A 56,026-nucleotide genomic window follows, 5' to 3' on the forward strand; every position below is an offset into this window, starting at 1 on the left:
CATCTCAGCGCAGCGTTTACAACCAATCCTTCCCTAAAATAAAAAATGCCGTTCAGCTGCTTAACTGAACGGCATTAGGGGCATGCCCCGGCTTTTTCGTCTGCAAGCCAGACGCGCGGCTCTCGCTTACGCGTTCTCCGCCAGCGCGTCGGCCTGGCTTGCGCGGATGCCGAGGCGCTCGAACAGCGCGCGGTCGCGCTGCGTCTGCGGATTGCTCGTGGTCAGCAGCTGGTCGCCGTAGAACATCGAGTTCGCGCCCGCGAGGAAGCACATCGCCTGCATCGCGTCGTCGAGCTGCTCGCGGCCGGCCGACAGGCGCACGACGGCCTTGGGCATCGTGATGCGCGCAACCGCGATCGTGCGCACGAACTCGAACGGGTCGAGCGGTGCGGTGCCTTCGAGCGGCGTGCCTTCGATCGCGACGAGGTTGTTGATCGGCACCGACTCCGGATACGGATTCAGGTTCGCGAGCTGCGAAATCAGGCCCGCGCGTTCGCGGCGCGATTCGCCCATCCCGATGATGCCGCCGCAGCACACGTTGATGCCCGCATCGCGCACGCGGTCGAGCGTGTCGAGACGGTCCTGATACGTGCGCGTCGAGATCACCTGGCCGTAGAACTCCGGCGACGTGTCGAGGTTGTGGTTGTAGTAGTCGAGGCCCGCGTCGGCGAGTTGCTGCGCCTGCTCGTCCTCGAGCATGCCGAGCGTCATGCAGGTCTCGAGGCCCAGCTCCTTCACGCCGCGCACCATCTCGGTCAGCGCCGGCATGTGGCGCTCCTTGGGGTTGCGCCATGCGGCGCCCATGCAGAAGCGGCTCGCACCGTTCGCCTTCGCCGCGCGCGCGGCCTCGAGCACCGTGTCGACGTCCATCAGCTTTTCGGCCTTCAGGCCCGTTTCGTGATGCGACGACTGCGAGCAGTAGCCGCAATCTTCCTCGCAGCCGCCCGTCTTGATCGACAGCAGCGTCGACAGTTGCACCGCGTTCGCGTCGAAGTGCTCGCGATGCACCTGCTGCGCGCGGAACATCAGGTCGTTGAACGGCAGCTCGAACAGCGCGACGACGTCGGCGACGCGCCAGCGCTGCGATGCCGGGGCGGCCACGGGGATCGCGTCGGGTTGCACGGCGGCGGTCTGGGCTTGGGTCATGGTGGTTTTCCTGTCGTGGATGCGGGGATCGGGAGATCAGTGCCGCGCGTGGCGCAGCGTGTCGATGAGCGTGGCGATGTCGAGCATCGCCGCCGCGGATTCGGGGGCGGCCGGGCGCAGGTGCGCGATGCGGCCGAGGAGCGGCGCGCGATGCTCGCGCGCGAGCCAGTCGCGGATCGTCGCGACGTTCTCGTCGGCGTACGACATGGTCGGGTCGACGTGGTTCGCCACCCAGCCGGCGAGCGTGAGACCGCGCTGGCGAATCGCGTCGGCCGTCAGCAGCGCGTGGCTGATGCAGCCGAGCCGCATGCCGACGACCAGCACGACGGGCAGGGCGAGCGCAACCGCGAGATCGGCCGTGTCCTGCGTGTCGTTCAGCGGCACGCGGAAGCCGCCGACGCCTTCGACGACGACGACGTCCGCGCGCGTCAGCGCTTCGCGGTGGCTCGCGACGATCGTGTCGATGTCGAGCGTCACGCCTTCCTGCGCGGCGACGATGTGCGGTGCGGCCGGCGCCTTCAGCAGGAACGGCGTGCGCAGCTCGGGCGGCAGCACGACGTTCGCGGCCGCGTCGAGCTGGTCGGCGTCCTCGTTGCGCCAGACGCCGTCGCGTTCGTACGCGCCGGCGGCGACGGGCTTCAGCGCGGCCGAGCGCAGCCCGTGCCGCGCGAAGCCGTGCAGCATCGCGGCCGACACGAAGGTCTTGCCGATCTCGGTGTCGGTGCCGGTGACGAAGAGGGAAAGCGGGGCCGTCATGCTGCAGCCTCCTCGGGGGGCAGTGAACGCGCGTGAGCGTCGGGGTGGTCCGGTCCTTCGCTGGCTTCGATCAGCGCGGTTTCGAGCCGCGCGAGATCGTCGAACGAATGCGCGGCCGACAGCGAGATGCGCAGCCGCGACGTGCCGGCGGGCACCGTCGGCGGCCGGATCGCGGGCACCCACAGGCCGTGCGCGTCGAGCGAGCGCATCGCCGCGAGCGTCGCGTCGTTGCTGCCGATCACGAGCGGCTGCACGGCCGTGTGCGAGTCGACCGGCTGCCAGCGCGTCATGCGCAGCAGCGCGCGCGTGCGCTCGATCAGCGCTGCGAGGTGCGCGCGTCGCGCATCGCCTTCGTCGCCGGCGATGACCTTCAGGCTCGCCGAGACGGCGTGCGCGACGGCCGGCGGCGCGGCCGTCGTGAAGATGTAGCTGCGCGCGCGCTGGATCATCCATTCGATCACGGTCTCGTGCGCGATCACGAATGCACCCGCGACGCCGGCGGCCTTGCCCAGCGTGCCGACGTACACAAGGTTCGGCGAGCGTAGCGCGGCGGCCGCGAGCGCGCCGCGGCCCTGCGGGCCGAGCACGCCGAAGCCATGCGCGTCGTCGACGACGAGCCACGCGCCGTGGCGTTCGGCCAGCGCGACGAGTTCGGCGAGCGGCGCGATGTCGCCGTCCATGCTGAACACGGTGTCGCTGACGATCAGTTTCGTTTCGGCTTCCGACGCATCGAGCAGCGCGGCGAGCGCGGCCATGTCCGCATGCGGGTAGACCTGCACGGTCGCGCGCGACAGCCGGATCCCGTCGATCAGCGACGCGTGGTTCAGCGCGTCGGAGAAGATCGTCGCGCCTTGGCCGGTGAGCGCGGTCATCGCGGCGAGGTTCGCCATGTAGCCGGTGCTGAAGTACAGCGCGCGCGGCGCATCGGAGAAGCCGCCCGCGAAGCCGGCGAGTTCGTCCTCGAGCGTCGCGTGCGCACGTGAATGGCCGCCGAGCAGATGCGAGCCGCCGCTGCCGGAGCCGTAGCGCTGCGCGCCTTCGGCGAACGCGGCGACGAGCGCGGGATGCGCGGCGAGGCCGAGGTAATCGTTGCTCGCGAAGCCGACGATGTCGCGGCCGTCGACGCGCATGTGCGCGTCGCACGCGGTGTCGGCGGTGCGGCGCACGCGTCGCAGGCCCTGTGCGTCGAGTTCGGCGAGGCCGCGCTGCAGCGTGTCGAGCAGGGGCATGGTCGTTTCCCGTGAGGATTGGTTCATCGCGCCACCTCCGCGAGCGTCGCGTCGAGCGTGTCGCGCGTGCGTTGCGCGAGCCACGCGATGTCGTCGTCGCTCATCACGTACGGCGGCATCAGGTACACGGTCGTGCCGATCGGGCGCAGCAGCAGCTCGCGTTCCAGCGCGCGTTCGAAGAAGCGCCGCGAGAAGCCGCGTGCCGCGTCGCCGTCGAGCGCGACGTCGAAGGCGAACAGCGTGCCGCGCTCGCGCAGGTGACGCACCTGCGGGTGCGCGTCGAGCGGAGCGAGCGCCGAGCGCATCGCGGCCGACTTGCGCGCGTTGCTCGCGAGCACGTCGTCGCGCGCGAACAGGTCGAGCGTCGCGACCGCCGCGCGGCACGCGAGCGGGTTGCCGGTGTACGAATGCGAATGCAGGAAGCCGCGCGTCGTGTCGTCGTCGTAGAAGGCCGCGAACACGTCGTCGCGCGTGAGCACGAGCGACAGCGGCAGGTACCCGCCGCTGATGCCCTTCGACAGGCACAGGAAATCGGGCCACACGCCTGCCTGCTCGCATGCGAAGAAGGTGCCGGTGCGGCCGCAGCCGACCGCGATCTCGTCGGCGATCAGGTGCACGCCGAATTCGTCGCACAGCGCGCGCAGCCCGTGCACGTATGACGGATCGTGCATCGCCATGCCGGCCGCGCATTGCACGAGCGGCTCGACGATCAACGCCGCGATCCGGTCGGCGCGTTCGATGAACAGGCGCCGCACGTCGTCGAGCGCGCGGCCCGCGACGTCGGCGGCCGTCTCGCCCGGCAGCGCGCCGCGTGCGTCGGGCGACGCGACCACGTGCGCGTGGCGGATCAGCGGGTCGTACGCATCCTTGAACAGCGCGACGTCGGTCACGCCGAGCGCGCCGATGGTCTCGCCGTGATAGCTGTTTGCCACGCACACGAATTCGCGCTTGTCCGCGCGGCCGCGGTTGCGCCACGCATGGAAGCTCATCTTCAGCGCGATCTCGACCGCCGACGCGCCGTCCGACGCGAAGAACGCATGGCCGAGCGTGCGCGCGGTGAGCGCGTGCAGCCGCTCGGCGAGCTCGATCGCCGGCTCGTGCGTGCAGCCGGCGAGCATCGCGTGCTCGAGCGTGTCGAGCTGGTCCTTCAGCGCCGCGTTGATGTCCGGGTTCGCATGGCCGAACAGGTTCACCCACCAGGAGCTGATCGCGTCGAAGTAGCGGCGCCCGTCGCGGTCGTACAGCCACAGGCCCGCGCCGCGCGCGACGGGAATGAGCGGCATGCGCTCGTGGTGCTTCATCTGGGTACAGGGATGCCAGACCGCGCGCAGGCTGCGCGCGACCCAGTCGTCGGTGGCTGGCGTACTCAAGGCAACTCCGGGGGTAAAACGGCGGCGGACATCGAACGGGATGCCGCGCGGCGACAGACGGAAAACGCGGTGAGATTAGCGTGTTCCGCCGCGCGTTGCACTACCGGTTACAAACACCGCAAAGCCTTGCCGGACGGGAGTTCGGCGCAGATACGGGATGCTCGGGACGGTACGCGCCAGATGCCCAGAAATGACCGCAGATGACGACGTTCGAGTGACACCCCCCGACAGAAAAAAATCGCGGCGCAGGCGGTTGCCGACGGGCGAAAAATCGGGGCACGAATAAAACGGGGCGGAAGCGCGATGCGATGTGTGCGATCGCAGGCGAATGGCGTGCGGATTGAGGCGCGGTCGCGGTTCGGGAAAGGTCGGCAAACGACCCCGGAGGGCGTTGCGGGCAGGGCGCTCGGCGGCTCATGCGCCGCATGAGCGGGCGCAAGAACGCCGCCGCGTGCCGCGCGAGCGTTCACGAAACGGAGAAGGGAGAAGGGCAGACGCAGGCCGCGTCCGCCCCGGCGCGCTGCCGCTCGCGCGTTAGCGCGAAGCGAGTGCGCGCGAGTTGGCGTTGTCGGCGTCGGCCGTCTGCGTCGCGTTCCACACGACGCGGTCGTTGACCGCATACAGCCGGCATGCGCCCGCACCCTGCTTCGAGCAGTTGTCGAGCGCGAGCGCCATCGGATCGTCGCCGCCTTCGGCCCACGACCATGCGCCTTCGGCGGACACCGCGAAGGCACGGCTCGGATGCTGGTTCAGGAAGCGGCGATAGCCTTCGCGGCCGGCCTCGTCGAGGAACGGCACCGCGTCGACCGCATCGATCGATGCATAGCCGGTCGCATTCGGTTCGTGCGGGTTGGCGACCGCGTAGCGCACCGAGGTCGGCAGGTTCAGTTCCGCGAGGAACGCGTTGACGGCCGGCCACCACACGGGCACGCCGTCGCGATCGACGATCAGCCGGTGCGCGTCGTCCTTGTAGCGGCCGAAATCGATGAACTGCGCCTGCGTGCCGTGCGACACGTACGCGTCGTGCATCTGCGCGACGAGCGCGGGGGTCCACACCGAATCGTTGTCGCCGTACAGCCACAGCGAACGGATGGCCGTATGCGCGCCGTACTGGTCGAACGCATCGACGAGATTGCGCTGCCAGCCGTCGCAAAGATCCTGGCGCAACCCGCCGGAGAAGTTGATGATGCCGCGCACGCCGGGCGCCGCTTCGGTGCCGTACGCGACCGACACGAGGCCGCCGTGCGACGTGCCCGCGACGACGATGCGCGACGCATCGATGTACGACTGACGCGACATGTAGCGGACCGTCGCGTCGACGTCGGCGGCCTGCGTGAGCCCGTTCTTGCCGACGTTGCAGCCTTCCTGCTGGTACGAGCCGCCCGACCCGGCGAAGCCCTGGCGGTTCGGCGCGATCACCGCATAGCCGCGGCGCACGAATTCGCGCGCGAACGCGAGCGGCCGGCTGCGCGGCTGCTGATGGAGGTCACCGGTGTTCTTGCCGTGGTTGAAGACGACGAGCGGGAAGGGGCCGGGGCCGTTCGGCTTGAACAGCGTGGCCTCGAGCATCACGGAACCCGACGCATCGGCCGGAATACTGATGATTCGTTCGTTGAGGTTCGCGGCGACCTGCGGGAGGCCCGAATCGCCATAATCGAAGCGCTCGGCGTGGGCGAGCGAGCCGCTTGCCGTGGCCGTGCCGACGTTCGGCAGTGCACCGGCCTGAGCGGCCGACAGCGCACAGGCCGCCATCCATCCCACCAATACCTTGCTGAACGCCATTCGTAAGCCCTGCCATGCAACATGACCAATCTGAGGGCCATCCTAGCCCGACAAATTCAGGTTGTGCAATGCGGGAATTACCCGGCGTCTGACACAGCAACTATTTGTCAGCGTTCACTTACTTCGCCGTCGACATAGCGCCAGAACCCGTGCTCGTCGCGGGCGAACCGGCTCGTCTCGTGGAGCCGGTAAGCACGCCCGCCGACCTTGTAGCGGGCCACGAATTCAACCTCCGCGTGCCGTTCGTCGAGCGGCGCATGGCGCTTGATCGCGAGGCCGAGCCAGCGCGGCGCGTCGGGCGCATCGGGGTCGGCATCGAGATCGGCCGGGCAGGTGCGCGCGTCCCAGGTCGCGCGCAGGTAGTCGGTCGCGCCGAGCACGTACGCGCTGTACCGCGAGCGCATCAACTCGAGTGCGGTCGGCGCGGCTTCGCCGCCGTCGATGAAGCGGCCGCAGCAGGCCGCATAGCGCGGCGCCGGGGCTTTGCCGGCAGGTGCGGGGGACGCGCCGCCGCACGGGCACGCGTCAGGTCGGTTCAAAATCATGCGAATCGTGAATTAACGACGCCGGGTTGTGATGTCGGCTCACCAGCTGAGCTCGACCCCGTCGTACTGGAAGAAACGGCCGTTGGACCGCGACACGTCCGCGCCGGCCTCCGCGATCACGCGGCGCATGCCGGTCACGCTGGTTTCCGGATCGATCGCGGCCTGCGCGCCGCCCATGTCGGTGCGCACCCAGCCGGGATGGAGCGAGATGCATGCGGCGTGGCGCGTCTGCAGCGACGCGATGCGCAGCACGTCGTTCAGCGCGGCCTTGCTCGCGCGGTACAGCCAGCCGGTCGTGCCGGTCGCCTCGGCGATGCTGCCCATCCGGCTCGAGACGACGGCGAGCACGCCGCGCGCGTCCTCGACGAGCGGCAGCAGGATCGGCAGCAACTGCATCGGCCCGCGCACGTTCGTATGCATCACCGCGTCGAAATCCTCGGCGCCGATCGTTTCGACGCCTTCGGTGCGCGGCCCGTACACGCCCGACACGAGCACCGCGGCGTCGAGCCGTTCGCCGTCGAGCTTCCAGCCGAGCGCCGCGATCTGTTCGGGCCGCGCGATGTCGAGCGCGTGCGCGTGCGCGCCGAGTTCGCGCAGCGCGGCGAGCGACGCGTCGTCGCGCGCGGTCGCGATCACGTTCCAGCCGTCGCGCCGGTATTGCCGGACGAATTCGCGTCCGAGGCCGCGCGATGCGCCGACGATCAATACGGTTTTCATGTTCGCCGCTCCTTCTCAGTGCACCGCCGTCGCGGCAGTGTCGGTGTCAGATCAGTGCGATGCCCGTCGCGGCCAGGCGCGTGATGCGTCTTCGGCCGTGCGCCACGCCGCGCACGTTACTTCGCGTCGCCGCAGGGCTTCAGCGTGTCGGCGACTGCCTGCGCGACGTCGTCGAGCTGCGCGGCATCCGCCGCGACCATGTCGTTGTCGGGCGCGTGCTGGCCACGCGCGGTCAGCGCCGCGACGCAGCGCTTGTAGGTCGCATCGAGCGCGTCGAAGTTCGACACGGACATCCCGAGGTTGCGCATCCGCCCGTCGTGCACGCCATACACGAGCCCGTGCACGGTGAGCGACTGGCCGCGCGCCCACGCGTCGTTGACGATCGTCGTGCGGCACACGTTGACGACCTGCTCGATCGAGTTCAGCTCGATCAGGCGGCGATAGCGCGCCTCGCCGACCGGCCATTCGTCGAGCAGCGCCGCGTGGCGCTCGCGCACATCCTGCACGTGATGCAGCCAGTTGTCCGCGAGGCCGACGCGGCGGTTGTGGAGCGCCGCGTTCACGCCCGAGCAGCCGTAATGGCCGACGACCATGATGTGCTTCACGCGCAGGATGTCGACCGCGAACTGGATGACCGACAGGCAGTTCAGGTCGCTATGGACGACGACGTTCGCGATGTTGCGGTGAACGAACACTTCGCCCGGCGGCAGGCCGATGATCTGGTTCGCGGGCACGCGCGAATCCGAGCAGCCGATCCACAGATATTCCGGCGCCTGCTGATCGGCGAGACGCGCGAAGAAGTCGGGATCTTCGGCGAGCTGGCGCTTGACCCAGGCGTCGTTGTTGTCGAACAGATGGGAAAGCGGATTGTCTTGGGTATTCATCGGGGTGGATTCCGTTGGCGGAAAGCGGGTCGATAACGGGTTCGATTCGATCCGGGCGCGCGTCAGGCGGCGCGCTGCGCGTCGCCTGCATCGTCACCGGCGTCATCGGCGCCGGGCGTCGCGTCGAAGCGCGCGGGGTAACGCACGCTGAAGCGCAGCGACGCGTCGTACGGGAAAAAATCGGGCAACTCGCCCTGCAGCAGCTTGTCCTTGCTGGCCTGCCACAGTGCGGGGTCGAAAAAGTCCGCGTGATGCTTCATGAAGACCGTCCGCACGCGCGGGTCGCCGAGCAGGAACGGTCCGTAGGTTTCCGGAAAGATGTCGTGCGGGCCGACGGTATACCACGGCTCGCCGGACAGTTCGTCTTCCTCGTTGCGCGGCGGCGGCACGCGCCGCACGTTGCAGTCGGTCAGGTACTCGATCTCGTCGTAGTCGTAGAACACGACGCGGCCGTGGCGCGTGACGCCGAAGTTCTTGTACAGCATGTCGCCCGGGAAGATGTTGGCCTTCATCAGCTCCTTCACCGCGTTGCCGTATTCCTTTACGCCGTGCTCGATGTCCGCGTCGGTGCCGTTCTGCAGGTACAGGTTGAGCGGCGTCATCCGGCGCTCGATGTACAGGTGCTTGATCACGAGATTGTCGTCCTCGTATTCGAGCAGCGACGGCACTTCCTTCTCCAGCTCGCGCACGAGCGCATGATCGAGCCGCGACAGCGGCAGCGCGACGCTCGAATACTCGAGCGTGTCGGCCATCCGCCCGAGACGGTCGTGGCGCTTCACGAGCTGGTACTTCTCCATGATCTGCGCGCGCGTCGTTTCCTTCGGCGGCGGGAAGTGATCCTTGATGATCTTGAACACGTACGGGAACGACGGCAGCGTGAACACGAGCATCACGAGGCCCTTGATGCCGGGCGCGATGATGAAGCGGTCGCTCGAATGCGACAGATGGTGCAGCAGGTCGCGGTAGAACAGGTTCTTGCCCTGCTTCTGCAAGCCGACCGACGTATAGATCTCGGCCTTCGGCTTGCCTGGCATGATCGTGCAGAGGAAGTCCACGTACGCGGACGGCACGCCCATGTCGACGAGGAAATACGAATGCGAGAAGCTGAAGATGATCTGCAGCTGCTCGCGGCGCAGCAGCACGGCGTCGAGCGCGAGCAGGCCCGGGCGCACGTGGCGGATCGGCACCGCGAACGGCAGCACGCGATCGGCGTTGATGATGCGGCCGATGATGTACGCGCTCTTGTTGCGGAAGAAGAGCGACGACAGCACGTGGATCTGGAAATTCGGCGCGGCGTCGAACTCGCCGAATTCGTCGGTGATCGCCTGCATCACGCAGCCGATGTCGCGCGTGAGATCCTCGAACGGCGGCTCGAGCTGGAAGTTCGTGACGATGCGCTCGAGCGTGGCCGCGAGCCCGTCGGTGCCCGGGTAGTACGCGCGATAGGTCGGCTTCGCGGCCGGCTCGTCGTTCTCGAGGTATTCAGTCGAGATCGCGGGCCGCACGAAGATGAAATCGTTGCTGAAATACGAGCGGTGCAGGATCTTGCAGCACACCGAATTGAAGAACGTCTCCGCGCACTCGGGCTGGCGGTGCGACGTGAGCAGGCCGATGTAGTGCAGCTTGATCTGCTGCCACACCTCGTCGTCGATGTTCTCCGCGTCGTATTCGTCCTCCAGCAACTCGACGCATTCCTGCACGCGATCGTCGTATGACGTGATCCGCTCGCGCGCGAGCCGCTGCAGGCCGTGCCAGTCGGTGCGCTCGTATAGCGTTTTCGCCTCGACGGCGGCTTCCCGGAAGATCCGGTAGTGGCGGTCGAAGTATTCGAGCATCGTCTGTGCGACGTCGAAACCGATCTGCGACGACAGCAGTTTGGGGAAGTGATTCATCGCGTGCAGGCTCGTTCGAGAGGGACTGTAAGCACTCGCCATTCTAGCGCCCAAGTCGGCGTTTCAATGACTTTCGGGGGCCGGCGCCCAAGCGCCGTCAATGAACGGGTTGTGCGCCGTTACATGCCGTTCGGTGCATCTTCGCGTAAAGATACGGGTACGGAATCGATTCTGGCACGAACTTTTTTTGCCCGTCCGGCGCCCGCGCGGGCGCGCGTTTCGCGCGACGGCGATAGAATCGACGCGATCCCTGCCGCGGCCTGCAGCCCGCACGCGCCTGCCCCGCATTCGCCCTTGCTTGCCCTGATAACGACGAGACGCCCCACCGATGAACGCACTGGAACACCAACTCGACTATCCCTTCGCCGACACGCTGCCCGCCGCGGGCGACACGTTCGAGGTCGCGCCCGGCGTGCGCTGGCTGCGCATGCCGCTGCCGTTCTCGCTGGATCACATCAACCTCTGGCTGCTGCGCGACGAGATCGACGGACAGGCCGGCTGGACGATCGTCGACTGCGGGATCGCGTCGGACGCGATCCGTACGCACTGGGAACAGATTTTCGACACGCATCTCGACGGGCTGCCGGTGCTGCGCGTGCTCGTCACGCATTGCCATCCCGATCACTTCGGCCTCGCGAACTGGCTTTGCGAAGGCGGCGACAAGGGCCGCTGGAACGTGCGGCTGTGGATGACGCTCGGCGAATACATGTTCGGCTGCCTGATGGCGGCCGGCAACGGTTCGAACGCCGGCGGCGCGGCCGCGGCCGATCATTTCGCGCGCCACGGGCTGACCGACCCGGCAGCGCTCGACAAGCTGCGCAGCCGCCGCAGCTACTACTCGGACCTCGTGCCGGCCGTGCCGCCGCGCTACCGGCGCCTGCGCGAAGGCGACGCGGTGAAGATCGGCGCGCGCACGTGGCGCGTCGTCACCGGCTACGGTCATTCGCCTGAACATTGCGCGCTCCACAGCGAAGCGGACGGCGTGCTGATTTCAGGCGACATGGTGCTGCCGCGCATCTCGACCAACGTGTCCGTGTTCGATCTCGAACCGGAAGCGAATCCGCTCGCGCTGTACCTCGAATCGCTCGGCCGCTACGAGACGATGGCGCCCGACACGCTCGTGCTGCCGTCGCACGGCAAGCCGTTTCGCGGCGTGCGCACGCGCATCGCGCAACTGCGCGCGCACCACGACGCGCGGCTCGACGAAGTGCGCGTCGCCTGCGCGGAGAAGCCGGCGAGCGCGGCCGACATCGTGCCGATCATGTTCCGCCGCCGCGAGCTCGACATCCACCAGATGACGTTCGCGCTCGGCGAGGCGCTCGCCCACCTGAACCTGCTGTGGCTCGCGGGCGAACTCGTGCGCGAGCTGCGCGACGACGGCGTGCTGCGTTTCCGTACCGTGCGCTGAGCGCGCGTCGTCACCGTCACGCGACGGGTTCGTAACGCCACCCGTCGCGCTGCCATTGCATCGTGTGCGTCGGTGCAAGCGCCGCGAGAAACGCGGCGTCGTGCGACGCGACCACGATCGCGCCGGGGAAGCCGGCCAGCGCGGCTTCGATCGCGCGCACCGATTCGAGATCGAGGTGATTGGTCGGCTCGTCGAGCAGCAGCAGCTGCGCGGGCGTGCCGCGCCACAGCGCGCATGCGAGCGCGGCCTTCAACCGTTCGCCGCCGCTCAGGCGGTGCACCGGCTGCGTCGCGCGCGTGGCATCGAGCTGCAGCAGCGCGAGCCGGCTGCGCAGTTCGCCTTCGGTGAGCGCTGTATCGAGGAATCCCAACTGCTCGACGATCGAGCGTTCAGGATCGAGCAGCGCGAGCCGCTGGTCGAGATACGCAGCGCTCACGTGCGTCGTGCACGTGCCGGCGCGCGGAGCGAGTTCGCCGGCGAGCATGCGCAGCAGCGTCGATTTTCCGCAGCCGTTCGGGCCCGTCAGCGCGATGCGCACGGGGCCGCTGGCCGACCAGGTGATCGTGTCCGTGCGGCCCGCGGTGCGCCACGGCAATTGCGCGCGCTCGAGCGCGAACAGATGGCGGCGCGCGCTCACCTCGGTGCCCGGCAGCGATACGAGCACCGGCGCGTCGGCTTCGACGCGCGCGGCTGCTTCCTGCACGCGCGCATCGAGCGTCGCCTTGAATTCGCTTTGGTGACGGCGGACCGTCCCCATGATGCTGCGAGCCGCTCCCTTGCGGCTCTGTTTTGCCATCGACGACAGGTTGGCCGTCTTCGCATCGCGCAGCGAGCCGGCCGCATGGCGCTGGATCGTGTCGTGTTCCTGTTCGAGCCGGCGCCGCGCGCGTCCGCGCTCGGTGCGCGCATGCTCGAGCGCGGCCTGCGCGGCATCGTGCTCCGCATCGCGCTGCGCGCGGTACAGCGCGTAGTTGCCGCCATACGTGCGCACGCCGTGCGGCGTCAGTTCGACGATGCGCTGCACGTGCGCGAGCAACGCGCGGTCATGGCTGACGACGACGACACCGCCGCGCCAGCCGTCGAGCGCCGCGCGGAGCCACGCACGGCCCGGCGCATCGAGGTGGTTGGTCGGTTCGTCGAGCACCAGCAGCCCGGCCTCCGACAGCAACGCGCCGATCAGCGCGACGCGCGCGAGCTGGCCACCGCTCAGCGCGTGCGCCGGCGTGTCGGCGCGCACGTCGTGCAGGCCGGCTGCGTCGAGCGCCGCGCGCAGCCGCTCGGCGAGGTCCCAGCGATCGCCGATCAGGTCGAAGTCGTGTGCGTGCGCGCGGCCGTCGGCGAGGCGCGCCAGGGCCGCGAGCGGTGCATCCAGCGCGGCGATTTCCGCGACGGTTCGTGTGCCGGCCGGCGCGTCGTCGTGCTGCTGCGCGACGTAGACGACCGGCGTCTGCCGGTCGATCGTGCCCGCGCTCGGTGTGCGCCGGCCCGCGATCAGTTGCGCGAGCAGGCTCTTGCCGGCGCCGTTGCGGCCGACGATGCCCGTCGGCGTGCGATCGATGGACAGGTCGAGCGATTCGAACAGCGTGACGCCGTCGTCGAAGCGGAAGGAAACGTGATGAAGCGCGACGAGCGCGCCGGTCGGCGTGCCAGCAGCCATAAGCACCTCCGAAAATGCGTGAAACCCTTCGCGCGGCGTGCGTGGCACGGCGGCGAAAACATTTTTGGGAAGGCTTAGTTGTTCACTTCGGCTGGCGTCCGGTATGAGGAATGAGCGCGCAGTGTAGCAAGCGCGGCGCGCGTGCCGCAAGCGACGGGCGAATGTGCCGTCGCTTGCGCGCCACGCGCGGTTACTGCACCGTGACCGCAGCGAAGTTCTGGCGGCCGAACGGGCTCACGCGATAGCCGCTCACGTTCGCGCGCGTGAGCGCGGCTGCGGTCGGGTAGCCGAGCGGGATCCACAGCGCTTGGTCGTGGATGATCTTCTGCGCGGATTCGTACAGCTTCGCACGCTTGGCCTGATCGGCGGTCGACTTGCCGTCGGTGATCAGCTTGTCGAGCTGCGCGTCGCAAAAGCGTGCGAAGTTGATGCCCGACTTCACCGCATTGCAGCTGAACAGCGGCGACAGGTAGTTGTCCGGATCGCCGTTGTCGCCGGCCCAGCCCATGAACAGCATGTCATGCTGGCCGAGCTTCGCCTGCTTGATCAGCTCGCCCCATTCGATCACCTTGACTTCGGCCTTCACGCCGATCTTCGCGAGGTCGGCCTGCAGCAGTTCCGCGCCGGCCTTCGGGTTCGGGTTCAGCACGCTGCCCGTCGGGCGCGTCCAGATCGTCGTCGAAAAGCCGTTCGGGAAGCCAGCCTGCGCGAGCAGCTGCTTCGCCTTCGCGGGATCGTACGCATACGGCGCGATGTCCTTCGCGTAGCTCCACGTGTTCGGCGGATACGGGTTGTTCGCGGCCGTCGCCGTGTTGTCGAACACCACCTTCAGATAGGTCGCGCGATCGAACGCGAGGTTCAGCGCCTCGCGCACCTTGTCGTTGTCGAGCGGCTTCTTCTGCGTGTTGAGCGCGACGAACGCGGTCATGAACGCGGGCGTCTGCACGACCTTCAACGCGCTTTCGCCCTTCGCCGCGAGCACGTCCTGCGGCTTCGGCGACAGCGCGATCTGGCATTCGCCGGCCTTCACCTTCTGCATGCGCACCGACGCGTCGGGCGTGATCGCGTAGATCAGCCGGTCGACCTTCGGCTTCGTGCCCCAGTAGGTCGGGTTCACGTCGTAGCGGATCAGCGCATCCTTCGTGTAGCTCTTGAGCACGAACGGGCCGGTGCCGACCGGCTTCGCATTCAGGTCGGCCTGCTTGCCGGCCTTCAGCAGCTGGTCCGCGTATTCGGCCGAGTAGATCGACGCGAAGCCCATCGTCAGGATCGGCACGAACGTCGCATTCGGCTCGTTCAGCACGAACTTCACCGTGCTGTCGTCGACCTTCGTGACCGACTTCACGAGTTTCACGAGGCCCATCGACTGCGCGTGCGGAAAGCCGCTCGCGCCGGCTACCTTGTGCCACGGATTCGCATCGTCGAGCATCCGCGAGAACGTGAACACGACGTCGTCCGCGTTCAGCGGGCGGCCTGGCTTGAAGTAGTCGGTGGTCTGGAACGCGACGTTCGGGCGCAGGTGGAACGTGTACGTCAGGCCGTCGGCGCTCGCTTCCCATTTATCGGCGAGCGCGGGTACGACCTTCTTCGCGGCTTCGTCGTACGACACGAGCGTGTTGAAGATCACGTCGGCCGAGGCGTTGGTCGTGACGAGCGAGTTGTACTGCACGACGTCGAAGCCGTCCGGGCTCGATTCCGTGCAGACGGTGAGCGGCTTGGCGGCGGCGAGGCCGGGGGCGGCGAGGGCGGCGGCGAGCGTGGCCGCGGCGAACAGCTTGACCTGCATAGGTTCTCCCACGTGACTTGTGATTTTTTGCCGGGTGTCGGAATGCGGGCGCGGCCCGGAAGCGGGCGGGGCCGGCGCGGCTGGCGGATAGCATACCGTCAAAGCGCGCCGCGCGTGAAAAAAGGCGCCGGAACGCGGTGAGTTGAGCGAAAAACGGCTGCGTTCGCGACGGAATGCGTGTTGGGGCGGCGTGGCAGCGGGGGCAAGGCAGGTGCGGCGGCGAACGGCGGGCGGGCGAGACGGTTGCGGGGAGACTGCGAATCGAAGCGGGTCGGCGCGAATCCGCTGGAGCGACGGAAGCGGAGGAAGCGGAGGAAGCGGAGGAAGCGCGGCACCTGCGTGCGACGCGTGGTACGGCCGACAGGAGGAAGCGGCGCGCGCTGCGTTGGCACCGAACCGTGGCGCGGCACCGGTCCGGCATGAACGGCGCGACAGACGCGCCGGACGCCCGACGCCCCCGATGCGCTCAGTGCGCGCCGGCCTTCGGCTTGCGCGGCGCCTTTTCGAACAGACGGTCGTAGAGCCAGCGCGGCAGCACGTGCAGCACCTTCGCGACGACGCCCATCTGCCATGGAATCACGCGGAACGCGTGCTGCCGAGCGATCGCGCGTGCGGCGCGGGCCGCGAAGCGGTCGGCGTCCATCAGGAACGGCATCCGGTACGGGTTGTGCGCGGTCATCGGCGTGCGGATGTAGCCGGGCGCGATCGTCACGACGCCGACGCCGGCCGGGCGCAACTCGACGCGCAGCGCCTCGAGATACTTGATCGCGGCCGATTTGGACGCGCTGTACGCGCCGGAACCGGGCAGGCCGCGCACGCCGGCGACGCTCGCGACGCCCACCAGCGTGCCGTGGCGCGCGGCCGTCATCGGGCCGACGAACGGCTCGAACGTCGCGACCATCCCGTAGTAATTGATGTCCATGACGTTGCGGAACGTGGCGAGATCGCCTTGTCCGGTGACGGCGCCCTGGCTGATGCCCGCGTTCGCGATCACGACGTCGGGGCAGCCGTGCGCGGCGATGAACGACGCGGCGGCCGTGGCGAGCGCATCGGCATCGCGCACGTCGGCGGAATAGACGGAGACGGACAGCTTGGGAAAGCGTCGCGCGAACGCATCGAGGGCATCGGTGCGGCGCGCGACGAGTGCGAGCGTGGCGCCCTGGCGGGCGTATTCCTCGGCCATCGCGAGGCCGAGGCCGCTCGACGCGCCGGTGATGAAGACCTTCAACGGAGTAGTCATGCCGGCGCGCGGGCGGGGATCAGAGCTTCTTGTCCTGAACCTGCTTCACGAGGTAATCGAGCACCTGCGCGGTACCCGGGATGCTGTTCGTGTAAGCCGGGCCCGTCTTGTACTTGCCCTGGACGATGACCGTCGGCACGCCGTCGATCGCGTAGTTCTTCAGCAGCTCGGCCGACTGCTTCACCTGGCCCTGCACGCTGAACGAGTTGTACGCGTCCATGAACTGCTTCTTGTCGACGCCTTGCGTCGCCAGGAAGTCGGCTTGCGCCTGCGGCGTGAGCAGGTAGTTCTTCTGCTTGTGGATCGCGTTGAAGATCGCCGGCGTGACCTTCTCCGAGATGCCGAGTGCCGACACCGCGTAGAACAGCTTCGAGTGCGGGACGAAATCGTCGCGGAAGGCGACCGGCACGCGCTTGAAGTCGATGTTGTTGCCCTGCTTCTTCACCCAGGCCTCGATCGTCGGCTCGAATTCGTAGCAGTGCGGGCAGCCGTACCAGAAGAACTCGATGACCTCGACCTTGCCGGCCGGCGCGGACACCGGCTGCGGCGACTTCATCACCTCGAAGTCCTTGCCGGACACCGGTGCGGCAGGCGTTGCCTGGGCGAAGCCTGCAGCGGCGAGGCCCAGGGACAGAAGAAGCGTGCTAAGCAGTTTTTTCATGTTGTAGACGTCGAATCAGTTGCTCGGGTTACGAAACGTAACGGGTTCTGCGTGGGCGCGGCCGGCTGCTTACTGCTTCGTGAAACGGATCACCGCCGTGTCGACACCTGCATCGGACAGGCGCTGACGGGCCGAGTTCATATCCTCGAATTTCGAGAACGGGCCGACGCGCACGCGGAAATAGGTCACGCCGCTGACATCGCGCTTCGACACCTTCGACTCGAAGCCCTGGAAGCCCAGGCGCGCGCGCTGCTGCTCGGCGTCGCCTTCCGTCTTGTACGCGCCGACCTGCAGGAAGTAGCCGGTGTTCGCGTCGTTCGCGGTCGGCGGCTTCGCTGCCGCGGCGGCCGTGGCCGACGAGGTCGGCTTCGGCGTGTTCGCGGCCAGTTGCTGTTGCTGCTGTTTCTGCGCGGCAGCCTGCTGCGCCTGCTTCTGCGCGGCGAAGCGCGCGAGATCGTCCTCGCCGCCTTGCTGCTGTTGCGGGTGTTGCTGCGCCTGCTGCGTCTGCTGCGTCTTCTTCGGCGGCGGCGTGTTGTCGGCCGGCTTCGGCGCGACGGCGACGCCGTTGCCCGAAGACGCATTGTTCGACGCGGTGGTGTTGCTCGAGCCGGTCGTGCCGTTCGTGTCGCCCGACGGCGGCACTTCGACGATCTGCGGCTCGGGCAGCAGGCCGCCCTGGGTCTGGTTCGCGGCCTGGCCGGGTGCGGTATTGGGCGGCGCGGACTGCGCGGCCTGCGGCACCGGCTGGCCGGGCGTCTTGCCCTGCAGCGCGCGGTTCGGGTCGAACTGCTGCGGCTGGCTCGCGCCGTTGTCGGCGGGCGGCGGCGCGACCTTCGACACGAACGGCGACGGCGAACGCGTGATGTAGAGCGCCACCACCACCGCAATCGCGAGGCCGACGATCAGGCCCAGCACGATTCCAAGAAATGTCCCTCCGGCTTGTTTCGATTGCTTCGAAGTTCGGCGTGGTTGTGCCATTGCTTGAGTCACCTGCAAAAAGAATCGTGAAAAGGTCGCGGAGGGCTATCCGGCGGCCGGGATCCCGACGGCAGCGCCCGCCGCGGCCATTCGCGGCCCGGTTCGGGCCGCTTACATCTTGGCGGGCGCGGACACGCCGAGCACCGCCAGACCATTCTCGAGCACCTGCCGGCTCGCGGCGAGGAGCGCGGCGCGCGCGTTGCGCGGCGCTTCGTCGTCGACCAGCACGCGCTCCGCATTGTAGAACGAGTGGAATTCACCAGCGAGATCGCGCAGGTAGAACGCGACCGCGTGCGGCGCCAGTTCGTTCGCCGCGTGCGTGAGCATGTCCGGATACTCGGCGAGCTTCTGCATCAGCGACACGGCCTGCGGGCTCGTGAGCTGCGACAGGTCGGCGCCCGGCAGTTGCGCCACCTCGACGTTGTAGCGCGACTTCAGTTCGTTGAGCACCGAGCAGATCCGCGCATGCGCGTACTGGACGTAATAGACCGGGTTCTCGTCGTTCTGTTTCAGCGCGAGGTCGATGTCGAACACGAATTCGGTGTCGGCCTTGCGGGAGATCAGGAAGAAACGGACGGCGTCGCGACCGCGCGTGATGGTCGCCTCGTCGATCAGGTCGGGTGCCGCTTCCTGGCCCGGCGCCGCGCCGCCCGACCATTCGATCAGGTCACGGACCGTCACGTAGCTGCCCGCGCGCTTCGACAGCTTCACTTCCTGGCCGTCGCGCATCACGGTGACCATCTTGTGCAGCACGTAGTCGGGATAGCCCTTCGGGATGCCGACGTGCAGGCCTTGCAGGCCCGCGCGCACGCGCGCGATCGTACCGTGGTGGTCGGAGCCCTGGATGTTGATCACCTTCGTGAAGCCGCGCTCCCATTTCGTCACGTGGTACGCGACGTCCGGCACGAAGTACGTGTACGTGCCGTCCGACTTGCGCATCACGCGATCCTTGTCGTCGCCTTCGTCGGTCGTGCGCAGCCACAGCGCGCCGTCCTGCTCGTAGGTCATGCCGGCCTTGATCAGCGCGTCGACCGTCTTCTCGACCCGGCCTTCGCTGTACAGCGACGACTCGAGGTAGTACTGGTCGAATTTCACGCCGAACGCCTGCAGGTCCATGTCCTGCTCGTGACGCAGGTACGCGACCGCGAACTTGCGGATCGCGTCGAGATCGTCGATGTCGCCGGCGCCGGTGACCGGCTCGCCGTCCTTCGCGGCCACCGTCTCGCGGTTCAGGTAGTCGCGTGCGATGTCGGCGATGTATTCGCCGTTGTACGCGGCTTCCGGCCAGCCCGCGTCGCCCGGCTTCAGGCCGCGCGCGCGCGCCTGCGTCGAGATCGCGAGGTTGCCGATCTGCACGCCGGCGTCGTTGTAGTAGAACTCGCGGTGCACCGCGTAGCCCTGGCTCGCGATCACGTTCGCGAGCACGTCGCCGAGCGCTGCCTGGCGGCCGTGGCCGACATGCAGCGGGCCGGTCGGGTTGGCCGACACGAACTCGATCAGCACCTGCTTGCCCTTTTCGCGATCCGACGTGCCGAACGCGCGGCCCTGGTCGAACACGGCGGCGATCACCGCCTGTTTCGCGGCGGCCGTCAGGCGCAGGTTGATGAAGCCGGGGCCGGCGATTTCGGCTGCGTCGACGAGCCCTTGCGCGGCCGGCTGGGCCGTGAGGGCGGCGACGATCTTCTCGGCGAGCTGGCGCGGGTTCGTGCCGAGCGGCTTGGCGAGCTGCATGGCGACGTTGCACGCGACGTCGCCGTGCGCGGCGACCTTCGGGCGCTCCAGCGTGATGGCCGGGGTGACGAATGCCGCGTCGGCGCCTTTCAGCGCGTGTGCGACCTGCGTGACGCTATCCGCGAGCAGGGCTTCGAGGGTCTGTTTGTGTGCTGGCAGCATGCTGGTAGAAGGCTTCGTTGGTGGCGGCCGGAAACGCCGGCCGGCCGGCGCGCTTTTTAAGCGCGCGTTTCAGGGATCGCAGAATTTTAACAGGTGCTAATATGCCGCTCAGGCGCCCCGCGTCCGCGAGGCCGGACGCCGGTCTGCCGGCGTCCCCCCAACTGCGCCGTGCAGGCACAACAAGATGAAAAGGGAATTGTCATGATTACGTTCAAGAGCAAGGCGGCACAGGATCTCGACGTGCTGAAGGATTTCGCCGTGTACGTGCTGGGCCTCGTCGGCAAGCAGCTGGGCGAACGCGGTGTCATTACGCACGACGAACTGGACCACGCGATTGCGAAGCTGGAAGGCGCGGTCGCGCAGGCGAAGCAGGAGCGCGCCGAGCATGCCGGCCATTTCCACGAGGACGAAGACGACCACGCGCACCACGAAGTGCCGCCGAGTCTGGCGCAGCGCGTGGCACCGTTCCTCACGATGCTGCGCGAAGCGAAGGCCGGCCAGGCCGACGTGCACTGGGGCTTCTGAGCTTCGTTGTCCGGCGACGCCGGCCGCAAGATGGGTCCGGCAAGAAAAAGCCCGCGCGATGCGGGCTTTTTATTTGTCTGACGAAAGGGCGACGAGGCCGCCCCGGTCGCGCATCGATCAGAGCTGCGGCGCGAGCGCGCGGCGCGCATCGTCGAGCGACAGCGCCATGCGTCGCGCGTAGTCCTCGAGCTGATCCTGACCGATTTTCCCGACCGAGAAATACGTGCTGTCGGGGTGCGCAAGGTAGAAACCCGACACGCTGGCCGCCGGCAGCATCGCCAGCGAATCGGTCACGCTCATGCCGATCTCGTTCGCCTGCAGCGCGTCGAACATGTCGCGCTTCACGAGGTGGTCGGGGCAGGCCGGGTAGCCGGGCGCCGGGCGGATGCCCGCGTACTTTTCGGCGATCAGCGCATCGTTGTCGAGCGTCTCGCCGCTCGCGTAGCCCCACAGCTCGCGGCGCACGCGCGCGTGCATCGCTTCGGCGAACGCTTCCGCGAAGCGGTCCGCGAGCGCCTTCAGCATGATCGCGCTGTAGTCGTCGTGGTCGGCTTCGAACTGCTTTTCCTTCACGTCCACGCCGAGCCCGGCCGTCACCGCGAACATCCCGATGTAGTCGGCGACACCCGATTCCTTCGGCGCGATGAAGTCGGCGAGCGAGCGGTTCGGGCGCATCACGCCGTCGACCACCGGACGCACGCTCTGCTGGCGCAGGTTGCGCCACGTCATCAGCACTTCCGAGCGCGAGTCGTCGGTGTAGATCTCGATGTCGTCGTCGTTGACCGTGTTCGCGGGCAGCAGCGAGATCACGCCGTTCGCGGTCAGCCAGCGGCCCTGGATCAGGCGCGCGAGCATCGACTTCGCGTCGGAGAACACGCGCCGCGCCGATTCGCCGACGATCTCGTCGTTCAGGATCGCCGGGTACGGGCCCGCGAGATCCCAGGTCTGGAAGAACGGGCCCCAGTCGATGTAGTTCGCGAGCTCGTTCAGGTCGTAGTTCTTGAACACGCGCCGGCCGATGAATTTCGGCTTCACGGGCTGGTAGCCTGCCCAGTCGATCTTCGTCTTGTTCGCGCGCGCCTCGGCGAGCGTGACCATCGGCTGCGCCTTGCGGTTCGCGTGCTGGTCGCGGATCCGTTCGTAATCGGATTTCAGCTCGTCGAGGTACTTCGCCGCGCCTTCGTCCGACAGCAGATTCGACGCGACCGACACCGAGCGCGAGGCGTCCGGCACGTAGACGACCGGGCCTTCGTAGTGCGGCGCGATCTTCACGGCCGTGTGCACGCGCGAGGTCGTTGCGCCGCCGATCAGGAGCGGAATCTTTTTCACGCGGAAGTAGTCGTCGCGCTGCATTTCGGACGCGACGTACGCCATTTCCTCGAGGCTCGGCGTGATGAGGCCCGACAGCCCGATGATGTCCGCGCCCTCGACCTTCGCCTTCGCGAGGATCTCGTTGCACGGGACCATCACGCCCATGTTGACCACTTCGAAGTTGTTGCACTGGAGCACGACCGACACGATGTTCTTGCCGATGTCGTGCACATCGCCCTTCACGGTCGCGATGACGATCTTGCCCTTCGCGCGCACGTCGCCGCCCGCTTCGGCGAGCAGGCGCTTTTCTTCCTCGATGAACGGGATCAGGTGCGCGACGGCCTGCTTCATCACGCGCGCCGACTTCACGACCTGCGGCAGGAACATCTTGCCCTGGCCGAACAGGTCGCCGACGATGTTCATCCCGTCCATCAGCGGGCCTTCGATCACGTTGATCGGGCGGCCGCCGGCCGCGGCGATGGCCGCGCGCGCTTCTTCGGTATCTTCGACGATGAAGTTCGTGATGCCGTGCACGAGCGCGTGCGCGAGGCGCTTCTCGACCGGCTGGTTGCGCCACTCGAGGTTCTCTTCCTTCTTCGCGGCGCCGGTCTTGAACTTGTCGGCGATCTCGAGCAGGCGGTCGGTGGAATCGTCGCGGCGGTTCAGGATCACGTCCTCGACGCGCTCGCGCAGCTCCGGGTCGAGATCGGCGTATACGCCGAGCTGGCCCGCGTTCACGATGCCCATGTCCATGCCCGCCTGGATCGCGTGGTACAGGAACACGGTGTGGATCGCCTCGCGCACCGGGTCGTTGCCGCGGAACGAGAACGACACGTTCGACACGCCGCCGCTCACCTTCGCGTACGGCAGGTTCTGCTTGATCCAGCGGGTCGCCTCGATGAAGTCGACCGCGTAGTTGTTGTGCTCCTCGATGCCGGTCGCGACCGCGAAGATGTTCGGGTCGAAGATGATGTCTTCCGGCGGGAAGCCGACTTCGTTCACGAGGAAGTCGTACGAGCGCTTGCAGATCTCGGTCTTGCGTTCGAACGTATCGGCCTGGCCCTTCTCGTCGAACGCCATCACGACCGCGGCCGCGCCGTAGCGGCGGATCAGGTTCGCGTGGTGACGGAACGCTTCCTCGCCTTCCTTCAGCGAGATCGAGTTCACGATCGCCTTGCCCTGCACGCACTTGAGACCCGCTTCGATGACTTCCCACTTCGACGAGTCGATCATGATCGGCACGCGCGCGATGTCCGGCTCGGATGCGATCAGGTTCAGGAAGCGCACCATCGCCGCCTTCGAATCGAGCATCGCCTCGTCCATGTTGATGTCGATCACCTGCGCGCCGTTCTCGACCTGCTGGCGCGCGACGGCGAGCGCCTCGTCGAACTGGCCGTTGAGGATCATCCGCGCGAATGCCTTCGAGCCGGTGACGTTGGTGCGTTCACCGACGTTGATGAAGAGCGTTCCGGACGTGACGTTGAACGGCTCGAGGCCGGCAAGGCGCATCATGTGATCGGTCATGGCGGTGCGAATTCGTGTGATGTAGGGCGGGCGTTGGGGCGGTCGGTCAGGCGGCGTCGCTGTACTGGCTCGGCCAGCGGCGCGGTTTCACGTCGGCGAGCGCCTTCGCGATTTCGGCGATGTGCTCGGGCGTCGTGCCGCAGCAGCCGCCCGCGAGGTTCACGAGCCCGGCCTGCGCGAATTCCTTCAGGAGGCCCGACGTCACGTCCGGCGTTTCGTCGAAGCCGGTGTCGCTCATCGGGTTCGGCAGGCCCGCGTTCGGGTAGCAGGACACGTAGGTGTCGCACAGCTTCGCGAGCTCGGCGATGTACGGGCGCATCAGCGCCGCGCCGAGCGCGCAGTTCAGGCCGAACGTGAGCGGCTTCGCGTGACGCAGCGAATTCCAGAATGCCTCGACCGTCTGGCCCGACAGGATGCGGCCCGACGCGTCGGTCACGGTGCCCGAGATCATGATCGGCAGGCGCTCGCCGGTGTTCTCGAACAGTTCGTCGAGCGCGAAGAGCGCGGCCTTTGCGTTCAGCGTGTCGAAGATCGTCTCGACGAGGAACAGGTCGACGCCGCCGTCGAGCAGCGCCTTCGCCTGCTGGTAATACGCGTCGCGCAGCTCGTCGAACGTGACGTTGCGCGCGCCCGGGTCGTTGACGTCCGGCGAGATGCTCGCCGTCTTCGGCGTCGGCCCGATCGCGCCGGCGACGAAGCGCGGCTTGTCGGGCGTGGCATAGCGGGCGGCGGATTCGCGCGCGAGCCGCGCCGATTCGACATTCATCTCGACGACGAGGTCTTCCATCCCGTAGTCGGCCTGCGCGACCGTCGTCGCCCCGAACGTGTTGGTTTCGACGATGTCCGCGCCGGCCGCGAAATACTGGTCGTGGATCTCGCTGATGATCTGCGGCTGCGTGAGCGACAGCAGTTCGTTGTTGCCCTTGATGTCGCGCGGGAAATCCTTGAAGCGCTCGCCGCGATACGCGGCTTCGTCGAGCTTGTAGCGCTGGATCATCGTGCCCATTGCGCCGTCGAGGATCAGGATGCGCGATTTCAGCAGCGCGGGCAGGTCGGCGCCGCGCGTGTAGGGCGCGTCGAGCGGGGCGGAAGCGGCGAGAGGGGTCGCGGACATGGCGGAAGAGCGGCGAAGACGGGAAAACCGTCATTGTAGCCGGTGCGCCAGGGCGCCGCCCGGCCCGCGCCAAACGAAAACCCCCGCCCGGCGAACCGGACGGGGGCTTGGATCGGAGTGCTCGCGGCGCCGCCCGAACGCGGCGAATGGCCCGGCGATGCGCCGGGCCTCGGGTCGTCAGTGCAGGACGACGGGCATCATCATCAGACTGTCGAACTGTCCGAGGAATTCGTCCACTTCGTCGAGCGACGGTTCATCCTCGATCAGTTGCTTCACGTGTGCGCGGAATCGCTCGGCGAGCTCGCCGTCGATGAAGATCTCGCGCTGCGCGTTCTTGTCGACGATTTCGTATCCGCCGGCATTCATCAGATGGTGGCCGGCCTGCGGCGCAAATTCGACGACGCAGTAGTTGGGGCTGTTGTAGATCATTTGCATGGCGGCACTCCTCTTCGCAGTGGCATCTGGCCTTGTTGTCCCGTAGGTGGGGCAGGCCTTGCCGGTTTCAAGGGGCTTGCGCTGCACACCCCGTTCTCCCGTTTGCGTGGGGTGTATCGGGTTAGAAGCCGATATCTATCAAACGTTCTTATTGTGATCCGGAATACCGAAATAGTTGTTAAAGAGTGTCATCGGCCATTTTGGCGAGAGCATTAATCGGTCGAAATTGCCGATTGGTCGATCGTCACGGCGCGGGCTGCGATGCTGCCGGCGGCGCAGCCGCTGGCGCGGGCGCCTGCTCCGCGGGCGGCGGTGCGGGCTGTGCCGGCTCCGTGGCCGGTGCGGCGGAGGCCGGCACGCTCGCGGGCGCGTTCGTTGCGTCTCGCGTCGCGCCATCGGCGGGCGCACCGGGCGCGGCGAGCCGGCCGTGCCACAGCAGCTCGATCTGCGAGCCGTTCGGCTCCGTTTGTACGAGCCGCGCGGGCAGCCAGTCGAGCGACGGCGCGAGCCACATGTCGATGCGGCGCGTGTCGCCGTCGCGGCGCGGCAGCCGCATGAAGTGGCGTGCGCGGACGATGCCGGCCTGCGTCTGCACGTCCTCGTCGCCGATCACCGTGATCGGCCACGTCTCGCCGCTGTTGTTGTCGATCACGAAGAACTGCTGCGTGACGCCCGGCTGGTAGGCGGACGGATTGCCGCGCACGAGCCCCGACAGCTGCATCAGCATGCTGAAGCGATCCTGCACGCCGTCGGGCAGCGGCGCGTTGTTCGGCGTGCGCGTGAAGACCACCTGGCGGATTTCGCGGTTGAAGATCGCGATGTCCTCGGGCCGCTTGCCGCGTTTCTCGACATAGCGGTCGGGCGCGACGCCGAATGCGTCGATGCGGCCTTCGCTGCGGTAGGTGAACGGGCCGACGAACGGCACGGGCATGGACACCGACAGGTCGTAGGTGTGGCCGTCGGTGCGCCAGTGGATCGTGCCGATCATGTTCTGCATCCCGTTGTAGAACGTGTCGTACTGCAGGTCGCCGGGCGGCGGCGCCGCGAACTTCACGCCGTGCGTCGCGGGGCCCGGCGTCGCGGCACTGCCGGCATCGCCGGCCGATGCCGCGTGCGTGCCGGATGCGCCTGCCGCGCCGCTCGCGGCTGAGGCGGCTGAGGCAGCGGCCGGCGGCGGCTCGCCTTGCTTGGCCGTCTGCGTCGACGTGAGGACCGGCTCGGGCGACGGTGCAGGTTTCGGCGCAGGCTTCGGTGCGGCGGGGGGCGGCTTCGCCGGCGCTGGCTCGGCCGGGTGTTCGGCCGGCTTCGGCGCGGGCTGGCGCTCGATCGGCCGCGGCTTCAGCAGCTCGATCTGCACCGGTATCTCGGCGGGCGCGGGCGGCGTGAACGCGTCGCGGCTGCGCGCCAGCCACAACGCCGCGAGCGCGTGCAGCACCAGTACGACGACGAGCGCGACGCCCACGCGCAGCCAGTGGCGGGGCAGGGCGTGACGAGGACGGGTGTCGGCAGGCGGCATCGGCGAAACGGAACAGGGTTGGGGCGGTCGCGGCGCGCAGCGCGCGTCACAGCCATCGGACCGCCGGGTGCGCCGCGCGTTCGCGGTACCTCGCGCGGTTGTCACACGCCCCGCGTGTCAGGCGTCGCGCGCGTCCGGACTATAGCCGAGTTCGTAAGACAGTTTCTGCGCGCATGCGCGCAGCGCGGTGTCCATCTCGCCGCCCCACGCGATGTCGAACATGCCTTCCTGGCCGAGCGCGACGATCGCGAGCGCGAGTTCGCCGACCGCATCGAACACCGGCATGCAGAACGCATGGATCGTCGGCAGCAGCATCCCTTCGACGCGTGCTGCCTGATGCGCGCGCACGTCGGCGAGCACCGCCTCGACCTCGTCGAGCGTGCGCGGGCCGCCGTGATGCGGCGAGCGGCGCGTATCGGCGAGCTCGCGTTCGAGCATCGCCGCGGTCTTGCTGCGCGGCAGGTACGCGGCGAACAGCAGGCCCGTCGCGGAGCCGAGCAGCGGCATCACGTCGCCGAGCTTCAGCGACGCCTTCGCGGGATGGCTCGATTCCATCCAGTGCACGATCGTCGGCCCCTGGTTGCCCCACACCGCGATGCCGACCGTCTGGTCGACGCGGTCGCGCAACTCGGTCAGCGCGATCCGCGCGAGCTTCACGCCGTCGACGCGCGCGAGCCGCGCGAGCCCCATCTGCAGCGCGAAGCCGCCGAGTTCGTAGCGGCCCGACACGGGATCCTGCGACACGACGCCGAGCCGCGAGAAGCTGACCAGATAGCGGTGCGCCTTCGCCGGGCTCATGCCCGCGCGCTGCGCGAGATCGCGCAGCATCATCGCGCGCGGCTCGCTCGTCAGCACGTCGAGCAGGCGGAAGCCGACCTCGATCGACTGGATGCCGGAGCGGATCTTCTCGCCGCCTTCGCCATGCTCGCCGGAGCCGGTGTCGTCGGTGTCGGAATCGGCGAGATCGTCGTCGGGAAGCGGGCTGGCGGGCATGGGCAACGGGGCGCGGCAAGGCGGCAAGAGTCGGAACGAAAACGGCGTGCACGATCGTGGCGCGCCGCGCGGATTCACCATCGTAAAATAGATTCCCTCCATCGTCACTACAACGGCAGATACCCCATGAAACTTGCATCGCTGAAGGACGGCACGCGCGACGGCCAGCTGATCGTCGTGTCGCGCGACCTGCACACCGCGGCGATCGCCGATGCGATCGCACCGACGCTGCAGCGCGTCCTCGACGACTGGGCGTTCTACGCACCGCAGCTGCGCGACCTGTACGACGCGCTGAACCACGGCCGCGCGCGCAACGCGTTCGCGTTCGACCCGGCGAACTGCATGGCGCCGCTGCCGCGCGCGTTCCAGTGGGCCGACGGCTCCGCGTACGTGAACCACGTCGAGCTCGTGCGCCGCGCGCGCGGCGCCGAGATGCCGCCGGAGTTCTGGACCGATCCGCTGATGTACCAGGGCGGCAGCGACGATTTCCTCGGCGCGCGCGACGACATCGTGTGCCCGTCCGAGGCGTGGGGCATCGACTTCGAGGCCGAGGTCGCGGTGATCACCGGCGACGTGCCGATGAGCGCATCGCCCGACGACGCGCTGAAGGCCGTGCGGCTGGTCACGCTCGTGAACGACGTGTCGCTGCGCAACCTGATTCCGGCCGAACTCGCGAAGGGCTTCGGTTTCTTCCAGAGCAAGCCGGCCACCGCATTCGCACCGGTCGCGGTGACGCCCGACGAACTCGGCGACGAATGGCGCGAAGGCCGCGTGCACCGGCCGATGATCGTCCACTGGAACGGCAGGAAGGTCGGCCAGCCCGACGCGGGCACCGACATGGTGTTCCACTTCGGCCAGCTGATCGCGCATGCGGCGAAGACGCGCAACCTGCGTGCCGGCTCGATCGTCGGCTCGGGCACGGTGTCGAACAAGGACGCGAAGCGCGGCTACTGCTGCATCGCCGAGAAGCGCTGCCTCGAGACGATCGAGCACGGCGCGCCGCAGACCGAATTCATGCGCTACGGCGACACCGTGCGCATCGAAATGTTCGACGCGGCCGGCAAGTCGATCTTCGGTGCGATCGAGCAGGCGGTCGCCCCGCCCGACGGCGCGGCCTGACGTCTGCGCGAAACCCGGCCACGGCCCGCGCGCCGGGTTTCGCCTGATGTTTGCCCGCGCGGGCTTGGCTACACTCGATTCAGGCGCCTCGCAAGGAGCAGCAAATGGCCGATCTCGCCGCATACGGCGGTTATGAAGCACTGAAGGTGACGCGCCGCGATCATGGCGTGCTCGACATCGTGATGAGCGGCGAGGGCGCCAACCGCAGCGGCCTCGCGACCGCGAACGCGCGCATGCATCGCGAGCTCGCCGACATCTGGCGCGACGTCGACCGCGATCCCGACACGCGCGTCGCGGTGATCCGTGGCGAGGGCAAGGGTTTTTCGGCGGGCGGCGATCTCGCGCTCGTCGAGGCGATGGCGAACGACTTCGACGTGCGCGCCCGCGTGTGGCGGGAGGCGCGTGACCTCGTCTACAACGTGATCAACTGCAGCAAGCCGATCGTGTCCGCGATGCACGGCCCGGCCGTCGGCGCGGGGCTCGTCGCCGGGCTGCTCTCCGACATCTCGATCGCCGCGAAGGATGCGCGCATCATCGACGGCCATACGCGGCTCGGCGTCGCGGCCGGCGATCACGCGGCGATCGTGTGGCCGCTGTTGTGCGGGATGGCGAAGGCGAAGTATTACCTGCTGCTGTGCGAACCGGTGAGCGGCGAGGAGGCCGAGCGGATCGGCCTCGTGTCGCTCGCGGTCGAGCCGGCGGACCTGCTGCCGAAGGCGTACGAGGTCGCGGAGCGGCTCGCGCACGGATCCCAGTCGGCGATCCGCTGGACCAAGTACGCGCTGAACAACTGGCTGCGCAGCGCCGGGCCGACCTTCGATACGTCGCTCGCGCTCGAATTCATGGGCTTCTCGGGGCCCGACGTACAGGAGGGCATCCGCTCGCTGCGCGAGCGGCGCCCGCCCGACTTCCCCGGCGACGCACCGTTCTGACGCGCGTTATGATCGGACCCAGGGCGGCCGCACGACTCGTGCCGACCGCATCGCCCACCCAGTCAACCAGGATGCCCGTATGACGACCGATGCCCCCGGCTCCAATCCTTTCGCCGGCTTTGCCGGTTTCAAGCCTGCCGACATGCTCGACCGGATGTGGGACATGATGCGGATGTCGCCGTTCGGCGGGCTGGCGTCGTTTCCCGGCGCCGCGTCGGGGCTGCCGCCGTCGCTGTCGAGCATGTCCGACATGATGGCGCCGCTCACGAGCGTCGAGGAGCTCGACAAGCGAATCACCGATCTGCGCGCGGTCGAGCAGTGGCTCAAGCTCAATCTCGGCATGCTGCAGTCCGCGATCCAGGCGCTCGAGGTGCAGCGCGCGACGCTCGCGACGCTGCGTGCGTTCGGCGCGTTCGCGCAAAGCTCGATGTCGGCGGCCGAGGAAGCGGCGGTCGCGGCCGCGCAGGCGGCGTCCGCGCCGCGCGCCGATGCGCCGCAAGCGCCGGATGCCGCTGCCGCGGCTGACGCACCGCCGGCAGGCGACGCCGCGCAGCAGGCGTTCGATCCGGCCGGCTGGTGGAACCTGCTGCAGGCGCAGTTCAACCAGCTCGCGAGCCTTGCGATGACGCAGCCGGGCACGCAGCCCGCGGAGCCGGGCGCCGCGCCGTCCGGGCAGAGCGCATCGACGGCGCGGGCGGAACAGCCCGCACCGGCCGCGGCCGCCGCGCCGCGCAAGCCGGCCGCGAAGCGTGCGAAGCCGGCAGGATCGGCCGCGGCGCGCGCGGCGGCCGCCTCGTCGCCCGAAACGCGTCCGCCGAAGCGCTCGACGTGACGCGAACCGGATAGCAGGTCGATCATGCGGCTCGCGCTCGTGCTGATGGGGGGCGGCGCACGTGCCGCCTACCAGGTCGGCGTGCTGAAGGCGCTGGCCGAGATCGCGCGCGAGGCCGATCCGAACCGGCACACGGTGCCGTTCACGGTTGTCTGCGGCTCGTCGGCCGGCGCGATCAATGCGACGTCGATCGCGAGCCACGCGGACGACTTTTCGCACGGCGTGCGGCGTCTGCTCGAATTCTGGGAGCCGCTGCGCGCGGACTACGTGTATCGCACCGACTGGCTCGGCATCGCGGCGGCGGGCGCACGCTGGCTCGCGACGATGTCCTTCGGCTGGGCGGCGCGCCGCTCGCCGCGCGGGCTGCTCGACAACGCGCCGCTCGCGCACCTGCTGCAGCGCGAGCTGAGCTTTCACCGGATCGAGCAGATGCTCGAGAGCAGGCTGCTGCACGCGCTCTCGGTGACGGCGCTCAGCTATTCGAGCGGCCGGCACCTGACGTTCTACCAGGCCGCCGAGCCGATCCAGGCATGGCGGCGCGCGCAGCGCACCGCGCGGCTCGTCGATCTGTCGGCATCGCACCTGCTCGCGTCGTCGGCCATTCCGTTCGTGTTTCCGGCCGTGCCGCTCGTGCTCGACGGCCAGATCGAATATTTCGGCGACGGCTCGATCCGGCAGGTCGCGCCGCTGTCGCCGGCGATCCACTTCGGCGCGAACCGGATCGTCGTCGTCGGCGCGGCTGACCCGCGGCCGGAGATTCCGGCCGCGAACGGCTCGGGGCGGGTGCGCGGCTACCCGACGCTCGCGCAGATCGGCCAGCAGGTGCTCGCGAGCGTGTTTCTCGACTCGATCGGCTCGGACATCGAGCGGATCGAGCACATCAACCGGATGATCGAGCACCTGCCGCACCAGGTCGAAGTGGACAGCGGCTGGCGGCACGTCGACGTGCTCGCGATCGCGCCGTCCGAGCGCATCGAGCTGATCGCCGCGAAACACCTGAAGCAGATGCCGGCGACGATGCGCGGGCTGCTCGGCGCGATCGGCGGCAGCCAGCCGGCCGGCGCTTCGTTCGCGAGCTACCTGCTGTTCGAGGAAGCCTTCACGCGCGAGCTGATCGAGCTCGGCTATCGCGACGGGCGCGCGCAGCGCGACACGCTGGCGAACTGGATCGCGGGGGCCGATGGCGGCAGCGCGCCGGCATCCGGCATGCCGCCGGAGAGCGGCCGCGCGATCGGAGAAATACGGGTCTGATGCGAGCGGAGCGGGGCCGAAACGGATGAAACTTACATATCGGTTGCGTTTTCGCGACGGCCGCCCGCGACTGATCGCCGCACCGCAGGTGGCGGCGCGCGACCGGTTCCGCGTCTCGGAACCGTCATGTGCGCGTGCTATCATGGCCGCCGCCGTATACACCATATCGAGCAGCCCGCCGGTCCGGCGGTCGCACGGGACCCGTCCGGGAACCGCGTGGCGCCGGGCGGGCTCGCCACCGAGCCGGCCTGCGCCGGCCCCCACATCAGGCACGCGCGGCCGGTTCCGTTCGAGCGGAGCGGGGCGCGGCGTGCTGCAAGGCGGCGACGCGGCCGCCCGGCTGCCGGAGGCGGAAACTGCGTCCGGGGGCTGGATACACGCGTAAAATTACAGTCTTGGCTGCGAAAGGCGCGCTCGCGCGCCGACGCGGCAACAGTCACGTTTAGAGAAGTCGCATTGCGCAGAACAGGGGTGGGACCATCATGAACACCATGCTTTATCCGGAACTTTACAGGTCGCTCGAAGCTGTCCGTTGGGACATGGAGAAGGACATTCCGTGGGACAAGTTCGACGCTTCGCTGCTCACCGACGAGCAGGCGAAGACGATCAAGATGAACGCGATCACCGAATGGTCGGCGCTGCCCGCGACGGAAATGTTCCTGCGCGACAACCAGCACGACAGCGACTTTTCCGCGTTCATGAGCGTGTGGTTCTTCGAGGAGCAGAAGCATTCGCTCGTGCTGATGGAATACCTGCGCCGCTTCCGGCCGGAAATGGTGCCGACCGAAGAGGAACTGCACGCGGTGCGCTTCGAGTTCGATCCGGCGCCGCCGCTCGAGACGCTGATGCTGCATTTCTGCGGCGAGATCCGCCTGAACCACTGGTATCGCTGCGCGGCCGACTGGCACACCGAGCCGGTCATCAAGCACATCTACGAAACGATTTCGCGCGATGAAGCGCGCCATGGCGGCGCCTACCTGCGCTACATGAAGAAGGCGCTGAACAATTGCGGCGACGTCGCGCGCGCGGCGTTCGCGAAGATCGGCGTGCTGATGGCGTCGGCGCGCCGCACCGAGAAGCCGCTGCACCCGACCAACCTGCACGTGAACCAGGCGCTGTTCCCGCGCGACACCGTGCAGTCGCGCCTGCCCGATCCGGAATGGCTCGAGCGCTGGCTCGACGAGCAGATCCGCTTCGACGGCGAGTGGGAAAAGAAGGTCGTCGAACGGATCCTGCACAACCTGTCGATCCTGTTCGAGCGCACGTTCGCGACCGCCCAGGAGCTGAACCGCTACCGCAAGGAAGTCACCGGCCGCCTGCAGTCCGAAAGTGGCCCGTCGTCGGCCGCGCAACCGGCTTGAGGCTGCGCGGCATTGCAGCCGGCGGGAAGCGCCGCCGGTCGCGATCGCCGCAGTGTAGTCCCGCATGAAGCCCGCCCGGCCATCCGGCGGGCTTTTTATCTGGCGCCGCCGTGTTCCGTCGCGACGTGCACCGCGCGCCGCTCTCGCCATCCGAAATTCATCATGTCCGCTACCTTCGAACGCAAGCTGATCACCCGCGACGCCCTGGTTGCCCTGCGCGCTTCGCTGCCTTCGCCCGTCGTGTTCACGAACGGCGTGTTCGACATCCTGCACCGTGGCCACGTCACGTATCTCGCCGATGCGAAGGCGCTCGGCGCATGCCTGATCGTCGGCGTGAACAGCGATGCGTCGGTGCGCATGCTCGGCAAGGGTGACGACCGGCCGATCAACCGCGAGGAAGACCGGATGGCGTTGCTCGCGGCGCTGGAAAGCGTCGACTGGGTCGTGAAATTCGAGGAAAAGACGCCGGTGTCGCTGATCGAGGCCGTCCGTCCGGACATTCTCGTGAAGGGCGGCGACTACGACATGGACGCGCTGCCGGAATCGGCCATCGTGCGCAGCTGGGGCGGGCGTGCGCTCGCGATTCCGTTCGAGCACGACCGCTCGACCACCGCGCTGCTGAAGAAGGTGCGCGCGCAGCAGTCCTGATGCAGGTGCCGCGCCGTCAGGGCGCGGAAGCCGCGATCGGCTCGGCCGTCACGGCCGGCGAGCCGATCGGACCGCCGATCACGGGCTGATCGCTCGCCTGCGCGAGCGGCATCGCATGCAACGCATCGGGCCGAACCTGCCGGGACAGCACTTCCGGTTCGCGCGGGCCTGCCGCCGGCAGCGGCCCGAACACGCCGCGCACGGCGACGAACGCAAGCAGGTTCGCGAGAATGAGAACAGCGATCAGCCAGCGCAGCATCGTCGACACTCCTCGTCGTTGTTCAGTCGTTCAACCGTTCGGTCGGGCCGGCCGCACGGCACGCGCGGCGGTTGCCGCCGGCGATCTTACGCGTCGGCCGGGCCGCAGGCATGCGCGGCCGGCATTCTGCATGGGCGCACGCACCGGCGCCCGCTTTCCATCCTCACCGTGACGAGGCCCGCAGCCGGGCCTGCATCAACGCGGCCGGCGCGATGCCGACCGGTTTCCGTCAATTCTGCGCCGCGGCTTCCGCGGCGATCAACGCAAGCCCCGACAGGATCAGCGCGTCGTGCCGCGTATGCGGCAGCGTCAGCGCGCGCGCGACATCGTCCGCCGCGCCGCCTGCCAGCACGAGCCGCACGGGTGCCTGCCACGCATCGGCGAGATCGCGCCATGCGCGCTCGATCAGCCCCGCCTGCGCGTACAGGCAGCCCGCCGACAGCGAGCGCGGCGTATCGACCTGGAACGGCTCGGCCTGCGCGCCCGCGAGCAGCCCGCTCGCGATGTCGGTGGTCAGCGTCGGCAGCTGCGCGGTGTGCGTGCCGAGCGCGCGCATCATCAGGGCCCAGCCCGGCGCGATCAGCCCGCCGGTGAAACGGCCGTCCGCGCGCAGCGCTTCGAGCGTCGTCGCCGTGCCGAACGTCGCGATCAGCAGATGCTCGCCCGGAAACGCCGCCCGTGCACCGATCAGGCCGGCCCAGCGATCGCTGCCAAGCTGCTCGGGCGTCGTATAGCCGTTCGTCACGCCGCATTGCGCGGGCCGCGAGCGGATCGTCGTGCGCGCCAGGCCCGGCCAACGGGCGTCGAGCAGTGCGTCGAGCCGCGCGGCCACGTCGGCGCCCGCGACGTTCGAGATCCATGCGCCATGCGGACGCGGCAGGGCCGACCAGTCGGGATCGGCACCGCCGTCGCGCGTATGGCCGAATGCGCCGGTCTCGACGAGCGTGCGCTGCGCGTCGGCGAGCGCCCACTTGATCCGGCTGTTGCCGGCGTCGATCAGCAGATGCGGTGCGTTCATTGCGCTTCGCGCAGCGATACGTCGCCAGCCGCGATCGCCTTGACGCCGTCGGGCGTGTCGAGCAGCAGCTGGCCGATCGCGTCGATGCCCGTCGCGATGCCGCGCACGCGTTCGACGCCCTGTTCGAGCAGCACGACTTCGCGTCCGGCGTACGCGTGCAGTGCGTGCCAGCGTGGCAGGAACGGCGCGAGCCCGTCGGTGCCGAACTGCGCGAGTGCGGGCGTGAGCGCGTTCAGCGCGGCGGCGAGCGTATCGGTGAGGTTCGCCGATGCGCATGCGGCCGACAACGCGGCCGGCGGCAGCCCGCTCGCGAGCGCCGCTTCGCGCGCACGCAGCGCATCGACCTGCGCGGCGACGGCCTCCGCGCCGCGCACGTTGATGCCGAAGCCGATCACGACGGCGGTCGCGTCGGCGGTGGTCCAGACGGTTTCGATCAGGATCCCGGCAAGCTTGCCGACGATGCGCGACGTGCCGTCGTCGGTGGTCGTCAGCAGCAGGTCGTTCGGCCATTTGAGCGCGACGCGCGCGTGGGCGTCGAGCGGCAGCATGGCGAGCCCTTCCGCGAGCGCGACGCCGATCGCGATGCTGAGGCCGCCGAGCGCATCGACGGGGCGCGGCACGATGCAGCCGACCGAGCACAGCAATGCGTTGCCGGGCTGCGCGAACCAGGGACGGCCTTGCCGGCCGCGGCCCGCCGTCTGCTCGAACGCGACGCGCACGAGCGGCGCGGGCAGCGCGTTCGCGCTGCGCGGCAGCGCCTTGAGGCGCGTCGCGACGTCGGCGTTGGTCGAGCCGGTGGCGGCGACGATGTCGAGCGGCCACGCGCGCGGCGCGGCGTCCAGGTGCGCTTCGAGCCGGTTGCGCGCGATGTGCGCGTCGCCGGAATCGGGCGTGTCGGAGGAGGTGGGGGCGTTCATGGCGCCTATTGTAGCGACAGGGGGCGGTGCGTGACGGGCGGCGCGCCAGGTCGTGCCCGTCGCGCCGCCGCCGCACCGTTACGGCGCGACGACCGGATGCTTCAACGCATGCGCGGTCTCGATCCACTGCGCGTGGAACTCGTCCGCGTCGGGTCGCAGCCCCAGCTCGCCGTTGCGATACGCCATCGCGAGCGTCTGCACGGCTTCCGGCAGCTCGTGCTCCGCCGCACGGCGATACAGCGCGAGCGCGCGCGCTTCGTCGCGCGGCACGCCGCTGCCTTCGCGGTACGCGTTCGCGAGCATGAAATCCGCAGCCGGGATGTCCGCGCGCGACGCGATCTCGAACCAGTGCGCGGCCTGCACCGGATCGGCTGCGACGCCATAGCCGCTGCGATAGATCAGCCCGAGGTAATACGCGGCGGCCGGATCGCCCTGGCCGGCCGCTTCGCCGAGCAGCGTGCGGGCGCGTGCGTAGTCCTTCGGGATGTCGCCGCTGCCGAGCAGCAGCGCCTTGCCGAGTGCCAGCTGCGCACGTCGCGCGGCCCGCGTGTCGGCTTTCGTGTCCGACTGCGCGGCGGTTTCGAGCCAGCCGCGTCCCTCGTCGCGCAGCCCCGGCTCGCGCGCATCGACGAGCGCGATGCCGAGCGCCGCCTGCGCGTCGCCCGAACCGCGCCGCGCGAGGGTGCGCAACTGCGCGAGCGCGTGCGGCTCGACGGCCTGCGCGACCATCGCCTGCCATTCGTCGAGCTGCGCGGCGCTCGGCGCGGGGCCGGCGGCGCGCCAGCCGGTCGCGGCGACCACGGCCGCAACGGTGACGGCCGCCGCCGCGAGCAACGCGGCCGGCGGGAGTTTCGCGCGCAGCAGGCGCCGCGCGGCGGTGGTGAAGCCGGCCTCGGCAGGCCGCATCGTCCGGATCGGTTGCATCGCGGGTCTCGTGGTCATTGCGTGAGGTCGATCTCGTAGAGGGCGAGGTTCTTGCCCGAGCCGTCGTCGGCCGCGACCTGCGTGAGGCCGGTCAGGCCGGCTGCCGCCGCGTCGCCGAGCCGGTTCGGCGCGGACGTGAACTGCACGTGCGCGACCGAGCTCGCCAGCTTCGTGAAGCGCCAGCTGCGCTGCGCGCCGTCCGCCGCGCGCGTGATCGCGCCGCGCTTCTTGATGAACGCGATCAGCACGTCGCGGTTCGCGTCGGGCGATGCGAAGATCGTCTTGCTGCCGTCGAGGCCCGGGAAGTTGCCGCCACCGCTCGCGCGGTAGTTGTTGGTCGCGACGATGAACTGCGCGTTCGGGTCGATCGGCGCGCCCTTGTACGTCAGGTTCCTGATCCGGCTGCCGACCGGCTGCGTGACGTCGATCTCGTAAGCGAGATCCGCGGACGTGAACATGTCGAAGTTGTAGCCGGGGAAGCTGCTGACGAGCGGCTGCACGGTCGCCTTGGTCGGATCGATCGTGTTGAAGCGCTTCGCGGCCGTCTCGAGCCAGTTCTTCACGTCGCTGCCGCTCACCTTCACCGCATACACGGTGTTCGGATACAGGTACAGGTCGGCCGCGTTGTTGATCGCGAGTGCGCCGGGCGCGACGTCGGTGTAGTCGCTGCCGCCGCCGAAGCCGCTCTTGAACGGCGCGCTGACCGACAGCACCGGCAGCGACGCGTATTGCGGCAGGTTCGCCTGCACGTAGGTCTTCACGTAATCGGCCTGCGCCTCGTTGACGATCTGGATCGCGCCCGGATCGCCGACGTCCGCGAAGTACGAGTTCATCCGGTAGTCGGTCGAGCCGATCGGCGTCTTCACGTAGTCGATCGTTGCCTGGTGTTCGGCGGCGATCGCGGCGGACACCGCCGGATCGGCGGCGACGTAGCTCTTGTCCGCGTTCTGGATCGGCCGCGCCTCGACCGTCGTCTGCGACTTGTCGACGCTCCACGTCTTGCCGTCGAACGTCAGGCCGAGCTTGATCACGCCGAGATGCTTGCCCCAGTAGTTGGCCATCACGGTCGGCACGCCGTTGACGGTGCCCTTCGCCTTGTCGACGCCCGGCAGGTTGAACTGCGCCACGGTGCTGTTCGCGTCCGGGAACACCTGGTGCGAGTGGCCGATCAGCATCGCGTCGATGCCGGGCACCTTCGACAGCCACCAGCTGCCGTTCTCCATGGTCGGCGAATACGCGGCGTTGTCGAGGCCGCCGTGCGAGATCGCGACGACGAGATCGGCGCCCTTCGCGCGCATCTCCGGGATGTACTTCTCGGCCGCTTCCTTCAGGCCGGTCGTGTAGACCTTGCCGTCGAGCCAGCGCTTGTCCCAGTTCATGATCGCGGGCGGCGTGAAGCCGATGATGCCGATCTTCACCGGCGCGCTGACCGTCTTGCCGTCCGGCGTCGTCGCCGTCACTGTGCGGGTGAGGATTGTGTACGGCGTGAACAGCGGCGCGTTGGTCTTCGCGCTGATCACGTTCGCGAGCACCTGCGGGAAGTTCGGACCCGCGCACTTCTTCTGCTGGGCCGGCGCCGGCAGCCCGTCGACGTCGAACGTGTTGCCGGTCACCTGCGACAGGTACGGCAGCCCGTAGTTGAACTCGTGGTTGCCGATCCCGCCGCCGTCGAACTTCGCGGCGTTCATCACCTTGTAGATCGCGAGCGTCTGGTCGCAGCCGATCGGCTTCACGAGCGCCTGGTAGTCCGACAGCGCGGTGCCCTGGATCGTGTCGCCGTTGTCGAGCAGCAGCGTGTTCGGGTACTGCGCGCGCGCCTGCGCGATCAGCGTCGACACGCGCTCGAAGCCGAGCGACTTGTCGGCGGCGAGCTTGAAGTAGTCGTACGACAGCACGTTGGTGTGCAGGTCGGTCGTTTCGAGCAGCGCGAGCGTGGCCGTCGTGCCGGCGGGCGCCTGCGTCTGCGACGACGGCGGAGCGGTGACGTCGTCGCCGCCGCAACCGGCGAGGGCGAAGGCGAGGCTGGCGAGCGCGGCGGCGGCGGTCACGCGGCGGCGGGAAAGCGGGGGGAGACGCATCGATTGTCCTGTTCGGTGTTCTGTTTTATGAATCGCGAGGAGCGCAGCGAAATGGCGGCGCGGGCGCCGACGGCCTGACGTGCGGCGCGTGAGAGTATCGAAAGGAAACGTGACGGAAGAATGAAAGGTTGCGTGACCGGCACGCTGTTTTGGCGGCGAACCCCGCGCCGTGGCGGGGCGGGCATCCTCAACGAGGCGCCTCTCGCCCGGCGTCTCCGCCGGACGCGCCTGGCTGCGCGCCCCGAAGGAAATCCTCACGTCGCGGCGCCGGACGGTTCGCTACAATGGCCGCTGTCATCCTTTTGCAAACAACCCGCCCTTGGACTTCGACACACCTCCCGGCCTGTCGGTCGACGCCGGCGGCCAGGGCCAGACGGTGCGCCTGACCGGCCAGTGGACCGCGCTCGCGCTCGCACGCAATCGCGGCGAGGTTGCGCGCCGCGTCGCGGGCATCGCGTCCGGACGCGTGAACGAATGGGATCTGTCCGGCATCGAGCGGCTCGACCACGTCGGCGGCCAGGCGCTGTGGCGCGTATGGGGCCGCAAGCTGCCGGCGGGCGTCGAGCTGACCGACACGCAGCGCATGATCTTCGAGCGGATCGAACGTCTCGACAGCCAACGCGAGGCGCCCGAGCGCGTCGTGCGCTTCGATCCCGTCACGCGCCTCGGCCAGGCGATCTTCGCGTTCGGCGAACACCTGCAGGGCGGCATCGCGATGTTCGGCCGCGTGATCCTCGACGCGCTGTCGGTGCTGCGCCGTCCGCAGACGATGCCGTGGAAGGAAACCTCGGCGAACATCTACAGCGCCGGCGCGCAGGCGCTGCCGATCACCGCGCTGGTCGCATTCCTGATCGGCATCGTGCTCAGCTATCTGTCCGCGCAGCAGCTGCAGATGTTCGGCGCGAACCGCTACATCGTGAACATCCTCGGGCTGTCGGTGATTCGCGAACTCGGGCCCGTGCTGTCGGCGATCCTCGTCGCGGGCCGCTCGGGCTCGGCGATCACCGCGCAGATCGGCGTGATGCGCGTGACCGAGGAGCTCGACGCGATGCGCGTGATGGGCATTCCGCACGGGCTGCGGCTGATCCTGCCGCGCGTGCTCGCGCTCGGCGTCGCGATGCCGCTGCTCGTGATGTGGACCAACATCGTCGCGCTGACGGGCGGCGCGCTTGCCGCGAAGTTCGTGCTCGGGATCGACGTCAACTATTTCGTGCGCTCGCTGCCGGGCGTCGTGCCGATCGCGAACCTGTACATCGGCCTCGGCAAGGGCGTCGTGTTCGGCATGCTGATCGCGCTGGTCGCATGTCATTTCGGTTTCCGGATCAAGGCGAACTCGCAGAGCCTCGGCGAAGGCACGACGACGTCGGTCGTGTCGTCGATCACGGTCGTGATCCTCGCCGACGCGGTGTTCGCGATCCTGTTCCAGAACGTGGGGCTCGGATGAACGCGTCGAATGAATCGTCGGCCGGTGCCGTGCCGGCCGATGCCGCCAGCGCACATGCCGCGGCAGTCGGCGCGGTCACGGTCGGCATGCCGCCGGCGGCGGCCGCGCATGGCGGCGACCTCGTGATCGAGGTGCGCAACCTGACGAAGCGCTACGGGCGCAACATCATTCACCAGAAGCTCGATTTCGACGTGCGGCGTGGCGAGATCGTCGCGATCGTCGGCGGCTCGGGCTCGGGCAAGACGACGCTCGTGCGGCAGATCCTCGGCCTCGAGCGGCCGACGTCGGGCACGATCAAGGTGTTCGGCGAAGACACGTCGAAGATCGACGACGCGACCGCGCGGCTGATGCGCACGCGTTCGGGGATGCTGTTCCAGCAGGGCGCGCTGTTCTCGTCGATGACGGTGTTCGACAACGTCGCGCAGCCGCTGCGCGAGCTCGGTCGCGTGCCGTCGGACCTGCTGCACGACATCGTGATGCTGAAGCTCGAGATGGTCGGGCTGCCGTGCAAGCACGCGTCGAAGATGCCGGCCGCGCTGTCGGGCGGGATGGTGAAGCGGGTCGGCATCGCGCGCGCGATCGCGCTCGAGCCCGAGCTGCTGTTCCTCGACGAGCCGACCGCTGGCCTCGACCCGCAGGCGTCCGACGAATTCGTCGAGCTGATCGCGACGCTGCACCGCACGCTCGGGCTGACCGTCGTGATGGTGACGCACGATCTCGACACGATGGTCGCGCTGTCGACGCGCGTCGCGGTGCTGGCCGATCGCAAGGTGCTGGTCGCGGCGCCGGTCGAGGAGGCCGCGAACGTCGATCATCCGTTCATCCACGAATATTTCCTGGGGCTGCGCGGGCGCCGCGCACTGCAGGCGCTGCCGCCCGAGCGGCGCGCGAAGCTGCCGAAGGCGGCCCTCGAGCCGGCGCTGTCGAGCGTCGAATTGTAGGAAAGGCAAGAAGCAAGGAACCCGCGAATGGAAAACAAATCACATGCGTTCTGGGCCGGCCTGTTCACGATCGCGCTGACGCTGGCGATCGCGGGCACCGTGTTCTGGTTCAACGTCGACCGCACCGTGCGCGTGCCGTACGACCTGCTCGCGCGCACCAACGTGACGGGCCTGTTCCCCGATGCGGCCGTGCGCTTTCGCGGCCTCGACGTCGGCAAGGTGCAGTCGATCGGCTTCGACCGCGCGCATCCGGGCCAGATCCGGATCCGGATCCTCGTCGACCACGATGCGCCGATCACGCAGTCGACCTACGGCAGCCTCGGCTTCCAGGGCGTGACAGGCATCGCGTTCGTGCAGCTCGAGGATACGGGCCGCGACCTGGCGCCGCTGCCGTCGTCGCCGAAGGCGATCGCGCAGATCCCGATGCGGCCGAGCCTGTTCGACCAGATCCAGGAGCGCGGCGACGTGCTGCTGCGGCAGCTCGAACTGGCCGCGAAAAGCGCGAACGCGCTGATGTCGCCCGAGATGCGCGAGCAGTTGCGCGCGACGGCCGAAAGCCTGCAGCACGCGGCCGATGGCGCGACGACGCTGTCGAAGCAGCTCGCGCCGGCGGTGGCCGCGCTGCCGGAAACGATGCACCAGGTCGATCGCGCGATGGCGTCGGCGAACACGCTGCTGCAGCCGAACGGGCCGCTCGTGTCGAACCTGAACAAGGCCGGCTCGGCTGCCGAGCAGGTCGGCGTCGCGCTCAACGACCTGAACGCGCGGGTCCAGTACGACACGCTGCCGCGCTTCAACGCGCTGGCCGGCAGCGTCGGCGATGCGTCGCGGCAATTGAAGGACGTCGCCGGTGAACTCGGCCGCAATCCGAGCAGTCTGTTGTTCGGTTCGCCCGGCTCCGCGCCCGGGCCCGGCGAGGCGGGCTTCGTCTGGCCGGGGGCAGGGGCCGCGGCCGGGAAATGAAGCAGATCGTCAGCCCATCGACGTTGATCGGCCGGCCCGGCGCGAGACCGGGCCACGACGCCATCGAAACCGGAAACATCATGCAGGAACATGCCATGCCACGAATCCCTGATCGCGGGCTGCGTCCCGCCGCGACCGCGCTCGCGATGCTGACGCTCGTGTTCGCCGCCGGCTGCGCCGGCAACAGTGCGGCGCTGTCGAACGTCCGCTACGACCTCGGGCCGGCCGCATCGGCCGTCACGGCCGGCACGGGCCCCGCGCTGAAGGTGCTCGACGTCGCCGCGCCCGACGCGCTCGACACGGACAAGTTCGTCTACCGGCTCGCGTATGCGGATGCGCAGCGCATGGCCGTCTATCGCGACAGCCGCTGGATCGCGCCGCCCGCGCAACTGCTCACGCAGCGGCTGCGCGGCGCGTTGTCGTCGCGCGGCGCGGTGCTCGAGGGTTCCGACGGCGTGCGCGCGCCGACGCTCAAGGTCGACCTGAACGAATTCGAGCAGGTGTTCGACGGGGAATCGAAGAGCCACGGCGCGGTCACCGCGCGCGCGACGCTGGTGCAGGGCGGCAAGGTGCTCGGCCAGCGCACGTTCGTCGCGCGCGCGCCGTCGAGCACGCCCGATGCGGCCGGCGGCGCGCGGGCGCTCGCGGCCGCGAGCGACGAGCTCGTGTCGCAGATCGCCGCGTGGGTCGGCGTGCAGGCGTACGCGGGCAACCCTTGACGCCGCACGCGCAGCCGCGATGAGCGTGCCGGGCACGTCGCGCGCGTCGTCGCTGGCGCGGCAGGCGTTCGCCGCGTATGCGGCGCTCATCGTCTATGCATCGCTGTATCCGTTCGGCGGCTGGGTATCGCTCGGCATCGGGCCGTTCGATTATCTGTTCGCTCCGATGCAGCGTTATGTGACCGCGTTCGACGTGGTCACCAACGTGCTCGGCTACATGCCGTTCGGCGCACTCGGCGTGCTCGCGCTGCATCCGCGCTGGCGCGGCGTGGCCGCGACGCTGATCGTGGGCGGCCTCGGCGTGCTGCTGTCGGGATCGATGGAGGCGCTGCAGACCTACCTGCCGACGCGCGTCGCGTCGAATCTCGACCTCGCGGCCAACGCGCTCGGCGCGCTGCTCGGCGCGGCGCTCGCGGCACCGGCGACCGGCGCGCTGCTCGACCGCGGCGCATTGCGCCGGCTGCGCTTCGCGTGGTTCGAGGCCGACGGCGCGACGCCGTTGCTGCTCGCCGCGCTGTGGCCGTTCGCGATCCTGTTTCCGTCGCCGTTCCTGTTCGGCATCGGCGACTGGCCCGCCGCGCTGTGGGAGCGCGCCGACGGCTCGATGCAGGACGCGCTGCTCGCATGGCTGCCGGCCGCGTGGCGCGTGAGCGAATGGCCCGAGCGCGTCGACGGCTGGCTGTCCGACGCCGCGTGGGAAGCCGCGCTCGGCGGGTTGATGCTGTTCGCCGCGCTGGTGATCGCGTCGCTCGCGATGCGCGCCGGCGCGCCGCGCGTGCGGCTCCTGATCGCGTTCGTCGCCGCGACGCTGGCGCTGAAGGCGGCCGCGACCTTCATGCAGTCGCGCACCGGCCTCGTCGTCGTGTGGGCGACACCCGGCGCGCGGCTCGGCATCGAGCTCGGCTTCGCGGCGGCGCTGCTCGCATTGCGCGTGCCGGCCGCGTGGCGGGCGCTGCTCGCGGCGCTCGCGCTGCTGGCCGGTGTGGTGCTCGTCAACCTGCTGCCCGTCAACCCGTTCTTCGATTTCACGCTGTCGGGCTGGCGGCAGGGCCGCTACGTGCACTTCAACAGCATCGCGCGCTGGCTCGCGTGGATCTGGCCCTACGCGGCGCTGATCTGGCTCGGTCAGCGGGTCGAGCACGCGTGGCTGCCGGCCGCGCGGCGGCGCTGACGCCGCAGGAGCGGCAACGGGGCCGCGCGGCCGCGCCTCGCGTCGATCGCGGGCAGCCGCGCGCGCCGGTCGCTATAATCGTCCGCACATCCGTTGCCGCGCGCAACGGCAATCGCCCTTCTTTCCGCCCGGCACCGCGCCGGGCCGCTCGTCACCATCATGGATTCCTACTACCAGCACCACGTCTTTTTCTGCCTGAACCAGCGCGAACCGGGCGCCGAGCGTCCGAGCTGCGCGCAATGCGATGCGCAGACCATGCAGGAGTACGCGAAAAAGCGCGTGAAGGAACTCGGCCTCGCGGGGCCCGGCAAGGTGCGCATCAACAAGGCCGGCTGCCTCGACCGCTGCGAGGAAGGGCCCGTGATGGTCGTGTATCCGGAAGGCACGTGGTACACGTACGTCGACCAGGCCGACATCGACGAGATCGTCGAATCGCACCTGCGTGACGGCAAGGTCGTCGACCGCCTGAAGATCTGAGCGGGCCGGCCGAATGAACGTTCATACGCAGAAGTCGCTGATCCCCGGCCCGGTCGGGCAGATCGAAATCGCGGTCGACCTGCCCGACGCCGTGCGCGAAGGCGGCGCCGCGCCGCGCGGCATCGCGCTCGTCGCGCATCCGCATCCGCTGTTCGGCGGCACGATGGACAACAAGGTCGCGCAAACGCTCGCGCGCACGCTGGTCCAGCTCGACTACGTGGTGTATCGGTCGAACTTCCGCGGCGTCGGCGCGACCGAGGGCGTGCACGACAACGGCATCGGCGAGGCCGACGACCTGCTCGCCGTGCTCGCGCACATGCGCGCGCAGCCGGCCTATGCGGACCTGCCGCTCGTGCTCGCGGGCTTCTCGTTCGGCACCTTCGTGCTGTCGCACGTCGCGAAGCGGTTGCGCGACGCAGGCGAGACGATCGAGCGGATGGTGTTCGTCGGCACGGCCGCGAGCCGCTGGCAGGTCGCCGACGTGCCCGAGAACACGCTCGTGATCCACGGCGAAACCGATGACACGGTGCCGATCGCTTCCGTGTACGACTGGGCGCGGCCGCAGGAACTGCCGGTCGTCGTGATCCCCGGTGCCGAGCATTTCCTGCATCGCAAGCTGCATGTGCTGAAGCGCATCATCGTCGACGCGTGGCGTTGATCCGCTGAACCCGACGTGCGGCGCCGCCGCCGCACGACCGCGATGTCGCCGCGCGCGCGACATCGCATCGCGCCGTGTCACGACACGATCGCACACGCCCGCTCCAGCGCGGCGCAACCCGGCTTGCATGGCGCCTGCGCACGCCTTTCGCGCGGCTTCGCGCACGATTCTCCGCAGCGAAGCCGCGCTATCCTCTCGAAGCCTGGGTGTGGCCGCCTGAGCCATGGTTCGCGAAAACGCCTTTCGCGGCCACGTATAATGGCCGCATTTCGCGTCGCCCGCGGCCCGGCCGGGCCCATGCGGCGCTCGTTTCGCCGCCTGCCCGCCCGCTCGCGACGGCCGCGAACCGAACGCGTCCGCATGAGTCCAACCGGCGCGTTTCGTGCCGTCCGACGCAGTCGGACGAACGCCGGAACGCTCGCCGCCTTGCCGTTCAACCCTGCGCGTTTCGCGCCGCACTTTCTGCCATCAGCCTGAATCGATCATGCGTCTGTCTCCCCAAGGCCTCAAGTCCCTCGCTTCTTCCATCGCCTTCGGCACCGCCGCGCGCAACGTCGCGCTGGGCGTGATGCTGCCCGTCGCACTCGCGTCGACGATCGTCGTCGCCGAGGCGAAGCCGGCCGCCAAGGCCAAGGCCGCGCATGCCGCGCCGGCCGCCGCCACCGAGCAGTTCACCGGCGCGCCCGCGACGTTCATGCCGGGCGCGGTGCCGCCGCCGGGCGTGAACGCGCGCTCGTGGGTACTCGTCGATGCGACGAGCAACACCGTGCTCGCATCGGGCAACGCCGACGAACGCGTCGAGCCCGCGTCGCTGACGAAGCTGATGACGGCCTACCTGGTGTTCGAGGCGCTCGACAAGAAGAAGATCTCGATGGAGCAGATCGTCACGCCGAGCGAAGCGGTGCGCCGCGTCGGCCGCGACGAGTCGCGCATGTTCATCGAGGCGAACAAGCCGGTGTCGGTGCACGATCTCGTCTACGGGATGATCATCCAGTCGGGCAACGACGCCGCGATCGCGCTGGCCGAACTCGTCGGCGGCAGCGAAGGGCAGTTCGTCACGATGATGAACGACGAGGCGGCGCGCCTCGGCATGAAGGGCACGCACTTCGCCGACGTGAACGGCATGCCCGACCCGAACCACTACACGACGGCCGGCGACCTCGCGAAGCTGTCCGCGCACCTGATCCGCGATTTTCCGCAGTACTACAGCATCTTCTCGGAGAAGGAATTCAAGTACAACAACATCCGCCAGGGCAACCGCAACCGCCTGCTGTGGCTGGATCCGACGGTCGACGGCCTGAAGACGGGCCATACGCAAGCGGCCGGCTATTGCCTGATCGCGTCGGCCAAGCGCGCGATCCCGGGTGTCGACAGCCAGCGCCGTCTCGTGTCGGTGATGATGGGCGAGCAGAAGGAAGGCGAGCGCACGCAGGACAGCATGAAGATGCTGAACTACGGCTATAGCGCGTTCGACGCGGTGCGCCTGTTCAAGGGCGGCCAGGCGATGTCGACGCCGCGCATCTACAAGGGCAAGGAAAACACCGTGCAGGTCGGCGTGAAGGGCGACCAGTGGGTGACCGTGCCGCGCGGCATGGGCGACAAGGTCAAGCCGGAAGTCGAAGTCAACGCGCCGCTGATCGCGCCGCTCGCGGAAGGCCAGCAGGTCGGTACCGTGAAGATCGTCGCCGACGGCAAGACGCTGTCGGAGTTCCCGGTCGTCGCGCTGCAGGCGGTGCCGGAAGCGGGTATCTTCGGTCGTATCTGGGACTCGATCCTGCTGATGTTCAGCAAGAAGAAGTAAGCACGACGGGCCTTTGTTTTCACGACTTCATCCCCATCTGTCATAGCCATGAGCCAAGCCGAATTCGAACCGATCGTCTACCTCAGCGTGTCGTCGCAGGAGGAGCTGGTGCCGCTGTCGCAAGCCCGGGTGCCGGTGCTCGACCGCGGGTTCATCTTCGGCGATGGCGTGTATGAAGTCGTCCCCGTTTATGCGCACGACGGCGCGCACGTGCCGTTCCGGATCGAACAGCATCTGGACCGGCTCGCGCGCAGCCTGAAGAAGATCGGCATCGACGATCCGCATGACGCGGCCGGCTGGCGCGCGCTGATCGAGCGCGTGGTCGCCGCGAACGCGGAAGGCCTCGGCGACGGCAATGCGCTCGTCTACCTGCAGGTGACGCGCGGTGTCGCGAAGCGCGGCCATGCGTTCCCGGCGAACGCGGTGCCGACGGTGTTCGCCATGACGAGCCCGCTGCGGCTGCCGTCGGAAGAGGAGCGCGCGCGGGGCGTGCGCTGCGTGACGGCGGAGGATCGCCGTTGGCTGCATTGCGACATCAAGTCGATTTCGCTGCTCGGCAACGTGCTGATGGCGCAGCATGCGGCCGAACGCGACGCGTTCGAGACGATTCAGCTGCGCGACGGCAACGTGACCGAAGGTTCGTCGTCGAACGTGTGGATCGTAAAGAACGGCGAGCTGATGGCGCCGCCGCGCAGCAACAAGATCCTCGAGGGGATCCGCTACGCGCTGGTCGAGCAGCTGGCCGACGAATGCGGCATTCCGTTCGTCGCGCGCGAGATCAGTGAGGTCGAGTTGCGCTCGGCGGACGAGATCATGATCACGTCGGCCACGAAGGAAATTTTGCCCGTCACGTCGCTCGACGATCTGCCCGTTCAGGGCGGCAAACCGGGCCCCGTGTTCGCGGCGTTGTACGACGCCTATCAGCGTGCGAAGGCGCGCGAATTTGAACAGTTTGACCTAACCCGGAGAAGATGATGAGCGAACCGACCAAAACCATCGAGGTGACCGGCGCGATCGATACCCGGAAGGAGTCGCTGCTGGAGTTTCCGTGCGATTTCCCGATCAAGATCATGGGCAAGGCGCACCCGGAATTCAAGGACACGATCTTCAAGGTCGTGGCCGTCCACGACAACGAGATCGACGTCGAGAAGATCGAGGAGCGTGCATCGAGCGGCGGTAATTACACCGGCCTCACGATCACCGTGCGGGCGACGAGCCAGCAACAGCTCGACGACATCTACCGTGCACTGACCGGCCATCCGATGGTCAAGGTCGTGCTCTGAGCGCCGCTTTCCACCCGCCTTCCTGCGCGCACTCGGCGGGGGTCGTCCCCGCCGCGCGCCGCGCGTCCAGCTCGTCGCACAGCAGCTTGTATTCGGCGACTTCCTGAAGCAGCCAGGTCCTGAACGCCTGCACGCGCGGCGTGTTCAGGAGCGGCGGCGGACACACGAAAAAATAGTGCCACGGGCTCTGCCCGTCGATGTCGAACAGGCGCACGAGGCGCCCGTCCAGCAGGTCGTGCACCGCGAGCGAGCGGCGCACCAGCGCGATGCCCTGGCCGTCGATCGCGGCCAGCAACAGGTTCGACGAATCCTGGTACAGAACCCCCCGTTTCGGCTCGGTCAGCGTATCGAGCCCCGCCGCGTCGAACCACGGCCGCCACAGCTCGTCGTCCGAGCGCAGCAGCTTGTAGTGCGCGAGATCGGCGGGCGTCTGCGGCAGCTTGCCGCCGTTCAATGTTGGCGAGCACGCCGGAAAGAACACCTCCTCGAACAGCGGCTCGACATGCAGCCCCGGATAGCTGCCTGAGCCGAACCGGATCGCGAGGTCGACGTCGTCGCGCGCGAAATCGGTGAGCGAGTTGGTCGACTGCAGCTCGACGTCGATTTCCGGATGCCGTTCGATGAACGTGCCGATGCGCGGCGTGATGAAGCGTGCGGCGAACGACGACAGCATCGACACCACCAGCCGCCGGCTGCGGTCGCTTGCGCGCACCTCGCGCGTCGCATCGGCGATCACCATCAGCGCGCTGCGGACCTGCTGCGCGTAGCGCATGCCGGCGTCGGTCAGGCACAGCCGCTTGCCGTTGCGCGTGAACAGCTGCACGCCGAGCTCCTCCTCGAGCGCGCGCACCTGGTGACTGACCGCGCCGTGCGTGACATACAGCTCGTCGGCGGCGCGGGAGAAATTCTCGTGGCGGGCGGCGGCTTCGAACGCGCGAATCGCGTTCAGCGCAGGCAGCTGGCGGAGGTCCATTTGCTAATTTTCCTCACATCGACGTGAAAATTGGTCGTTTGGTCGAGTGCCTTCAAATGACTACGATTGTAGCCATCGAAGCATTTATTGGCGGAGTCGATCATGCAAGAAATTTCTTCAAGCATCACCTTCGAAATTCCCGCGGGCGAAACCGTGCCGATGAAGGTGCAGCGCAGCACCCGTCTGACGGTGCAGTGCGGGCCGGTATGGGCGACGCGCAGCAACGACGTCGAAGACTACTTCCTGGTCGACGGCGAGACGCTCCGGCTGCATCGCGGCGAGCGGCTGTGGCTCAGCGCGGAAGGCCGGCAGGGCGCGCAGGTCGCGTTCTCGGTGTCGCGGCCGGCCGGGGAAGTCGCGCGCGGCGCGCTCGCACGGCTGCGCAATCGCTTGAATGCGCTGCTCCACGACGGCTGGCGCACCGTCTGACGAGCCTTTCCTCCGACGGATACTCGCGATCCGTCCCCTTCCAGAGCCGGCGAGACGCATGGGTTTTCGGTAAACTACCGGCCATGTCCGTCTCGCCGGTTGCCATCGTGTCCACGCCTGTCGCTGTTTCCGAATCGCCCGCCGGGTCTCCGGTTCAGCCCGTCGCGCCGGTCACCGTGCGCTGGCGGGGCAGCGAGGCCTACGAGACGAGCTTCGACGCGATGCGCGCGTTCACCGACACGCGCACGGCCGACACCGGCGACGAAATCTGGGTCGTCGAGCATCCGCCCGTCTACACGCTCGGCCAGGCCGGCGACCCGGCCCACCTGCTGGTGGCCGACAGCGGCGTGCCGCTCGTGAAGGTCGACCGCGGCGGACAAATCACCTACCACGGCCCCGGCCAGATCGTCGTTTACCTGCTGCTGGACCTGCGCCGGCGCAAGCTGATGGTGCGCACGCTCGTGACGAAGATCGAGGAGGCCGTGATCGAAACCCTCGCGGCGTATAATCTCGCTTCGGTCCGCAAGGCGGGCGCGCCGGGAATCTACGTGGCATCCGGCGTGCACGAGGGCGCGAAGATCGCGGCCCTCGGCCTGAAGATCCGCAACGGCTGCAGCTATCACGGGCTGAGCCTGAACGTGAAGATGGATCTGCGCCCGTTTCTCGCGATCAACCCGTGCGGCTATGCCGGACTGGAAACCGTCGACATGGCGAGCCTCGAGGTTCCCGCCGACTGGAACGACGTCGCCCACACGCTGGTGGGGCGTCTGATCGCCAACCTCGATGGCGCATCCGCATCCGCGGCCGCCGACAAGCCGCAGGCACTGGAACAATCGAATGACTGACGTTACCGCTTCCCCCGCACCGGCCGATTCGGCCGCGACCCCTGCCTACGATCCGACCGCCAAGCAGAAGGCGCAGGCGAAGACGGCGCGCATCCCGATCAAGGTCATTCCGATCGAGAAGCTGAAGAAGCCGGAATGGATCCGCGTGAAGGCGGCCACCGGCAGTTCGCGCTTCAACGAGATCAAGACGATCCTGCGCGAGCACAACCTGCACACCGTGTGCGAGGAAGCGAGCTGCCCGAACATCGGCGAATGCTTCGGCAAGGGCACCGCGACGTTCATGATCATGGGCGACAAGTGCACGCGCCGCTGCCCGTTCTGCGACGTCGGCCACGGCCGTCCCGATCCGCTCGACGCGGATGAACCGAAGAACCTGGCCCGCACGATCGCCGCGCTGAAGCTCAAGTACGTGGTGATCACGAGCGTCGACCGCGACGACCTGCGCGACGGCGGCGCCGCCCACTTCGTCGAGTGCATCCGCGAAGTGCGCGAGCAGTCGCCGGAAACGCGCATCGAGATCCTGACGCCGGACTTCCGCGGCCGTCTCGACCGCGCGATCTCGATCCTGAACGCGGCACCGCCCGACGTGATGAACCACAACCTCGAAACGGTGCCGCGCCTGTACAAGGAAGCGCGCCCGGGTTCGGACTACGCGCACTCGCTGAAGCTCCTGAAGGACTTCAAGGCGCAGCATCCGGACGTCGCGACGAAGTCGGGCCTGATGGTCGGCCTCGGCGAGACCGAAGAGGAAATCCTGCAGGTGATGCGCGACCTGCGCGCGCACGACGTCGACATGCTGACGATCGGCCAGTACCTGCAGCCGTCCGAGCACCACCTGCCGGTGCGTGCGTATGTGCATCCCGACACGTTCAAGATGTACGAGGAAGAGGCGTACAAGATGGGCTTCACGCACGCGGCCGTCGGTGCGATGGTGCGGTCGAGCTATCACGCCGATCTGCAAGCGCACGGAGCCGGGGTGGTCTGAGCGCCATTGGCCTGTTCCGCAGCAGTCATGCAGTCGAAAAAAGCCCGCAGCGATGCGGGCTTTTTCGTTGGTGCGGCGGCCGCCCGCGCGTTCGCACGACAATCGCCACCCGACCGGATGCCCGATCCGGTGGAACGTGGAAAGCAAAGCTGAAGCGGCATCGATAGCTTCGCAGGATAAGTTCGCTCCCGCCGCGCGCAAAGCTCGTAAAGTCGGCTCTCCCGCAGCAATGCCAGCATTCCGAAGGAGAGCCGCATGTCCCGTTTCAGCTTCATCCGCCGCGCCGCCGTCGCGCTGACCGCCTTTGCCGCGCTGGGCGCGGCGCACGCCGAATCGCGCGAAGTCGTGATCGCGTACCAGGACATGGTCGTGCCGTGGCGCTACGCGCAGGCAAGCGGTGAAGTCGAAAAGGCGACCGGCTACAAGGTCACGTTCCGCAAGCTCGACAGCGGCGCCGACGTGATCCGCGCGCTCGCGTCGGGCTCCGTGCAGCTCGGCGAGGCCGGGTCGAGCCCGATCGCGGCCGGCCTGTCGCAGGGGCTCGATATCTCGCTGTTCTGGGTGCTCGACAACATCAACGATGCCGAGGCGCTCGTCGCGCGCAACGGTTCGGGCGTCACGCGCATCGCGGCGCTCAAGGGCAAGAAGATCGGCGTGCCGTTCGTGTCGACGTCGCATTTCCATACGCTCGTCGCGCTGCAGGCCGCCGGCGTGAATCCGAACGACGTGAAGATCGTCAACCTGCGTCCGCCCGAAGTCGCGGCCGCGTGGGCGCGCGGCGACATCGACGCGACCTATATCTGGGATCCCGTGCTCGCGAAGGTCAAGCAGTCGGGCACGGTGCTGACGACGTCCGGTCAGGTTGCGAAAGAAAGTGGCAAGGCGACTTTCGACGGCTTCGTCGTCAGCCGCAAGTTCGCGCGCGAGAACCCCGAATTCGTCACGCGCTTCGTGAAGGTGCTCGCGTCCGCCGATGCCGATTACCGCGCGCACGCGGCCGCATGGAAGGCCGGTTCGCCGCAGGTCGCGGCGGTCGCGAAGGTGTCGGGCGCGAACGTGCAGGACGTGCCCGCGAGCCTCGCGCTCTACGCGTTCCCGACGCCGGCCGAGCAGGCGTCGCCGACCTGGCTCGGCGGCGGTGCGCAGTCGGGCGCCGCGAAGTCGCTCGCGGCCACCGCCGCGTTCCTCAAATCGCAGGGCACGATCCAGACGGTGCTCGCCGACTACTCGGTCGGCGTCGATCCGCAGTTCGTGCAGAAGGCTGCGCGCTGAGCGCGGCGCATCAGGCGACTCAGGCCACTCATCGCGGAGCCCTCGATCATGAGCACGCTGGAAGTCCGTCAGGTATCGGTCGCCTATCCGGGCGAACGCGGTCGGACCACGACGCAGGCGCTCGCGCGCGTCGACCTGCGCATCGATTCCGGTGAATTCGTCGTCGCGCTCGGCGCGTCGGGGTGCGGGAAGACGACGCTGCTGAACTGCATGGCCGGCTTCGTCGCGCCGACGACGGGCGACGTGCGCGTCGATGGCATACCGGTCGCGGGCCCCGGCGCCGATCGCGGCGTCGTATTCCAGAAATATGCGTTGCTGCCATGGCTCGACGTGCTCGACAACGTCGCGCTCGGGCTGCGCTTCGCACGCGTGTCGAAGGCCGAACGCGACGCGCGTGCGACGGAGATGCTCGCGCTCGTCGGCCTCGAGCGCCATGCGCATGCGCGCGTGTACGAACTGTCGGGCGGGATGCAGCAGCGCGTCGGCATCGCGCGTGCGCTCGCGAGCGATCCGCGCGTGCTGCTGATGGACGAGCCGATGGGCGCGCTCGACGCGATGACGCGCGGCACGATGCAGGCGCTCGTCCTCGACGTATGGGCGCGCACGGGCAAGACGGTGTTCTTCATCACGCACGACGTCGAGGAGGCGCTGTTCCTCGCGACGCGTCTCGTCGTGATGACGCCCGGCCCCGGCCGCATCGCGGAAACCTTCGAGCTGCCGTTCGCGCGGCGCTACGTCGAATCGCGCGATGCGCGCGCGGTGAAGTCGTCGCCGGAATTCATCGCATGGCGCGAGCGGCTGATCGCGTATCTGCATCGCGACGAGGCGGTCGGGGAGACCGCGTGATGCGCGAGTTCGCGCGGCAGGGCGCGTCCGTCGGGCGCGGCCGGATCAGTACTTTGCACAGGCAGGACGACATGAGCACGCAGGATTCCTGGGTGGCCGAACGAGCGGCCGGGCGGATCGAGCAGGACGAGCGCACGACGCGGCGCAGGGCGGCGCGGCCGTCGCGCCGCTACCGGTTGCCGGGCCAGGGAAAAACCGCAGGGCTCAGCGCGGCGACGGTCGCGGCGCTGGCCGTGCTGTGGTGGGTCGCGACGCACTGGCAGTGGTTGCCGCCGCTGTTCCTGCCCGCGCCGGAAGCGGTGTGGGCGGCATTCGTCGACGCGTGGCACGGCCGCATCCAGGGCGGCCTGCCGCTGTCCGAGCATCTGCTGTGGAGTGCCGCGCGCGTGTTCGGGGCGTTCCTGCTCGCCACCGTGGCCGGCGTGCCGGCCGGCGTCCTGATGGGCGTGAGCCGTGTCGCGCGCGGCGTGCTCGATCCGCTGCTGGAGTTCTACCGGCCGCTGCCGCCGCTCGCGTACCTGCCGCTCGTCGTGATCTGGTTCGGCATCGACGAGACGGCGAAGCTGGTCGTGATCTTCCTCGCGTGCTTCGCGCCGATCGCGATGGCCGCCCGTGCGGGCGTGCGTGCGGCGACGGTCGAGCAGATCAATGCCGCATATTCGCTCGGCGGCAGCTTCGCGCAGGTCGTGCGCCACGTCGTGCTGCCGGCCGCGCTGCCGGAAATCCTCACCGGCCTGCGGATCGCGATCGGGTTCGGCTGGACGACGCTCGTCGCGGCCGAGATGGTCGCCGCGACGGCCGGGCTCGGGCAGATGGTGCTCAATGCGTCGAGCTTCCTGCGCACGGATATCGTCGTGATGGGCATCCTGATCATCGGCGCGATCGCATGGCTGTTCGATCTCGCGATGCGATGGGTCGAGCGGCGGATCGTGCCGTGGAAAGGGCGCGGATGACACGCGGCAGGCGGCGCATGCGCGCCGCCTCTGCCGGCTGCCTTCAATCCCCCATCGCGATCCCTTCGCGCCGCGGATCGGCGCCGCCGAACCACACCGTCTGCCCCTGCACGTTCAGCCGCTGGATGCCCTGCAGTCCCGAATTCATCTCGACGACCTGCACGTCGTGCCCGCGCCCCTTCAGCCCGTCGACGAGCGCGTCCGACACGCGGCCGCGCTCGAGCTGCGTCGGCCCGTTCATCGACCCGATGTTCGGCAGCGCGATCGCCTGCTGCATCGTCATCCCCCAGTCCATCACGCCGATCAGCGTCTTCGCGACGTGATTGATGATCGCGGGGCCGCCGGCCGAACCGACGATCATCGTCACCTGCTTCGTCTTCTTGTCGAACACGAGTTCCGGCGCCATCGACGAGCGCGGCCGCTTGCCCGGCTGCACGCGGTTCGCGACGGGCCGGCCGTTCTCGCTCGCCACGAACGAGAAATCGGTGAGCTGGTTGTTCAGCATGAAACCGCGCACCATCAGCCGCGAACCGAATGCGTCCTCGACGCTGGTCGTCATCGACAGCGCCTGGCCGTAGCGGTCGACGATGGCGATGTCGGACGTCGACGGCATGTCGGGGCTGCGGTCGTCGGCCAGCGCGAGCGTCGCGCCCTGCGGCGTGCCGGCCTGCGCGACGCCCATGCTCGTGTCGCCGATCAGGCGCGCGCGCTGCGCGAGATAGGTCTTGTCGGCGAGGCTCGCCCAGTTGCCGCCCGGCAGCGGCACGAAATCGGGATCGGCGACATAGCGCGCGCGGTCCGCATATGCGAGGCGTCCGGCCTCGCTGAACAGGTGCGCGGCGAACGGCGTCGGCTCGTAGCCCAGCCCGGTCCGCACCGGCTTCTGCGCGCCGATCTGCTGCCAGTCGGGCATCGCCTCGAGGATGCCGAGCATCTGCGCGACGGCGAGGCCACCCGACGACGGCGGCGGCATCCCGCACACCACCGAGCGCCGGTAGTCGGTGCACAGCGGCGCGCGCACCTTCGCCTTGTAGCGCGCGAGGTCCTGCAGCGACAGCAGGCCCGGGTTGGTCGGGTGCTTGCGCACCTTCGCGACGATGTCGCGCGCGATCGCGCCGGAGTAGAACGCGTTCGCGCCGCGGTCGGCGATCTGGCGCAGCACGGTCGAGAGAGCGGGATTCTTCAGCACCGTGCCGGCGGCCTTCGGCGTGCCGTCCTTGTTGTAGAAGTACGCACGCGCGGCCGGGTCGTTCTTCAGGTACCGGTCGTTCGCGATCAGCATCGCCAGGCGCGGGCTGATCGTGAAGCCGTGCTCGGCGAGCCGGATCGCCGGCTGGAACAGCCGGCGCCACGGCAGCTTGCCGTGCGCACGGTGCGCGGCGTCGAGCATGCGCAGCACGCCCGGGGTGCCGACCGAGCGACCGCCGACGACGCCTTCGTAGAAGCTCATCGGCTGGCCGGTCGGCCCGTAGAACAGGCGGTCGGTCGCGGCGGCCGGCGCGGTTTCGCGGCCGTCGTACGCCTGCGTCGCACGGCCGTCGAAGTACAGCATGAACGCGCCGCCG

At 68.6% G+C, this 56,026-nt stretch carries 52 protein-coding genes (1 of these 52 cut by a window edge); 25 read left to right on the forward strand and 27 right to left on the reverse strand.

Annotated features, from left to right (window positions below; genetic code table 11):
• Positions 1–126: 126 nt before the first annotated feature.
• From bioB to aceK, 9 genes are all read right to left on the reverse strand, one after another.
• Positions 127–1,146: a biotin synthase BioB gene (gene bioB / locus WS75_RS16955; RefSeq protein WP_059600004.1), complete on the reverse strand. Its 1,020-nt coding sequence runs from the start codon at positions 1,144–1,146 to the stop codon at positions 127–129.
• 36 nt (positions 1,147–1,182) lie between these two features.
• Positions 1,183–1,902, reverse strand: coding sequence for a dethiobiotin synthase (gene bioD, locus WS75_RS16960; RefSeq protein ID WP_059681535.1), 720 nt, complete (start codon positions 1,900–1,902; stop codon positions 1,183–1,185).
• Positions 1,899–3,131, reverse strand: coding sequence for an 8-amino-7-oxononanoate synthase (gene bioF / locus WS75_RS16965; RefSeq protein ID WP_059681537.1), 1,233 nt, complete (start codon positions 3,129–3,131; stop codon positions 1,899–1,901). Before bioF ends, bioD begins: the two co-directional genes overlap by 4 nt.
• A gap of 23 nt (positions 3,132–3,154) precedes the next feature.
• Positions 3,155–4,501 (reverse strand): adenosylmethionine--8-amino-7-oxononanoate transaminase, encoded by a 1,347-nt coding sequence (gene bioA, locus WS75_RS16970; protein ID WP_059681540.1) that lies wholly within the window; start codon positions 4,499–4,501, stop codon positions 3,155–3,157.
• A gap of 534 nt (positions 4,502–5,035) precedes the next feature.
• On the reverse strand, positions 5,036–6,283 hold the full coding sequence (locus WS75_RS16975; protein ID WP_059681542.1) for a dienelactone hydrolase family protein: 1,248 nt from the start codon (positions 6,281–6,283) through the stop codon (positions 5,036–5,038).
• Between the two features lie 107 nt (positions 6,284–6,390).
• A complete protein-coding gene (locus tag WS75_RS16980) occupies positions 6,391–6,828 on the reverse strand; it encodes a YchJ family protein (protein WP_059681545.1) in 438 nt (145 codons plus the stop codon).
• Between the two features lie 39 nt (positions 6,829–6,867).
• Positions 6,868–7,545: an SDR family oxidoreductase gene (locus WS75_RS16985; protein ID WP_059600010.1), complete on the reverse strand. Its 678-nt coding sequence runs from the start codon at positions 7,543–7,545 to the stop codon at positions 6,868–6,870.
• A 116-nt stretch (positions 7,546–7,661) separates the two neighbouring features.
• Positions 7,662–8,429 (reverse strand): carbonate dehydratase, encoded by a 768-nt coding sequence (gene can / locus WS75_RS16990; protein ID WP_059681547.1) that lies wholly within the window; start codon positions 8,427–8,429, stop codon positions 7,662–7,664.
• A 62-nt stretch (positions 8,430–8,491) separates the two neighbouring features.
• Positions 8,492–10,321: a bifunctional isocitrate dehydrogenase kinase/phosphatase gene (aceK, locus tag WS75_RS16995; protein ID WP_059681549.1), complete on the reverse strand. Its 1,830-nt coding sequence runs from the start codon at positions 10,319–10,321 to the stop codon at positions 8,492–8,494.
• A gap of 328 nt (positions 10,322–10,649) precedes the next feature.
• Between aceK and WS75_RS17000 the strand changes: the two genes are divergently transcribed.
• A complete protein-coding gene (locus tag WS75_RS17000) occupies positions 10,650–11,729 on the forward strand; it encodes an MBL fold metallo-hydrolase (RefSeq protein WP_059681551.1) in 1,080 nt (359 codons plus the stop codon).
• A 16-nt stretch (positions 11,730–11,745) separates the two neighbouring features.
• Here WS75_RS17000 and WS75_RS17005 read toward each other — a convergent pair whose 3' ends face one another.
• The 6 genes from WS75_RS17005 to argS form a co-directional block, all read right to left on the reverse strand.
• Positions 11,746–13,386, reverse strand: a complete 1,641-nt coding sequence (locus WS75_RS17005; protein ID WP_059681553.1) for an ABC-F family ATP-binding cassette domain-containing protein — start codon at positions 13,384–13,386, stop codon at positions 11,746–11,748.
• A 190-nt stretch (positions 13,387–13,576) separates the two neighbouring features.
• On the reverse strand, positions 13,577–15,172 hold the full coding sequence (locus WS75_RS17010; protein WP_059681556.1) for an ABC transporter substrate-binding protein: 1,596 nt from the start codon (positions 15,170–15,172) through the stop codon (positions 13,577–13,579).
• A 466-nt stretch (positions 15,173–15,638) separates the two neighbouring features.
• Positions 15,639–16,412: an SDR family oxidoreductase gene (locus WS75_RS17015; RefSeq protein WP_044846187.1), complete on the reverse strand. Its 774-nt coding sequence runs from the start codon at positions 16,410–16,412 to the stop codon at positions 15,639–15,641.
• A gap of 19 nt (positions 16,413–16,431) precedes the next feature.
• Positions 16,432–17,073 (reverse strand): thiol:disulfide interchange protein DsbA/DsbL, encoded by a 642-nt coding sequence (locus tag WS75_RS17020; RefSeq protein ID WP_059523964.1) that lies wholly within the window; start codon positions 17,071–17,073, stop codon positions 16,432–16,434.
• A 69-nt stretch (positions 17,074–17,142) separates the two neighbouring features.
• On the reverse strand, positions 17,143–18,051 hold the full coding sequence (locus WS75_RS17025; RefSeq protein ID WP_059681558.1) for an SPOR domain-containing protein: 909 nt from the start codon (positions 18,049–18,051) through the stop codon (positions 17,143–17,145).
• Positions 18,052–18,162: 111 nt separating this feature from the next.
• The gene (gene argS / locus WS75_RS17030) at positions 18,163–19,944 is read right to left on the reverse strand and encodes an arginine--tRNA ligase (RefSeq protein ID WP_059681560.1); all 1,782 of its coding nucleotides are present in this window, start codon (positions 19,942–19,944) and stop codon (positions 18,163–18,165) included.
• A 201-nt stretch (positions 19,945–20,145) separates the two neighbouring features.
• On the opposite strand from argS, the gene WS75_RS17035 reads away from it, so the two are divergent.
• Positions 20,146–20,469 (forward strand): DUF1840 domain-containing protein, encoded by a 324-nt coding sequence (locus WS75_RS17035; protein WP_044846191.1) that lies wholly within the window; start codon positions 20,146–20,148, stop codon positions 20,467–20,469.
• Positions 20,470–20,586: 117 nt separating this feature from the next.
• On the opposite strand, the gene metH is transcribed toward WS75_RS17035, so the two are convergent.
• The 5 genes from metH to WS75_RS17060 all read right to left on the reverse strand — a co-directional run bounded on the left by metH (position 20,587) and on the right by WS75_RS17060 (position 27,362).
• Entirely contained in the window at positions 20,587–23,304 is a 2,718-nt protein-coding gene (gene metH / locus WS75_RS17040; protein WP_059681563.1) for a methionine synthase, read from the reverse strand.
• A gap of 46 nt (positions 23,305–23,350) precedes the next feature.
• Positions 23,351–24,418 (reverse strand): homocysteine S-methyltransferase family protein, encoded by a 1,068-nt coding sequence (locus tag WS75_RS17045; RefSeq protein ID WP_059600019.1) that lies wholly within the window; start codon positions 24,416–24,418, stop codon positions 23,351–23,353.
• Between the two features lie 177 nt (positions 24,419–24,595).
• Positions 24,596–24,853, reverse strand: a complete 258-nt coding sequence (locus WS75_RS17050) for a BTH_I0359 family protein (RefSeq protein WP_006477667.1) — start codon at positions 24,851–24,853, stop codon at positions 24,596–24,598.
• 244 nt (positions 24,854–25,097) lie between these two features.
• The gene (locus tag WS75_RS17055) at positions 25,098–26,369 is read right to left on the reverse strand and encodes a DUF3108 domain-containing protein (RefSeq protein ID WP_059681564.1); all 1,272 of its coding nucleotides are present in this window, start codon (positions 26,367–26,369) and stop codon (positions 25,098–25,100) included.
• Between the two features lie 117 nt (positions 26,370–26,486).
• The gene (locus WS75_RS17060) at positions 26,487–27,362 is read right to left on the reverse strand and encodes an IclR family transcriptional regulator (RefSeq protein ID WP_059681566.1); all 876 of its coding nucleotides are present in this window, start codon (positions 27,360–27,362) and stop codon (positions 26,487–26,489) included.
• Between the two features lie 126 nt (positions 27,363–27,488).
• Between WS75_RS17060 and WS75_RS17065 the strand changes: the two genes are divergently transcribed.
• The 6 genes from WS75_RS17065 to rfaE2 all read left to right on the forward strand — a co-directional run bounded on the left by WS75_RS17065 (position 27,489) and on the right by rfaE2 (position 33,505).
• A complete protein-coding gene (locus WS75_RS17065) occupies positions 27,489–28,481 on the forward strand; it encodes a fumarylacetoacetate hydrolase family protein (RefSeq protein ID WP_059681568.1) in 993 nt (330 codons plus the stop codon).
• Between the two features lie 104 nt (positions 28,482–28,585).
• Positions 28,586–29,413, forward strand: a complete 828-nt coding sequence (locus tag WS75_RS17070; protein ID WP_059681570.1) for an enoyl-CoA hydratase/isomerase family protein — start codon at positions 28,586–28,588, stop codon at positions 29,411–29,413.
• Between the two features lie 79 nt (positions 29,414–29,492).
• The gene (locus WS75_RS17075) at positions 29,493–30,245 is read left to right on the forward strand and encodes a PhaM family polyhydroxyalkanoate granule multifunctional regulatory protein (RefSeq protein ID WP_059681572.1); all 753 of its coding nucleotides are present in this window, start codon (positions 29,493–29,495) and stop codon (positions 30,243–30,245) included.
• A 24-nt stretch (positions 30,246–30,269) separates the two neighbouring features.
• A complete protein-coding gene (locus WS75_RS17080; protein WP_059681574.1) occupies positions 30,270–31,496 on the forward strand; it encodes a patatin-like phospholipase family protein in 1,227 nt (408 codons plus the stop codon).
• A gap of 482 nt (positions 31,497–31,978) precedes the next feature.
• Complete coding sequence (locus WS75_RS17085) at positions 31,979–32,857, forward strand: ferritin (RefSeq protein ID WP_059451551.1); 879 nt, start codon at positions 31,979–31,981, stop codon at positions 32,855–32,857.
• 162 nt (positions 32,858–33,019) lie between these two features.
• Entirely contained in the window at positions 33,020–33,505 is a 486-nt protein-coding gene (gene rfaE2, locus WS75_RS17090; protein ID WP_059600025.1) for a D-glycero-beta-D-manno-heptose 1-phosphate adenylyltransferase, read from the forward strand.
• A 16-nt stretch (positions 33,506–33,521) separates the two neighbouring features.
• Here the strand turns inward: rfaE2 and WS75_RS17095 are convergent, their stop codons facing one another.
• The 5 genes from WS75_RS17095 to WS75_RS17115 all read right to left on the reverse strand — a co-directional run bounded on the left by WS75_RS17095 (position 33,522) and on the right by WS75_RS17115 (position 38,701).
• Positions 33,522–33,764, reverse strand: coding sequence for a hypothetical protein (locus WS75_RS17095; protein WP_059681576.1), 243 nt, complete (start codon positions 33,762–33,764; stop codon positions 33,522–33,524).
• 229 nt (positions 33,765–33,993) lie between these two features.
• Positions 33,994–34,782 carry a type III pantothenate kinase gene (locus tag WS75_RS17100; protein ID WP_059681578.1) on the reverse strand — a complete coding sequence of 263 codons (789 nt, stop codon included), beginning with the start codon at positions 34,780–34,782 and terminating at the stop codon, positions 33,994–33,996.
• Positions 34,779–35,699, reverse strand: coding sequence for a biotin--[acetyl-CoA-carboxylase] ligase (locus WS75_RS17105; protein WP_059681581.1), 921 nt, complete (start codon positions 35,697–35,699; stop codon positions 34,779–34,781). Before WS75_RS17105 ends, WS75_RS17100 begins: the two co-directional genes overlap by 4 nt.
• Before the next feature lie 78 nt (positions 35,700–35,777).
• Positions 35,778–36,623, reverse strand: a complete 846-nt coding sequence (locus WS75_RS17110; RefSeq protein WP_059681583.1) for a tetratricopeptide repeat protein — start codon at positions 36,621–36,623, stop codon at positions 35,778–35,780.
• Between the two features lie 14 nt (positions 36,624–36,637).
• Positions 36,638–38,701 carry a bifunctional 2',3'-cyclic-nucleotide 2'-phosphodiesterase/3'-nucleotidase gene (locus WS75_RS17115; RefSeq protein ID WP_059681585.1) on the reverse strand — a complete coding sequence of 688 codons (2,064 nt, stop codon included), beginning with the start codon at positions 38,699–38,701 and terminating at the stop codon, positions 36,638–36,640.
• 319 nt (positions 38,702–39,020) lie between these two features.
• On the opposite strand from WS75_RS17115, the gene WS75_RS17120 reads away from it, so the two are divergent.
• The 10 genes from WS75_RS17120 (at position 39,021) to WS75_RS17170 (ending at position 48,158) form a co-directional block, all read left to right on the forward strand.
• A complete protein-coding gene (locus WS75_RS17120; protein WP_059681587.1) occupies positions 39,021–40,145 on the forward strand; it encodes an MlaE family lipid ABC transporter permease subunit in 1,125 nt (374 codons plus the stop codon).
• Entirely contained in the window at positions 40,142–41,086 is a 945-nt protein-coding gene (locus WS75_RS17125) for an ABC transporter ATP-binding protein (RefSeq protein ID WP_059681589.1), read from the forward strand. The genes WS75_RS17120 and WS75_RS17125 overlap by 4 nt, the downstream gene beginning before the upstream one ends.
• A gap of 27 nt (positions 41,087–41,113) precedes the next feature.
• Complete coding sequence (locus WS75_RS17130) at positions 41,114–42,049, forward strand: MlaD family protein (protein WP_059681591.1); 936 nt, start codon at positions 41,114–41,116, stop codon at positions 42,047–42,049.
• Positions 42,050–42,144: 95 nt separating this feature from the next.
• On the forward strand, positions 42,145–42,768 hold the full coding sequence (locus WS75_RS17135; RefSeq protein WP_059681695.1) for an ABC-type transport auxiliary lipoprotein family protein: 624 nt from the start codon (positions 42,145–42,147) through the stop codon (positions 42,766–42,768).
• 19 nt (positions 42,769–42,787) lie between these two features.
• Positions 42,788–43,939 (forward strand): VanZ family protein, encoded by a 1,152-nt coding sequence (locus WS75_RS17140; RefSeq protein ID WP_059681593.1) that lies wholly within the window; start codon positions 42,788–42,790, stop codon positions 43,937–43,939.
• Between the two features lie 159 nt (positions 43,940–44,098).
• The gene (locus tag WS75_RS17150) at positions 44,099–44,416 is read left to right on the forward strand and encodes a (2Fe-2S) ferredoxin domain-containing protein (protein WP_011694422.1); all 318 of its coding nucleotides are present in this window, start codon (positions 44,099–44,101) and stop codon (positions 44,414–44,416) included.
• Positions 44,417–44,429: 13 nt separating this feature from the next.
• Entirely contained in the window at positions 44,430–45,074 is a 645-nt protein-coding gene (locus tag WS75_RS17155) for an alpha/beta hydrolase (protein WP_059681597.1), read from the forward strand.
• A 484-nt stretch (positions 45,075–45,558) separates the two neighbouring features.
• On the forward strand, positions 45,559–46,875 hold the full coding sequence (locus tag WS75_RS17160; protein ID WP_059681599.1) for a D-alanyl-D-alanine carboxypeptidase family protein: 1,317 nt from the start codon (positions 45,559–45,561) through the stop codon (positions 46,873–46,875).
• Positions 46,876–46,923: 48 nt separating this feature from the next.
• A complete protein-coding gene (locus WS75_RS17165) occupies positions 46,924–47,850 on the forward strand; it encodes a D-amino acid aminotransferase (protein WP_059681601.1) in 927 nt (308 codons plus the stop codon).
• Positions 47,850–48,158 (forward strand): HP0495 family protein, encoded by a 309-nt coding sequence (locus WS75_RS17170; RefSeq protein WP_057928637.1) that lies wholly within the window; start codon positions 47,850–47,852, stop codon positions 48,156–48,158. Before WS75_RS17165 ends, WS75_RS17170 begins: the two co-directional genes overlap by 1 nt.
• Here the strand turns inward: WS75_RS17170 and WS75_RS17175 are convergent.
• A complete protein-coding gene (locus tag WS75_RS17175; protein ID WP_059681603.1) occupies positions 48,142–49,131 on the reverse strand; it encodes a transcriptional regulator GcvA in 990 nt (329 codons plus the stop codon). The genes WS75_RS17170 and WS75_RS17175 overlap by 17 nt on opposite strands.
• A gap of 102 nt (positions 49,132–49,233) precedes the next feature.
• Here WS75_RS17175 and WS75_RS17180 point away from each other — a divergent pair, with 102 nt between their 5' ends.
• From WS75_RS17180 to WS75_RS17205, 7 genes are all read left to right on the forward strand, one after another.
• On the forward strand, positions 49,234–49,560 hold the full coding sequence (locus WS75_RS17180; protein ID WP_059600045.1) for a DUF2917 domain-containing protein: 327 nt from the start codon (positions 49,234–49,236) through the stop codon (positions 49,558–49,560).
• An 83-nt stretch (positions 49,561–49,643) separates the two neighbouring features.
• Positions 49,644–50,405 carry a lipoyl(octanoyl) transferase LipB gene (gene lipB / locus WS75_RS17185; protein WP_059681605.1) on the forward strand — a complete coding sequence of 254 codons (762 nt, stop codon included), beginning with the start codon at positions 49,644–49,646 and terminating at the stop codon, positions 50,403–50,405.
• Positions 50,398–51,390, forward strand: coding sequence for a lipoyl synthase (gene lipA / locus WS75_RS17190; protein WP_057928546.1), 993 nt, complete (start codon positions 50,398–50,400; stop codon positions 51,388–51,390). Before lipB ends, lipA begins: the two co-directional genes overlap by 8 nt.
• Before the next feature lie 27 nt (positions 51,391–51,417).
• The gene (locus WS75_RS34625) at positions 51,418–51,543 is read left to right on the forward strand and encodes a hypothetical protein (RefSeq protein WP_257129404.1); all 126 of its coding nucleotides are present in this window, start codon (positions 51,418–51,420) and stop codon (positions 51,541–51,543) included.
• Positions 51,544–51,645: 102 nt separating this feature from the next.
• Positions 51,646–52,662, forward strand: coding sequence for a taurine ABC transporter substrate-binding protein (gene tauA / locus WS75_RS17195; protein ID WP_059681607.1), 1,017 nt, complete (start codon positions 51,646–51,648; stop codon positions 52,660–52,662).
• A gap of 48 nt (positions 52,663–52,710) precedes the next feature.
• The gene (locus WS75_RS17200; RefSeq protein ID WP_059681609.1) at positions 52,711–53,508 is read left to right on the forward strand and encodes a taurine ABC transporter ATP-binding protein; all 798 of its coding nucleotides are present in this window, start codon (positions 52,711–52,713) and stop codon (positions 53,506–53,508) included.
• Entirely contained in the window at positions 53,508–54,461 is a 954-nt protein-coding gene (locus WS75_RS17205) for an ABC transporter permease subunit (RefSeq protein WP_059681612.1), read from the forward strand. The genes WS75_RS17200 and WS75_RS17205 overlap by 1 nt, the downstream gene beginning before the upstream one ends.
• Positions 54,462–54,504: 43 nt before the next feature.
• Here WS75_RS17205 and ggt read toward each other — a convergent pair whose 3' ends face one another.
• A protein-coding gene (gene ggt / locus WS75_RS17210; protein WP_059681615.1) for a gamma-glutamyltransferase crosses the window boundary here: on the reverse strand, positions 54,505–56,026 show its 3' portion. 371 nt of this gene lie beyond the right edge of the window; the window shows 1,522 of its 1,893 coding nt (coding positions 372–1,893); the start codon falls outside the window, past its right edge; its stop codon occupies positions 54,505–54,507.

Source organism: Burkholderia sp. FL-7-2-10-S1-D7 (assembly GCF_001524185.1).
Lineage (GTDB): Bacteria > Pseudomonadota > Gammaproteobacteria > Burkholderiales > Burkholderiaceae > Burkholderia > Burkholderia diffusa.

What these genes read in the sequence shown, in the direction of transcription:
- WS75_RS17015 (WP_044846187.1), bottom strand. Translation starts at nt 16,412, where the DNA reads ATGACTACTCCGTTGAAGGTCTTCATCACCGGCGCGTCGAGCGGCCTC.
- tauA (WP_059681607.1), top strand. Translation starts at nt 51,646, where the DNA reads ATGTCCCGTTTCAGCTTCATCCGCCGCGCCGCCGTCGCGCTGACCGCC.
- argS (WP_059681560.1), bottom strand. Translation starts at nt 19,944, where the DNA reads ATGCTGCCAGCACACAAACAGACCCTCGAAGCCCTGCTCGCGGATAGC.
- aceK (WP_059681549.1), bottom strand. Translation starts at nt 10,321, where the DNA reads ATGAATCACTTCCCCAAACTGCTGTCGTCGCAGATCGGTTTCGACGTC.
- WS75_RS17180 (WP_059600045.1), top strand. Translation starts at nt 49,234, where the DNA reads ATGCAAGAAATTTCTTCAAGCATCACCTTCGAAATTCCCGCGGGCGAA.
- WS75_RS17095 (WP_059681576.1), bottom strand. Translation starts at nt 33,764, where the DNA reads ATGCTGCGCTGGCTGATCGCTGTTCTCATTCTCGCGAACCTGCTTGCG.
- WS75_RS16980 (WP_059681545.1), bottom strand. Translation starts at nt 6,828, where the DNA reads ATGATTTTGAACCGACCTGACGCGTGCCCGTGCGGCGGCGCGTCCCCC.
- WS75_RS17130 (WP_059681591.1), top strand. Translation starts at nt 41,114, where the DNA reads ATGGAAAACAAATCACATGCGTTCTGGGCCGGCCTGTTCACGATCGCG.
- WS75_RS17110 (WP_059681583.1), bottom strand. Translation starts at nt 36,623, where the DNA reads ATGCAACCGATCCGGACGATGCGGCCTGCCGAGGCCGGCTTCACCACC.
- can (WP_059681547.1), bottom strand. Translation starts at nt 8,429, where the DNA reads ATGAATACCCAAGACAATCCGCTTTCCCATCTGTTCGACAACAACGAC.
- WS75_RS17175 (WP_059681603.1), bottom strand. Translation starts at nt 49,131, where the DNA reads ATGGACCTCCGCCAGCTGCCTGCGCTGAACGCGATTCGCGCGTTCGAA.
- bioB (WP_059600004.1), bottom strand. Translation starts at nt 1,146, where the DNA reads ATGACCCAAGCCCAGACCGCCGCCGTGCAACCCGACGCGATCCCCGTG.
- WS75_RS17100 (WP_059681578.1), bottom strand. Translation starts at nt 34,782, where the DNA reads ATGAACGCACCGCATCTGCTGATCGACGCCGGCAACAGCCGGATCAAG.
- WS75_RS17165 (WP_059681601.1), top strand. Translation starts at nt 46,924, where the DNA reads ATGAGCCAAGCCGAATTCGAACCGATCGTCTACCTCAGCGTGTCGTCG.
- WS75_RS17200 (WP_059681609.1), top strand. Translation starts at nt 52,711, where the DNA reads ATGAGCACGCTGGAAGTCCGTCAGGTATCGGTCGCCTATCCGGGCGAA.
- lipB (WP_059681605.1), top strand. Translation starts at nt 49,644, where the DNA reads ATGTCCGTCTCGCCGGTTGCCATCGTGTCCACGCCTGTCGCTGTTTCC.
- WS75_RS17160 (WP_059681599.1), top strand. Translation starts at nt 45,559, where the DNA reads ATGCGTCTGTCTCCCCAAGGCCTCAAGTCCCTCGCTTCTTCCATCGCC.
- WS75_RS17065 (WP_059681568.1), top strand. Translation starts at nt 27,489, where the DNA reads ATGAAACTTGCATCGCTGAAGGACGGCACGCGCGACGGCCAGCTGATC.
- WS75_RS17055 (WP_059681564.1), bottom strand. Translation starts at nt 26,369, where the DNA reads ATGCCGCCTGCCGACACCCGTCCTCGTCACGCCCTGCCCCGCCACTGG.
- WS75_RS17060 (WP_059681566.1), bottom strand. Translation starts at nt 27,362, where the DNA reads ATGCCCGCCAGCCCGCTTCCCGACGACGATCTCGCCGATTCCGACACC.
- WS75_RS17155 (WP_059681597.1), top strand. Translation starts at nt 44,430, where the DNA reads ATGAACGTTCATACGCAGAAGTCGCTGATCCCCGGCCCGGTCGGGCAG.
- WS75_RS17105 (WP_059681581.1), bottom strand. Translation starts at nt 35,699, where the DNA reads ATGAACGCCCCCACCTCCTCCGACACGCCCGATTCCGGCGACGCGCAC.
- WS75_RS17205 (WP_059681612.1), top strand. Translation starts at nt 53,508, where the DNA reads ATGCGCGAGTTCGCGCGGCAGGGCGCGTCCGTCGGGCGCGGCCGGATC.
- WS75_RS17170 (WP_057928637.1), top strand. Translation starts at nt 47,850, where the DNA reads ATGAGCGAACCGACCAAAACCATCGAGGTGACCGGCGCGATCGATACC.
- WS75_RS17005 (WP_059681553.1), bottom strand. Translation starts at nt 13,386, where the DNA reads ATGGCTGCTGGCACGCCGACCGGCGCGCTCGTCGCGCTTCATCACGTT.
- metH (WP_059681563.1), bottom strand. Translation starts at nt 23,304, where the DNA reads ATGACCGATCACATGATGCGCCTTGCCGGCCTCGAGCCGTTCAACGTC.
- rfaE2 (WP_059600025.1), top strand. Translation starts at nt 33,020, where the DNA reads ATGTCCGCTACCTTCGAACGCAAGCTGATCACCCGCGACGCCCTGGTT.
- WS75_RS34625 (WP_257129404.1), top strand. Translation starts at nt 51,418, where the DNA reads ATGCAGTCGAAAAAAGCCCGCAGCGATGCGGGCTTTTTCGTTGGTGCG.
- lipA (WP_057928546.1), top strand. Translation starts at nt 50,398, where the DNA reads ATGACTGACGTTACCGCTTCCCCCGCACCGGCCGATTCGGCCGCGACC.
- WS75_RS16985 (WP_059600010.1), bottom strand. Translation starts at nt 7,545, where the DNA reads ATGAAAACCGTATTGATCGTCGGCGCATCGCGCGGCCTCGGACGCGAA.
- WS75_RS17000 (WP_059681551.1), top strand. Translation starts at nt 10,650, where the DNA reads ATGAACGCACTGGAACACCAACTCGACTATCCCTTCGCCGACACGCTG.
- WS75_RS17075 (WP_059681572.1), top strand. Translation starts at nt 29,493, where the DNA reads ATGACGACCGATGCCCCCGGCTCCAATCCTTTCGCCGGCTTTGCCGGT.
- WS75_RS17085 (WP_059451551.1), top strand. Translation starts at nt 31,979, where the DNA reads ATGAACACCATGCTTTATCCGGAACTTTACAGGTCGCTCGAAGCTGTC.
- WS75_RS17070 (WP_059681570.1), top strand. Translation starts at nt 28,586, where the DNA reads ATGGCCGATCTCGCCGCATACGGCGGTTATGAAGCACTGAAGGTGACG.
- WS75_RS17010 (WP_059681556.1), bottom strand. Translation starts at nt 15,172, where the DNA reads ATGCAGGTCAAGCTGTTCGCCGCGGCCACGCTCGCCGCCGCCCTCGCC.
- WS75_RS17080 (WP_059681574.1), top strand. Translation starts at nt 30,270, where the DNA reads ATGCGGCTCGCGCTCGTGCTGATGGGGGGCGGCGCACGTGCCGCCTAC.
- WS75_RS17045 (WP_059600019.1), bottom strand. Translation starts at nt 24,418, where the DNA reads ATGTCCGCGACCCCTCTCGCCGCTTCCGCCCCGCTCGACGCGCCCTAC.
- WS75_RS16975 (WP_059681542.1), bottom strand. Translation starts at nt 6,283, where the DNA reads ATGGCGTTCAGCAAGGTATTGGTGGGATGGATGGCGGCCTGTGCGCTG.
- WS75_RS17020 (WP_059523964.1), bottom strand. Translation starts at nt 17,073, where the DNA reads ATGAAAAAACTGCTTAGCACGCTTCTTCTGTCCCTGGGCCTCGCCGCT.
- WS75_RS17035 (WP_044846191.1), top strand. Translation starts at nt 20,146, where the DNA reads ATGATTACGTTCAAGAGCAAGGCGGCACAGGATCTCGACGTGCTGAAG.
- WS75_RS17115 (WP_059681585.1), bottom strand. Translation starts at nt 38,701, where the DNA reads ATGCGTCTCCCCCCGCTTTCCCGCCGCCGCGTGACCGCCGCCGCCGCG.
- WS75_RS17125 (WP_059681589.1), top strand. Translation starts at nt 40,142, where the DNA reads ATGAACGCGTCGAATGAATCGTCGGCCGGTGCCGTGCCGGCCGATGCC.
- bioF (WP_059681537.1), bottom strand. Translation starts at nt 3,131, where the DNA reads ATGCCCCTGCTCGACACGCTGCAGCGCGGCCTCGCCGAACTCGACGCA.
- WS75_RS17150 (WP_011694422.1), top strand. Translation starts at nt 44,099, where the DNA reads ATGGATTCCTACTACCAGCACCACGTCTTTTTCTGCCTGAACCAGCGC.
- WS75_RS17135 (WP_059681695.1), top strand. Translation starts at nt 42,145, where the DNA reads ATGCCACGAATCCCTGATCGCGGGCTGCGTCCCGCCGCGACCGCGCTC.
- WS75_RS17140 (WP_059681593.1), top strand. Translation starts at nt 42,788, where the DNA reads ATGAGCGTGCCGGGCACGTCGCGCGCGTCGTCGCTGGCGCGGCAGGCG.
- WS75_RS17025 (WP_059681558.1), bottom strand. Translation starts at nt 18,051, where the DNA reads ATGGCACAACCACGCCGAACTTCGAAGCAATCGAAACAAGCCGGAGGG.
- WS75_RS17050 (WP_006477667.1), bottom strand. Translation starts at nt 24,853, where the DNA reads ATGCAAATGATCTACAACAGCCCCAACTACTGCGTCGTCGAATTTGCG.
- bioD (WP_059681535.1), bottom strand. Translation starts at nt 1,902, where the DNA reads ATGACGGCCCCGCTTTCCCTCTTCGTCACCGGCACCGACACCGAGATC.